We start from the raw sequence: 57,349 nt of genomic DNA, 5'->3' as shown, positions 1-57,349 counted from the left end.
AACATACTGCCGCCACGCATGATGATTTCATTGTGCTCTCCCAGCTTCACCTCCACCCCGGTCACCGCCACCCCAACCGTGCCAAGACGGATATCGTCCACTGGCTGTGCAGTCGCAACACCCGTGCTTTCGGTCTGGCCATAGACTTCCACCAGAGGAATGCCAATGGTCCGGAAGAACTGCAGGATACCCGTTGAAATCGGCGCTGCTCCGGTGAGTGCTATGGTGCATCGACGCAGGCCGATAAAGTTCTGCAAGGCCCGGAACACAAGCCAGTAATAGGCCCCATAGCGCAGTCGCTCAATGGCACTCCATTGTTCTTTAGATCTGGTTGCCATTGGCTGACAGACTTTCATGGCATGCCTGAACAGCCCCTTCCGGAACCGACCAGTCTCCTGAATCTTGATATAAATGGAGGAATGGAGCTTTTCCCAGATTCGCGGCACACCCAGGAAAAAGGTCGGTGCTATCTCCCTCAGGTCTTCCTGAACAGTGCGCAGGCTTTCCCCGAAACTGACCGCACTTCCCGCATAGACCGGTGCGATATTGGTCAGGGCCTGCTCCGCCACATGACAAAGCGGAAGATAAGAAAGGCTTGAGCTGTTTTCGTCCACAGACAACATATCAAGCAGCCCGGGCGCAGCGGCGTGCAGGTTGCCCCAGGTGATCATGGCACCCTTCGGGCGACCGGTGGAGCCAGAGGTATAGATCATCAGAGCCGTGTCTGCCATCTGCTGGCTATCCAGCAGCTGATCAACGAGCCCGGGATGATTCTTCTCGAATTCCCGGCCCAGGGCCTCGATGTTCTCAAACGATGACGGCGGTGCGGGATAATACCGCAGCCCTTTCATATCAATAACGATATTGTGTTTGAGTTGCGGCAGCTGGGGCCAGGCTTCCAGTACCTTGTCGGTCTGCTCCTGATCCTCACACACCACCATCTCGACGTCGCTGTGCTCAAGCACATAGGCCACTTCATTCCAGGGGCTGGTGGGATATACCCCGACACAGATGCCATTCACCAGACCTGTACCCATCTGGGCAATAACCCACTCCACCCGGTTCTCCGAGATGATGGCCACATGCCCGCCTTCAGACAGTCCAAGCGCGCGGAGCCCCATCCCGAAATGCCGGGCCCGCTCGTAATAGTCCTGCCAGGAATAAGCCTGCCAGATGCCAAAGTCCTTCTGGCGAAGGGCGAGCGACTCCGGACGTTCATTTGCATGAGCCCGAAGCATCTGGGCAAGGGTCAGATCACGAATCTCAGGGGTTGTCATGACAGCCACCGTTTACGGCGTTTGTAGTGCTTGATGTCGCGGTAACTGCGGGCCTCACCTTCCTTGCCGCCGACCCCCAGATAAAATTCCTGCACATCCTCGTTCGCAGCGAGTTTCTCTGCCGGCCCGTCGATCACGATCTTTCCGTTTTCCATGATGTAGCCATAGGAGGCGATCGCCAGGGATACCGCCGCGTTCTGTTCTACCAACAGGATGGCCGTGCCCTGCTCCCGGTTGATACGGGAGACGATCGTGAAGATTTCCTCCACCAGCAGGGGCGCCAACCCAAGGGAGGGCTCATCCAGCATGATCAGTTCAGGCTGGGCAATCAGCGCACGACCAAGCGCGAGCATCTGCTGCTCCCCACCGGACAGATAGCCCGCCAGTTGCTTGCGCCGCTCCTTGAGACGCGGGAAATAGTTGTACACCAATTCGTAGGAGTCGCTGAGCGACTGTTTTCGTCCACTCAGGGCATACGTCGCTGCAATCAGGTTTTCCTCAACGGTCAGGTCCTCAAACACACGGCGCCCTTCCATGACATGGAACAGACCATTACGAACCAGCTTTTCCGGTGCCATTTCCTTCACATTGGCACCGTTAAACCGGACTTCGCCTGCGGTCACTTCGCCGTCTTCCAGGCTTAAAAGACCGGACACACTCTTTAGTGTTGTGGACTTACCGGCGCCGTTGGACCCCAGTAGCGCCACGATGGCGCCACGGGGTACCCGCAGTGACAGGCCCCGGAGGACCTGCACCGCCTTGTTGTAAACCACCTCGATGTTATCGATTTCCAGCAAGGCTTCCATACAGCAGCCTCAGTCGAGTTGAATCCAGTCCGATACCGGCTCGTAACGGCCTTCCTTGGCATTGACTCTCCAGATACGACCGACCGGGAAAGACATGTTCTTGACTGTCACGGGAACGCCGATGATACCGCCAGTGTCCCAGTCCTTGATGGAAGCGAGCGATGCCGCCATGTTCTCCGCATTCAACTCCTTGCCGGCATCCAGGGTGCGTTTGACCACTTCGGTCCAGACCATGGCATTGAACCAGCCCTGCATGTAACCGGTCGGACGATAGCCAGCTTCCGGATCGCTCTTCTCAGCCTGAGCCCGCAACGCATCCAACATAGGCCCGCTTTCTTCACTGTCGTAGTAGTTGTAGGGCATAACACCCATATAGCCGTCGGCATCCTCGCCCATCTTGTCGATGATCAGCTTGTCAGAGGACCAGAAGGTGCCCATGAACTTGGTACCCAGCCCCATCTGGCGCATCTGCACCATGAACTCGTTGATGGGTGACAGCACATATCCATGGAACACAACGTAATCCGGACGCACGCGACGCAACTTCAGCACCTCCGCGGATACATCCACACTGCCCGGCTTGGTGACAATGTCCTCTACCACATCGATACCCAATTCCGCCGCTTTGGCCTTGCCATTTTCAATGGGGTCCTTACCAAACTCGGTATCACTGTAGACGAACGCGACGGTCGGCTTGTCCCCACCCTCACCCTGGGAGGCAATGTACTCGAGGATAATGCCGAACATCTGGCTGTAGTTTGGTCCGGGAATGAACTGGTACGGGTACTTTTCGTTATCCGTCAGCGCGGTGGCAAACGAAGCACCACTCATCAGGGTATTACCCTGGCTGTTCAGTTCTGAGGCAATGGTTTTCATGAACGCGGTGCTGTCACCGTAGTAAACCGCCGGCGAATCACTGCCGGATATTTTCTTGAAGGCGGCCACGGAACGGTCCACTTCATAACCGGTGTCTTCCATCACATACTTCACCGGATGACCGTTGATCCCACCCTCACTGTTGATCCAGCTGGTGTAGTCCGTGAGCCCGGCATGCAGATGGACACCGGCAAAGGCGAAAACGCCAGACAACGGGATCGACCCGCCAAATACGATGGGTTCCTTATCCTGCGCCATGGCAGGCGCCGTCACCGTCAATGCAGCGACAAGACTACCCAGACCTGCGAGCCGGCGGCCCTTTTCGAAGATATTGCTAAACATGTTTCTTCTCCTTGCTGTTTCTTGTTGTTGCTGTTGCGTAGGTTCCGTTTGAAACACGAAAAAAACTCGGTTAGTTTCTGAAGGGCCACAAACTGAAAAAGCGTCGAATTCGATGCCAGATCTCCGCCAGCCCATGCGGTTCAAAAATCAGGAAGCCGACAATCAGTGCGCCGAAGATGATCTCCAGCATTGGCGACATAAATACCGGGGCGTTGGGGTAGAAAGGCGTCAGGGCAGCCGTTAGCAATTTCAGAATCTCCGGAATCAGCGTCATAAAGGCGGCGCCGAGAATCCCGCCCAGCAGATTACCCATACCCCCTACGATCACCGCCGCGAGATAGAAAATGGACATGGACAGAGGGAAACTCTCCGGCGTTACGACCCGGTAGAAATAGGCAAAAAGGCCGCCTGCCACACCCGCATAAAACGAGCTGAGCGCGAACGACATGAGCTTGTAGCGCAACAGGTCGATCCCCAGGATCTCGGCCGAAATATCCCGATCCCGAATCGCGATAAATGCCCGCCCGATACGGGTCCGGAACACATTTCGCGCGGCGAACACCATCAGTACCGCCAGCGGCACGATGATGAAATACATCCCGAAATCACTCTGGAAGCTGAACCCGAACAAATGCGCAGGCTCCAGGCTCAGGCCACCCATGCCTCCGGTAACGGACTCCCATTCGGCAAAGATAAAGTGCAGGAATACACTCGCCGCCAACGTGGCAATGGCCAGATACAGCCCTTTCACCCGCAATGACGGTAAACCCACCAGAATGCCCACGGCGGCAGCCAGCAGCCCTGCCAGTAAAAGCGTTACCGGGAAGGGCAAGCCGGTATTCAGCGAAAACCAGGCAACGGTGTAACCACCCACACCCATAAATCCGGCCTGCCCCAGGGAGATAAGGCCGGTAAAACCGGTCAGAATGTTAAGGCCCGTTGTGCTGATTACGGCGATGCCAACCAGGCAGCCCAGGTACAACAGGTAGGCATTCGCCATGAACGGAAAAACCAGAAGCGAAAGCAGCAACAGAGCGAACCAGAACTTCTGGGTCGGGCTGGTCCAGATGGCCTCATCAGCCTCATAGGTTTGTTTGGCGTCACCAATGCGCATCTTACACTCGCTCTATTTCGTGGGTGCCGAAAAGGCCATAGGGGCGAATCACCAGAATCACCGCCAGCACGGCAAAGGTGGCCGGCATCCGATATTCGCCGCCGAGGTAGGCGCCGGCAACGGTTTCCAGCCAGCCAATAAACACCCCGGCAATCAATGCTCCCAGAATGCTGTCGAGGCCGCCGACGATAACAACGACCAGCACACTGAGACCGATGGCCCCGAACTGCGGGCTGAGTCCGCCGGTCGCAGCCACCAGAACGCCGGCCAGAGAGGCGGCGAGTGAGCCGAAAACCCAGGCCAGGTTAAACACCCGGCGCACATTGATACCCATGGAGTATGCGGCTGCCTGGTCTGAGGCAGTCGCACGCAAGGCAACGCCACCCCTGGAGAAACGGAAATACAGCAGGTAGAGGATCAGCAGAGCGGCACCAATGAGGAAGCCATAAGCAATTTTTGGCGCCAGATACATCTCCCCGATAAACACCGGTTCACGCGGCAAAAAGCTGGGAAGCAGCTGTGGGTCCGCGCCCCAGATCAGCTCCACCAACCCCACCAGAATACTGGCAATACCAATGGTGACCATGACCACCGATATTGGCGACTCCCCGAGCATGGGCCGGATCATCACCTTCTCGATCACGCCACCGAGGATACTGCCACCCAACACTGCCAGCGGAAGCGCAACCCAGGGTGACATTTCCAGAGCACCGGCAAAGGCCAGGAACAGGTAGGCCGCGAACATCATGATCTCGCCGATCGCAAAGTTGATGACACGGGTTGCCTTGTAGATGATCACAAAGCCCAGGGCGATCAAGGCATAGAGGCCGCCCATAGCCAGGCCGGCGAGACTGATTTCGCCAAAAAACAACCAGTCCACTAGGCCACCTCCCGCTCGGGATTCAGCTTCTTGCGCAGGCTGTCCATATCGCTGTTGCCGAGGTATGCCTTGATGACCTCAGGGTTCTTCTGGACGTCAGCCGGCAGACCCTCGGTAATAACCTGACCGAAATTGAGCACGGCAATGTGGTCGGAGATGTCCATCACCATACCCATATCGTGCTCCACCATCAGCACCGTCACGTCCCACTCTTCCCGAATATCGAGAATAAAGCGGGCCATGTCTTCCTTTTCCTCCCGGTTCATCCCGGCTACCGGCTCATCCAGCATCAGCACTTTCGGGCGCATGGCGAGGGCGCGCGCCAGCTCTACCCGTTTCTGCAGGCCATAGGAAAGACTTGCCACCGGCTGACGGCGGATATGATCAATCTCCAGGAAATCAATGATGTGACGTTCTACCTCACGGCGCACGGCCATTTCCTCACGGCGGGCCGCCCCGAAATACGCGAGCGAACTCAGCAAGCCACTCTTCATATGAACGTGGGCACCGAGTTTGATGTTATCGAGTACTGTCATACCCCGGAACAGGGCTATGTTCTGGAAAGTCCGCGCCAGCCCCATGGCTGCGCGGGCTGGAGGCTTTAAACCCGCCAACACCTCGCCCTGATAGCGAATGGTGCCCTGCTGGGGCTTGTAGAAGCCGGAAATGCAGTTGAAAAGGGAGGTTTTTCCGGCGCCATTCGGTCCGATGATGGTGGTTACCGTGTTTTCCGGCACCCGGAAGCTGACGTCCTGCAATGCCTGAACACCACCAAAAGACAGCGAAAGGTTACTGATTTCGAGGATACTCAATATTCCTCCGCGCACTCCTGGCGCGGGGAAACAGAGCCATGAACGCTCCGCTTGTTTTGCCTCGCACAAAGGAGATTGTGATTATTGTTGTTGTCGTAAACGTCAGGTCAATTTCCCGAGCCACGTTTAAAATAGTCCAACCCGGCCATAAAAAACAAGGCACTCTGTCCTATGCTTCATCAGATAAGCAAAGACGGGAGACAAACAACAATGACAAACCTACCTGTGACCCCTGGGTTCAATGAGCAAACCGGTGTGGCCACCCTGACCTTCAATCGCCCCGAGGTTCTTAACGCCATTGACGTGCCCATGGCTCAGGCCTTTCACCAGGCAGTCAACGACCTGGCCCGCAAACCCGGGCTTCGATGCGTGGTTCTGACCGGCGCAGGACGCGCATTCATGGCTGGGGGCGATGTCGCAAGTATGTCCGGCTCTACCGTTCAGGCCCGGGAGGCGGTGAACGGAATGCTGGATGCACTGATTCCCGCCATTCTCAAGCTACGAGCAATCGATGCCCCGGTGATCGCCGGGGTTAAGGGCGCTGCCGCCGGTGCTGGCCTTAGTCTTGCGCTGATGGCAGATCTGATAGTGGCCGAGGAAAACGCCCGGTTCCTGATTGCCTACAATGGCATAGGCACTGTGCCTGACTGCGGTGGTACCTGGTTTCTGCCCCACAAGATCGGATCGGCGCGCGCCACGGAAATGATGGTGCTTGGACGCACCCTGAGCGCAATCGAAGCGAAACAATTGGGTCTGGTGGCCGAGGTGTCACCGGAAGAAACGTTTGATGAGGTTCTGGCGGCCACCGTCAACCGGGTCGCCAATGGCCCGACTCGGGCTTTTGGTGCGTTTCGCCGGCTGGTGGATGATGCCCATGGCAGTCCCCTCGACGTCCACCTGGAAGCGGAGCGACAGGCGTTTCTGAAGGCCACCGAAACAGCCGACTTCGCAGAAGGTGTATCGGCGTTTCTCGCCAAGCGGCCAGCCGCCTTTTCCGGCAGGTAACTCACTGGCGCGCGTAACCGTGCCTTTATTCAGCGAGTCAGGAAATTGTTGCTGGTTTGGTCCTGCTCAATCACCACCTCTTCTGTCCGGTCTTTGAGGCCGACACCCGATAGCTTCAGGCGAGCGGCTTCGCGAATCAGGTAGAGAAGGCGTTGGCTGGCATCTTCAAAGTTGAGCCCGGCGGGCCGGACGTTGGAAATACAGTTCCGGCGGGCGTCAGACAGGCCGGATTCCGGCCCAAACGTGAGGTAGATCCCGAGGCTGTCCGGCGAGCTCAGCCCGGGCCGTTCGCCGATCAGCACCACCACCATTCGCGCTTTTAGCAGTGCACCAATCTCATCACCAATGGCAACTCTGCCCTGCTCTACGATCGTCAGCGGTGCCAGCTGCCAGTCCCGGCGCTCGCGCTCCAGGTCGCTGAGAAAGCTGTCCAGAAACGGGACCACGTTATTCTGTATCGCGGAAGAGGACAGCCCATCTACGATGACAATGGCAAGGTCAGGCGCCGGTGTTTCCAGCTGCTCAGCGGCCAACAGCCGTTCACGCCCCTGCTCGGACAGTCGTCGACCCAGATCGGGTCGCTGCAGATACGTGAAGCGATCTTCAGCCTGGCTGTGTAACAGCATCGGCGAAGCAAACGCAGTCAGCTTGTCCACGTTTTTCAGGGATTCGACGAGCCGGTTCACATCCAGAGGAAAATGCACCGCATCACGCGCCCGGGCGTGAGCCAGCTGGAACGTCAGCAATTCAGAGGTAGGCAGGCTGATGCCGGCCCGTCCCAGGCCAATCCGGGCATCGGTGTAACGACGCAGGGTCCGCCAGACATTCTCTGTGACCAGCTCCTTGTTACGTTCAGTCATGGGTTAAACCCCTGAGGCTGCTCTGGAACATGGTCGGCAGTGTGGCACTCGGCTCATGCCTTGCGGCGTCCTCGAAGATGTTCATCCGGTCGAGCCAGGCTTCAAACTCCGGCGCCGGCTTCAGGTCCAGTACCCGGCGCGCGTAGAGGGCGTCGTGAAAGGAAGTGGTCTGATAATTGAGCATGATGTCGTCGGAGCCGGGAATACCCATGATGAACGTGCAGCCGGCTACCCCGAGCAGGGTCAGCAGGTTGTCCATGTCATTCTGGTCCGCCTCCGCGTGGTTGGTGTAGCAGATGTCACATCCCATCGGGACACCCAGTAATTTCCCGCAGAAATGGTCTTCCAACCCTGCCCGGATAATCTCTTTGCCATCGAACAGGTATTCCGGCCCGATGAAACCAACCACCGTATTCACCAGTAACGGATTAAACCGTCGGGCAACGGCGTATGCACGAGCCTCACAGGTTTGCTGATCAAGCCCATGATGGGCGTCGGCCGAAAGGGAGCTGCCCTGGCCGGTTTCGAAATACATGACGTTCTGCCCAACCGTACCCCGCTTCAGGGAAAGTGCAGCATCCTGGGCTTCCCGGAGTGTGGACAGGTTGAATCCGAAACTGCTGTTGGTGGCCTCCGTGCCCCCGATCGACTGGAACACCAGATCCACCGGCGCCCCCTCTTCAATCGCCTCAATCGTATTGGTCACGTGGGTCAATACACAGGACTGGGTCGGTATGTCGTATTTGCGGATAACCTCATCCATCATCCGCATCAGTTTGGTGGCCTGAGCCACGTTATCGGTGGCCGGGTTGATGCCAATCACCGCATCACCACTGCCGTAAAGCAGTCCATCAAGAATGCTTGCGGCAATACCTGTCATATCGTCGGTGGGGTGATTGGGCTGCAGTCGGGTGGAGAGGTGCCCGGGCAACCCGATGGTGTTCCGGAAGGCCGTCTGAACCTGACACTTCCGGGCCACCAGGATCAGATCCTGATTGCGCATGATCTTGCTCACCGCCGCCACCATTTCCGGCGTCAGGCCTGGGCGCAGGTTCACAAGCGCCTCGGGCGTGGCATGGTCACTGAGCAACCAGTTCCTGAAATCGCCAACCGTCAGGTGAGCAACCGCCTGAAACGCGCTGGCATCATGGTCGTCCAGAATCAGACGCGTCACCTCATCCGCCTCGTAGGGAACCAGGGCTTCTGAAAGAAACGCTTTCAGTGGCAGTTCCGCCAGCCTCATCTGGGCGACAACGCGCTCTTCAGCTGACTCGGCGATCACGCCCGCAAGCCGGTCTCCGGAGCGGGCCGGTGTGGCCTTTGCCATCAGGTCCGCCAGACTCCCGAAGTGCCAGGTCCGCTCACCTAGCATGTATGAATACTTGTGCTGCATCCTGCTTCTCCGCCAACCACAGCGCCAGTTAATAAAGCGCTAGTTTTTCCAGCATAGCAAACAGTTATTCCAACCCTCCCTGTCTCCCGATATGATTTCGGGATGAAAAGCATAATAAAACATGATTCTTCCACCCCGCCCCGATTACGCACGCTGCGGCGCAATGGCCTGGCAAGACGGTATCTTTTCAGTGCTCTCCTGATTGCCCTTGTCCCGCTGGGATTGCTGGCGATTGTTTACGATACCCAGTACGTGCGGGCGTTGGACAAAGTGACCGAGAGTCGCACCAATGCCAGATTGTCAGGCGCCGAGAATCTTCTGCGTACGTTCCTTGAGGAACGTATCTACGAACTCGAAGGGCTTGCCGATATCCCCGAGGTCTTTGAGTGGCTCACCGCCGCGCAACCGGGCGATACGCCCAACCGCATGATGCTCTCCCAGCTAAGACAACAACTGGACAGCCCCCACATTTATGGTGTGGTGACCAAGCCAGCGCAGTTTGATCAGCCCGAGTGGTATGTAACCGAAACACTGATAAAGGACGTGTCCTGGCGCACGCTGCCCGTCACCCGCTTTGAGGGTGCGGAATTGCTCGGCCCGGCACTGCCAACCCCAGAGAGGCCGGGCTGGATCATTCTCCGGCTCAGCCCGACCGGATTTGATCCGGCTCCCGAGGCGTGGATTGGTCTGGTAATCCGGCTGGCGAGCCTCACAGAGCAGGTTCAGGATCTTACGCTACCGGGCTTGCAGACGCCCTTGCTGGTGCCACCGCAGAACGTGCTACTGACATCCGTGGGCAGCCTGAAACCACCCGGCCCACCTTCTCGAAAGGACATCAATTCCAGGGACTTTATTGAGGGATGGCATATTCGTTTGCAGTGGTTGGGTGATCCCCTGCTCGGGCCCCTGGAATCCGCCAGGTTCGGCCTGATTTTCCTGGCCATCGGAGCCGCGCTGGGCGTTATATTCCTGTCCCGCCATTTATCGAAACGGCTCGACAGGCAGGTAACCCCGCTCATTGAGGGTGCCGACAGAGTCGCCAGTGGTGACTTCGACACGCCCCTCGGCATAGAGGGTACCGCTGAAATAGGGTATCTCTCATTTGCACTTGAGCGCATGCGCCTCCGGCTCAAACGGCTGGTGAAGAGCATGGTGGACGTGGAGCGACGAGCGATTCTCGGACAGTTCTCAGCCGGCGTTGCCCATGAAATACGGAACCCACTCGCCACCATAAAAACCACGATCCAGGCATTATCCAGAAAGGAGTCCGATCCCAAGCGCCAGAAACTGATGGAATCCGTTGATCACGAAATTGATCGTGTAAACGATGTCGTGCAACTGTTGCTGGACTATGCCCGGCCCAGGGAGGCGAAGGCGCGGAAGGTTAACGTTCTGGACGTGGTGGAAACCGTCAAGATTCTCGCGGATGCTGTCGCCCATCGTCACGACGTCGAACTGATTCAGGTCGAGCATCCCCCGGTTTTCGCCTGGGCCGATCCGTCGCAGGTCCGTCAGATCGTCATGAATCTCGTGATGAATGCCATCCAGGCACTCGAAGGCATTGGTGGCAAAGTTGTCATCCGGATCAGACAACAAGGGCTTGCAGTCTATGTTTCAGTCAGCGATAACGGCCCGGGGGTCAGCGCTGACCACCTCAGCCACCTGACCGAACCGTTTTTTACAACCAAAACCAACGGCACAGGGCTGGGCCTCGCCATTTGCAAGCAACTGGCACAGGCAAATCAGGGGACATTAAGGTTTCAAAGCATCCCCGGCGAGGGACTGAAGGTAACCCTGCAACTGCCCCTGTATCTGAACAACTCGATTCTGGAATGACCTGATGCGTAAACCGAGCGTCCTGATTATCGACGATGAGAAAAACCTCGTCAGCAGCCTGATTTTTTCCCTGGAAGAGGAAGGCATGACCGTGACCGCGGCGTACACGGGCAAGGACGGCCTTGCGGCAATTGAAACCAAAACTCCCGATATCGTCCTCCTGGACCTTAAACTGCCGGACCAGTCGGGTTTCGACATACTGGATATCATCAAGACAATGCCGGCACCGCCAACCACCATCATGATCTCTGCCCATGGCGATACCCGTGCAGCGGTAGAAGCGGTAAAAAAGGGTGCTCAGGACTACATCACCAAACCTTTTGATCTGGACGAGCTGATTCTTCTGATCCTGCGCAATCACAAACACAGGCAACTCAGTGAGGAAGTGGCCTACCGAAGGGAAAGGGAAGCCGATACCCACGGCCTGATCGGAACCAGTGATGCAATGCGAACGCTGCTTCAGCAGGTAGAGCGTATTGGCAAAAGCTCGGCGCGCACCATCCTGCTTCAGGGCCCATCCGGGAGCGGCAAGACAATTATCGCCAAAGCGCTGCATTCGGTACGAGACAAGCGTGCGCCGTTTATCTCGGTCAACTGCGCCTCCCTGCCCGAAAACCTGCTGGAAGCCGAACTGTTCGGCGCCGAGAAAGGCGCTTATACCGGAGCGGATAAAAGACGTACGGGGCTGGTCGAGTTGGCCAATGGCGGAACCCTGTTCCTGGACGAGATCGGTGAGCTGCCACTGCCCCTCCAGGCCAAACTCCTGACATTCCTGGAAACCCATCGATTCCGGGCGGTGGGGGGGCATACTGAAATTGAGGCGGACATCCGGGTCATTGCGGCGAGCAACCGGGACCTGCAGGCGGAAGCCCAGTCCGGCTCGTTTCGGGAAGATCTTTTTTACCGGCTGAATGTCATGCCACTGAGTCTTCCTTCCCTGGCCGAACGCCGGGAAGACATCCCCCAGCTGGTGGCGGATTTCTCCGCAGACCTTGCCCTGCATGAAGGATGCAGCCCGATCACCATTCCGCCGGAAACCATGGCGCTTTTGTGCGAATACCAATGGCCCGGAAACATAAGGGAACTGCGAAATACCATTGAGCGACTGACGATCCTTCACGCGGGGGAGGTGATTGCACCGGCCCGGTTACCTCCCGAAGTTGCAGGCTCTGCGAAGACACAGGTGACCGAAGACTCCGGCACCGGGGCGGGCGATGCCGAAGGCGATAACGTGCTGGCAAGCGAAATGGCCAAGCGAGAGGCTGAATGCATTCGCCAGGCGCTTCTACAGTCACGGGGCCGAAAAGGCGAAGCTGCAAGCTCACTGGGCATTTCCCGGCATGCGCTGAAACGACGGATGCAGAAGCTGGGGCTTACAGGAGAGGACTTTTGAACCGGGTACGAATTAGATATCTTTATCCGAGCGTGCTATTTCTCAGCGCCGTTTACCTGCTGCTTTTATCGACACCACAGAGCGCCGCAGAGGCATTGGGCGCACCGGAAGAGCAAGCCGATATTACGGTCGGATGCCTCTACCCCATGTCCGGCCGGGCGGGCGTTCTGGGACGCGATTCGGTCTTCGGCATCCGCCTTGCTCTCAAGTACCTTGAGGACCATGCGTCGCCAGACAGCCCACGCCTTCGCATTCTGCTTGGCGATACCAAGTCCAAACGTTCAACGGCTGCGACCCTGGCGAGTCGATTTATCGAGGATGAAGGTGCCCGCTTTTTGTGTGGCGTCGTCAATTCCTCAGTCGCTATTGAGGTAACGTCGATCGCAAAATCGGCCGGCGCATTTTTTATCGGTACTGACCATGCATCGTCACGACTCACGGGCGAGTTCTTCCATGATCGCTATTTCAGGGTGACCAACGATACACGTCAATCAATGACAGCCGGAGCCCTGTTCATCAAGGACTATTTTGCAGATCACCTGGCGAAAAAGCCTTTACGAATCTCCTACCTGGGGCCCGACTATGAATATGGCTACCAGGTCTGGACCGATTTCAGAGAGGCTCTGGCCCGGTTCGGAGTGAACTATGAAATTGCCGGGGTCTTGTGGCCAAGGCTGAGCGAACCGGATTACAGCCACTACATCAATGAGCTGATCAGACAGAAACCCGACCTGGTGGTGAACAGCCTCTGGGGTGGTGATTTTGTCGCGTTCGTAACCCAGGCGACCGATACCCAGCTGTTCAGAACCTCTCGCTTTGCCAACTTTGAGAAGGGCGGGGATTATGAAATCTTCGCGCAACTCGGGGACAAAATGCCGCTGGGGCTGCTGCTGGCATCGCGTCATCACAATAACTGGCCTGACACAGAGTTCAATCGGTGGTTTGTCGACGAATTTCAGCGTAAGGCCGGATATTACCCTTCTTCCGGTGCTCAGGGTGCATTCACAGGCATTGTGGCCATTGCAGAAGCGGTGAAAAATGCCGGCGCCAACTACAAGGACCTGGCCGCCATTGAGCAGGCATTTGAGCAGCTCACACTAACCACGCCCGAAGACCCTGCCGGATTTCAGTCTTCAATGGACCCCGATTCGCATCAGATCCGGCAGGTCATGGCCATCGGCGAAACCGTTCCCGATGAACGTTACCCCCCGGCAAAAGTGATGCTGGGCAACTGGCATATCTATTACCCTTCCGAACTCGAATCCGGGCTGACAAAAACAGAATGAGCGGTTTTCGCTCAAATGCGCTCGCCGGAGACGAGCGAAAACCGCTCATTCTCGTTAGCCACGTTAAAAGTTAAATATTTACTTCTTTAAAATCAGAAAGATAAAAACACCTCCATTCTGGCACAGGTACTGCTTAGCCCACGTACCGACTTGATAGAACGTCGGGCAGGACACCAGAAAATAACAATACTGGTCGTCCGACCATACGACACAAGAACAACAGTCTGGAGAACCAAAAATGAAACACTCTCTGCTGACCGCAGCGACGGTCGCCTGTGCCATTACAACAGGTGGGCTGAGCCTCAGTGCGCACGCCGCCGAAGAATACAAACTGGGCCTCGTTACCTTTCTTTCCGGTGCTGCATCCGGCCCCTTCGGGATTCCCGCCAAGAACGCCGCTGACCTTGTCATCGAGGCCATCAACGACGGAACCCTGCCTGCCCCGATCGAAGGCAAAGGCATTGACGGTCGTATGATCACTCCGGTTTATGTGGATGAAGCCGGTGGCGCCACCAAGCAAACTTCTGAATTCCGTAACCTGGTCCAGCGCGATGGTGTCGATGCCGTCGTCGGCTATATTTCTTCAGGCGACTGCCTCGCCATTCCTGCGGTTGCTGAAGAGCTGAAAATGCTGACCGTACTGTTCGACTGCGGGACGCCCCGTGTGTTCGAGGAAGCCGATTACAAGTACGTCTTCCGTACCCACTCCACCGCCAGCATGGACAACATCGCTGCGGCCCGCTACATAAACGACAACGTGCCGGAACTGCAATCGGTTGCAGGTATCAACCAGAACTACTCCTGGGGCCACGACAGCTGGCGCGATTTCACTGAGACCCTGAAAGTTCTGCGTGACGGCGACATCGAGATCACCACCGAGCAGTTCCCGAAACTGTTTGCAGGTCAGTACGGTGCTGAAATTTCCGCCCTGCAGGTAAATTCTGCTGATGTCATTCACACCTCGTTCTGGGGCGGCGACACCGACGCCTTCGTGCTGCAGGCTGCAGCCCGGGGCCTGCTGGCAGACAACCAGTTGATTTTCACAGCCGGTGAGACCGCGCTGAACAGCCTGGGCGAGCACCTGCCTGACGGCGCCATCATCGGTGCCCGTGGCCCGTTCGGCCCGTTCGCACCTGAGAGTGAACTGAATACCTGGTTCCAGACCGAGTTCACCGAGCGCTTTGGTACACCTCCCACCTTCCCCGCTTACCACATGGCACATGCCCTTATCGGCCTCAAGCTTGCCCAGGACAAAGCCGGTGTTGGCGCTTCCACCGAAGACGTCATCTCCTCGTTTGAAGGCCTCGTGTTTGAAGGCCCGGGTGGCAAGGTTGAAATGAACCGTGGCAAGGGCCACCAGGCCGCTACCGAGATGGTTTATGGCCGCCTCAAGCGGGTTGACGGCGAAATCACTTTCACCGACATCACCCGTTACGCGGCTGACTGCGTAAATCCGCCGGAAGGTACTGAAACCGTCGAGTGGATTCAGGCCGGCATGCCAGGCGCTGAGTGCAACTGATCGCAATGACCTAGCACAAGACTCACCGGAGGCCCCGATCGGGGTTCTCCGGTGAGTTTACCCAATAATCTTTCACCCCTGCTCCGACCCTATTCAGTGCACGATTGGGCAACAAGGGCCGTGCAAAGAATCGGGAGTATTCAGATGAAACAACTTCTAGCAATCCTGGTGGATGGCTCGGTCTACGCGTCCTGGCTGTTTATCATTTCCGCCGGCCTCACGTTGATTTACGGGGTCATGCGTATCCTTAACATGTCCCACGGCAGTTTCTACGCCTTGGGCGCCTATTCCGGCGCGGCCATGGTGGGCTGGTATTTCTCCACCGGTTCCGTGCCCTGGTTCAGCTTCGTCGTATTGATTAGCTCAGCCCTGGTGGCCGGCGTCACCGTTGGCCTGCTGGTGGAACGCGGCTTATTGCGCTTCATGTACGGTCGAGACGAAGTGGTCATGATTCTTGTGACTTATGCCGTCCTGTTGATCATGGAAGACGCCATCAAACTGATTTGGGGTGTTGAACCCTATTTTGCCTACCAGCCCTACACCCTGCTGGGAAGAACGCAATTCATGGGGCTGTCGTTCGCCAACTACGACTTCATGCTGATTGGTGTGAGCATCCTTATCGGGCTTGCGCTCTGGTATGGACTCAACCGCACACAGAACGGAAAGCTGCTTCGAGTGGTCATCCATGATCGCGAAATTGCCGGGGCACTGGGGATCAATGTATCCAAAATTTTCACCATTACCTTCCTGATCGGTGCCGGCATTGGTGCACTGGCCGGTGCACTGACCGCTCCCGGACTGTCCGTGGTTCCGGGTATGGGGATCGAGGTGATTGTGCTTGCCTTCGCCGTGGTGGTTATCGGTGGCCTGGGCAGTATTTCCGGAGCCCTGGTTGGCGCCCTGATCGTGGGTATGGCCCGTGCCACCGCGGTACACCTTTACCCGCAAGTTGAACTGTTCGTTATCTACGCAGTTATGGGCCTGGTACTGGCATTTCGTCCGCAGGGCCTGTTTGCCGTTGCCAACGCGAGGAAAATCTAATGAGTAAAAGATCCCTAGCGCTGCTATGTATCCTCGGGCTTGCCACCCTCACGGGTGGTCTGCTGTTGCCAAACTGGATGTCCTACCTGTTCACCATTGCCATGGGCAAAGGCCTCGTGGTTCTCGGCCTGGTACTGCTGATGCGGGCAGGACTGGTGTCCTTTGGCCAGGGCCTTTACTACTGTGTGGGCGCCTACGTTACCGGCATGCTGACCCAGTTCGCCGAAGTTACCGATGTACTTCTGATACTGCTGGCTTCAGTCAGCGTCAGCGTTGCCATAGCCGCCACCATCGGGCTACTGCTGTGCCGGTACCGGGAAATCTTCTTTGCCATGTTTTCAATGGCCTTTTCCATGATTCTGTACGGACTGCTGGTGCGTAACCAGGTGCTGGGCTCAACCGATGGTTTCAACGTTGCCAATCCGAGTTTGCTGGGCTGGGCCCCGGGGCCGGAAGCTGCGTCGGATCTGGTGCTGGCCGTTGCCGTGTTCCTGGTCTTCAGCCTCGGCATTCTGGCCTGGCGTTACCTCAAGTCGCTTTCCGGTTACGCAGGTGAAGCGGTCCGGGAGAACGAGATCCGTCTGGAGTATCTCGGCGGTTCGGTGTTCAAGATCGTCTACGTCAAATACATCATCGCCGCAGGGTTGGCCGCCATCGGTGGTACCGTCACCGCGCTGGTCAGTGGCCATGTCGATCCGGAAATGGCGTACTGGACCACCTCCGGCGAGTTCGTCTTTATTGCCTTGATGGGCGGCACCGCACACGTCGCAGCGCCGATCATTGCCGCGGTGTTGTTCGAAGCCCTGCGCACCTACGCGTTCGCCGTTGCTCCTTACACCTGGCAAATGATTCTCGGTTTCGCACTGCTGGCGATCATCCTGTTCATGCCTTCCGGCCTCTGGTCACTGGTTGAACGATTCCAGAACAAGAAAGCGAGGAAAACCACATGAGCGCTTTACTGAAAACGGTCAACCTGGAAAGAACCTTCGGTGCTGTCACTGCTGCGACCGATATCAATGTCGAACTCAACAGTGGTGAAATCGTCGGGGTTATCGGCTCAAACGGTGCGGGCAAAACCACCTTTATCAACATGGTGACCGGATACATCCAACCCTCAGGCGGCGATATCCTCGTACGGGGCCAATCAATTATCGGAAAATCCCCCAGGGAGGTGTCGCTGGCCGGTGTCGGTCGCTCCTTCCAGGTCGCCCAGCTGTTCCAGGAACTGACCGTCCTGGATAACATGCTGATCGCTTTCGGCTTTTCCGTAGATCGCAAGCTCAGTTTCCTGAAACCCCTGCGATCCGCTGACAAGATTGAAAAAGCCCATGCGGTGCTGCGTGAATATGAGATCGACAACTACGCCGATGAAGTTGTATCAACGCTGCCACAGGGCGTCCGCAAGCTCCTTGATATCGCCATGGCCATGTTATCGGACCCCGGCCTGATGCTGCTGGACGAGCCCACATCCGGTGTCGCCGTTGAGGACAAATTCATCCTCATGGACACCGTCATGGCCGCGGTACGCAAGAGTGACGCCGCCACCCTGTTCGTGGAACATGATATGGAAGTGGTTCTGCGTTATGCCGACCGGGTGTTGGCGTTCTACGACGGCCGCGTTCTGGCCGATGGCCCCACCCACAAGGTCCTGTCAGATCCCAAGGTGCAGGAACTGGTTGTGGGCCACCACTTGGATCTGAGTGACGAAGAGTCCGCCAGCAAACAGGAGTCCGGCCATGCTTGAACTCAAGAACGTAACCACGGAAATAGCCGGCACCACCATTCTCCGTGATGTCAGCTTCTCGGTTAGCAAAGGCTCTATGGTCGGCCTGATTGGCCGCAACGGTGCCGGCAAGACCACCTCACTGCGCTCAATCATGGGTTTGCTCAAGCCAAAATCCGGGCAGGTCATCATTGATGGCACCGACATGACCAAAAAGGGCTCTTTCGAGCGCGCGGGCATGTCGATCGGCTACATGCCGGAAGATCGTCGCCTGGTGCCGGATCTTACGGTAGAAGAAAACATCATGGCACCGGCATGGGCCTGCAAGCTGAATAACGCCGAAGCCCGACTGGCCTGGATTTATGAAATGATGCCAGAAGTCGAAGCTTTTTCGGATCGCCGTGCGTTACAGTTATCCGGTGGCCAGCAAAAACTGGTGGCACTGGCCAGGGCCATGATGACGGGAACCCACCTGTTGCTACTGGACGAACCGTTTGAGGGCGTGGCTCCAGCTCTGTCGCGGCGACTTGTCAGTGTTTTAAGCACACTCAAAGATGAAGGGCTGACCGTGTTACTGTCAGAGTCGGACCAGTCACATTCTGCAGACCTGGTCGACAAAGCCTTTCAGATCGAACGGGGCAGCGTTGAGCCATTGGCGTCTCTGACCTAGGAGAGAATCATGACAGCATTTACCTTTAACACGACCAAGAGTGTCATTTGCGAACCGGGATCCATCAAACGTCTTGGTGCCATTGTAAGTGAGCAGATTGGCCACAGCGTTCTGTTGGTGACCGATCCGGGTCTGATCAAGGCAGGCTTATTGAGCGCCGCAACCGACTCTCTGGATCAGGCCGGTGTGCACTATCGCGTCTTCGATGGCGTTGTTGCCGACCCGCCCGTCGCCGTCGTGGAGGCCGCCCTTGCAGAAGCACGGGCAGCAAACATCGACGGTGTTATCGGATTCGGCGGGGGCTCCTCCATGGACGTCGCCAAGCTGATCGCGCTTTTGATCGGAGGGGGCGAAAACCTGGAGGATGTTTATGGCGTTGGACAGGCCAAGGGCCAGAGACTTCCGCTGATCCAGATTCCTACCACCGCGGGCACAGGCTCGGAAGTCACCCCGATTTCTATCATCACCGTCGGTGAAACCGAGAAGAAAGGTGTGGTGGCACCGCAATTACTGCCGGACATTGCCCTGCTGGATGCCGAGCTGACCCTTGGGCTGCCAGCTCCGGTAACTGCGGCAACAGGCATCGACGCCATGGTTCACGCCATTGAGAGCTATACCTCCGCATCGGCGAACAACAACCCGGTGTCGCGCGCGCTGGCCCGTGAAGCCCTTCGATTGCTCGGTGCCAACATTGAAGCCGCGGTCAAAGAAGGCGATAATGTTCAGGCGCGCTCCGACATGCTATTGGGCGCCATGCTGGCCGGACAAGCCTTTGCTAACTCGCCGGTAGCAGCCGTGCATGCACTGGCTTATCCGATCGGTGGTATTTTCCACGTGCCGCATGGCCTCTCCAATGCATTGGTACTACCCCATGTCATGCGTTTTAACGCCAGTGCCTGCGCCGATGCCTACGCTACCCTGGCACCAGATGCTTTCCCGGACCTGGCCTCTGTCCCGAAAGAACAACGGGTTGACCAGTTCATCAATCGTCTTGAAGCACTGAGTGCGGAGCTTGGACTTGAGCAAACTTTGCGCGAGGTTGGTATTGGCGAATCCGATCTCTCGGTCATGGCCGCGGATGCCATGAAACAGGCCCGATTACTGGTGAACAATCCGAGAGAGGTCTCGGAAGCTGACGCATTGGCCGTCTACCAAGCCGCATTCTGAAACAGCTGCCCGTCATTCGGGCGCCTAACGGTTCCCCTTCAGGCGCAGTCGCCCAGCTGCGGCAGCGCCTTTTTATTGAGGTTAGTTATGTCTCTTGAGCTTAAAAATCCGGATCTCCTGCGCGATCGTGCCTATATCAATGGTCAGTGGACAACAGCAGGTTCAGGCAAGACCTTTGAGATTACCAATCCGGCCAACGGTGAGCACCTGACCAATGTTCCGGACATGGACGATACCGACACCCGGATAGCCATTGAGGCCGCCGAGGCGGCGTGGCCAGCCTGGCGCTCCACACCAGCCAAGGAGCGGGCCAACATCCTCCGGAAATGGTTCAACCTCTTGATGGAGAACCAGGAAGACCTGGCCCGCCTGATGACCGCCGAACAGGGCAAACCCCTGGCGGAATCCCGCGGTGAAGTCGGCTATGGCGCCAGCTTTATCGAATGGTTCGCGGAAGAGGCCAAGCGTGCTTACGGAGACGTCATCCCCGGTCACGGCAAGGACAAGCGCATCGTCGTGATCAAGCAGCCAATTGGCGTGGTTGCCGCAATTACACCCTGGAACTTCCCGATAGCCATGATCACCCGAAAGGTCGCACCGGCACTCGCAGCAGGCTGCCCGGTTGTGATCAAGCCGGCAGAGGATACGCCACTGTCCGCGCTTGCCATCACGGCACTCGCGGAACAGGCAGGGATTCCGGCCGGGCTTATCAATGTTGTCACCTGTTCAAAACCCAACGCGGTGGCAGTCGGTGGTGAATTAACGGGCAACCCCATTGTCCGGAAAGTATCCTTCACCGGCTCCACACCCGTTGGAAAGCAGTTGATGCGCCAGGCCAGCGATACCGTCAAGAAAGTCAGCCTGGAACTGGGTGGCAACGCACCATTCATTGTCTTTGATGATGCCGACCTTGATGCCGCTGTTGCCGGCCTGATGGCCTCCAAATACCGCAATACGGGCCAGACCTGTGTGTGCGCAAACCGGGTGTATGTGCAATCCGGCGTTTACGATGCCTTCGTCGAGAAACTGAAGGTTGCCGTTGGCAAGATGGTAGTCGGTGCCGGTCTGGAGGGCGATACCCAGCAGGGACCGCTGATCAACGAAGCTGCGCTGGACAAAGTGAAGCGGCACATTGCCGACGCCACCTCCAAGGGCGCCAAAGTCGCCCTGGGTGGCCAGCCGCATGCTCTGGGCGGGACCTTCTTCGAGCCGACCATTCTGACCGGTGCCACTCAGGACATGCTGATCGCGAGCGAAGAAACCTTTGGCCCGGTCGCTCCCCTGTTCCGGTTTGAGACCGAAGAGGATGCCATTGCCATGGCCAATGATTCCGAATTTGGTCTTTCGGCCTACTTCTACAGCAACGACATTCACCGGGTCTGGCACGTTGCCGAAGCGCTCGAGTCCGGCATGATCGGTGTGAATGAAGGCATTATCTCCACCGAAGTTGCTCCCTTCGGCGGCGTCAAAGAGAGTGGCCTGGGCCGCGAGGGCTCTCATTACGGCCTGGATGAGTATATGGAACTGAAATACCTCTGCCTTGGCGGCATGCGTTAACTGGCCGGCGACACTCGAGGCTCCGCGGCACAGAATCGCCGCGGAGCCCCTTAACTCACCAGAGGAGAGCCTACGTGGAGCGAAGCGATTTTCAGGTTTTCTATGCCATCAGTACCCGGTGGATGGACAATGATGTGTATGGCCATGTAAACAATGTCACCTACTACTCCTACTTCGATTCTGCCATCAACCGCTACCTCATCGAGGAAGGCGGCCTAGACATCCATTCTGCGACCGTCGTGGGGTTTGTCGTCAGTTCAAACTGTCAGTTCCGCAAACCGGTCGCCTACCCTGATGCCATTGAAGCCGGTCTGCGAGTTGCCAAGACCGGAAACAGTTCCGTGACTTACGAACTCGGTATTTTTAAAGCAGGCGAAAACGAAGCGGCAGCCCTCGGGCAAGTGGTCCACGTTTTTGTTGATCAGGAGACAAACTCGCCAACCGCAATTCCTGATCAGATTCGGGCAGCGCTCATCCGAATAGAAGCGAAGTGAACTGAGCTGTACGCTGTCTGGAATTCACCGATTGCGAGGTATCATGAACCCGACCATCGAACTACTGAACTCCCACCGCTCCATCCGGAAGTTCACAGACCAGAAGATCCCCCGCGAGTTGTTCAGGGAACTCATCCGGGCCGGCCAGAGTGCGGCCACCTCCAACCACGTCCAGGCCTATTCCGTGATTCACGTGGTAAAGCCGGAAAACAGACAGAAAATTGCAGAGCTGGCCGGAGGGCAGACCTACGTTGCCGAATGCTCGGATTTCCTGGTGTTCTGTGCCGATATGAAACGGTCCACGGAAGCAGCAGAACGAGCTGGTGCAGAGGTAGTTCGAGGCATGACAGAGCAACTGGTCGTCGCCAGTGTCGATACGGCGCTGATGGCTCAGAATGTCGCCATTGCCGCTGAATCAGAAGGCCTGGGGTTATGCTACATCGGCGGCATCCGGAATGATCCGGGCGAAGTCAGCGAGATACTCCACCTGCCAGAGCACGTGTATCCGGTGTTTGGAATGTGCCTGGGTTACCCTGACCAGGACCCGGAGGTTAAACCCCGCCTCCCGGTAGAAACTATTCTCAAGGAAGACTATTACCAGGACGAACAGGATCAAGCCCAGGTAGCGGACTTCGACCAGACCATGAACAGTTACTACCTTGAGCGTACCGGCGGCAACAAGGACACAAACTGGTCAGAGCAACTCAAGCCCCTGTTCACCAGTAAACTGCGCCCGCACATGAAAGACTTCCTGCTGGACAAGGGTTTCAAGATGCGGTGAACGGCTCAGAGTAGCCGTTGAATTTCGCGCCATAACCGCCGGTAGGCATCTGCCGCCACCGAGGAAGGAGCGATCAGTTCTACCGGCGTGCCATCCTCACCCATCTTCTCAACCACACTGGCGTTGGGAATGATGGTTTTCAGCCCACCCGGTAAGTGTTCATCCTGGCCGTCAATAAGGGTCCGATGAAGGCTCTTGCGGCGATCAGCCATGGAATAGAAGGGATGCAGGCGTGAGGGTTTCAGTTTCTTCTCCCTGGCGAAAGCCTGCAATTGCTCCCAGCTATTGAGTGACAGCCAGGTAGGTATCACCGGCACAAACACGGCATCAGCCGCTTTCAGAACCTGCTCGGACAAACGGGACAAGGAGGGTGGGCAATCTAGTATGACAAGACTGGTTTCTTCGGAGAGCGGTGCCAGCCACTGTTTGATCAGGTTAGTGCTGTCATCCTGATCAAGCTTTACATCCAGATTGCGGAAGCTGGTATGAGAAGGAATAAAATCCAGATTGGGGTAACCGCTCTCATGGACAAATTCGGCAATCGGCGTTTTCCCTTTCAAGAGTGCAGACAGTTTCTGCCCCTTGATCCTGTCGGCCCCCGCCAGGTACCAGCTTGAGGCTCCTTGCGGATCCAGGTCCCACAGCAGTGTGGAATATCCGGCCTGGCTGGCCAGGTACGCAATATTGACTGCAGCCGCGGTTTTGCCCACGCCTCCCTTCATACTGTAAAACGCAATTGTCCTCACTTTTCCTCTCCTGTCGTGAAGGCATAAAAAAACCGGGGATGTCCCCGGTTAAAGCATTCACACGATGCACCAACACAATGCACGCCGTCCTGATGAGGGGTCATCCTAGACCGATACCAGTGACAGTTTAATGACAAGCGCCAGATTCGGCCATCAGACCTTCAGTTCAGGTACTGACCTTCTGCCACACGGTCAGTTCCGAAAAGCTGTGCTGGAACTTGTTTCGGGTCTCGCGAATCACGAACGGCAGACTGCGCGGCTCGCCCAGAATACGGAAATGTGGCCCGAGCATATCCCGCAGACCATCCAGCGTGGTGTAGTCTTCACCATCCTTCTTGAATCCGCCAAGCCATTCTTCTTTTGGCGTGTATTCCTCAAGCCAGGTGTAAGGCGACGCAATAACCAGCAAACCGCCATCATTGATACGCTCATGTATCGTTGTGAGGAACGTCGATGGTTTGTAAAGACGGTCAATCAGGTTGGCCGCGAGTACCAGATCATAACCGCTGAACTGAGATTTCAGGTCGCAGGCATCCCCCTGATGGAAAGCCACTTTTCCCACCGTGTCGCCAAGGTCGAGAGCCGCCAGCGTGCGCTCATGATAACTCACCAGCTCGCCTTCCTCGGGGCGCGCATAACGGACAAGTTTCTGCTCCGCCATTTCCACACATTTGTTTATAAAACTGGCAGAAAAGTCGACCCCATCCACATGGTCAAAAAACCTCGCCAGTTCGAACGAGGAGCGGCCACAGGCGCAGCCGATATCCAGCGCCCTCCCCATCGTTCGACCATTCATGGCATCAATACACGCCAGCGCCAGCTCCTTCGGAAAATTCGGCTCCCCATGCCACTGTTCTCCGAAATGGAACTCGCAATACTGGGCAAGGGTTGTATCGTTTTCGTAATAGCCACTCGGTTGCATCTACTCGGTCTCCAAAGGCGTGTGTCGTCACTTCATCATACAACGGAAACCCACCGCTGACTGACCAGGTGCCGTGCCATGAGGTCACCATCGAATTGGCCCCCAGATCAAGCATAAATTCCTGCCCCCTGCCGGCAAATGCTATCGTAGAATGACAGGGTTTGCTCGCCGGCATCATTATCCGTCAGCCTGGACACAGAACCATGAGAATTGTCTGCATCTCCGATACCCACAGCATGCACCGCCAGATCGAGGTGCCTGAGGGGGATCTGCTGATCCACGCCGGCGACTGCCTGGGCGTGGGCACACTGGATGAACTGGAAGACCTGGACGACTGGTTTTCGGAACAGCCACACCGACACAAAATCCTGATTGCCGGCAATCACGACTGGTGCTTCCAGGATGAGCCCGCCGAGGCCAGAGAACTGGTCCGGCACGCCCATTACCTTCAGGACAGCCCGCTGGAACTGGAAGGTCTGAAATTCTGGGGCAGCCCCTGGACACCGGTCTTCTTCAACTGGGCCTTCAACCGTGAGCGGGGACAGGCCATTGCAGAGCGCTGGGCCCGTATCCCCGACGACACCGATGTGCTGATTACCCATGGTCCAGCCGCGGGCATTCTGGACAAGATTATCTCACCCACCGGTATTGTTCGCCCCGGCTGCGAGGATCTGGCGCGAAAACTTGAAACCCTGTCCCTCAGGCTCCATGTTTTCGGTCACATACACGAAGACCATGGTCAGGAGCAGATCGGTGACTGCCTGCACGTTAATGCCAGCACCTGCACCGGCAGCTATAAACCGCTGAATCTGCCCATCATTGTCGATCTCTGATTCCAAACCCAACAAACCAGTCCCGGAGCCCCATGCCCACACGACCCGATTATTCCCTGCTTGAACTTGCCTCCGTACGTGAGGGGGACTCCGTTGGCACAACGTTGTCCAACAGTGCGGCTTATGCCCGACATGCGGAGGAACTGGGATTCAAACGCTTCTGGCTGGCCGAGCATCACAACATGGAGGGCATCAGCAGCTCTGCCACCTCTGTGCTGATAGGACACATCGCCGGGCAGACAGAGACCATTCGGGTCGGTTCCGGGGGCGTTATGCTTCCAAATCATCCCCCGTTGGTCATTGCCGAACAGTTCGGCACCCTGGAAAGCCTGTATCCCGGCCGAATTGACCTGGGCCTCGGCAGGGCGCCTGGAACCGACCCGGTAACCGCCAGGGCACTGCGGAGGGAGGGCCTTGGTGCTGAGCAGTTCCCGGAAGATGTAGCCAGACTGCAATCCCTGCTGGGCCCGCTGCAGCCCGGGCAGTCTGTGAAGGCCATCCCCGGCGCCGGCACCAACGTTCCAATCTGGTTACTGGGGTCCAGCCTTTACAGCGCCCAGCTGGCTGCCATGCGTGGTCTGCCCTATGCGTTCGCCGGCCACTTTGCCCCCAGGCTTTACCGGGAAGCACTTCGTGTCTACCGGGACAACTTCCAGCCCTCAGACCAGCTGGCAGCCCCGTACGCCATGCTTGCGGTACCAGCCGTTCCTGCCGATTCCATGGACGAGGCCAGGTTTCTGGCCACAACGAGCTACCAGCGCATTCTTGCGCTGTTCCGGGGCCAGCCCCTGTGGATGCGGCCGCCGGTCGAATCCATGAACGGGCTTTGGAATGCGGGCGAAAAGGCCAGCGTACAGGACTTCCTGGCACTTCAGTTACTGGGCGACGCTGATGCCCTGAACCGACAGCTGGACACATTGCTTGCCAGCGTGGAGGTGGACGAGCTGATGTTCACTGTCGACATCTATGACCCCGTAAAACGCCGACACGCACTGGATATTCTGGCAGCAACCCGCAGCGACTAAAGCACGGACTCAACGGCTCGGATCAGCTCAGGATCGCTTGGTTTCACCTGACTGGGAAATGCCTGCACCACCTGGCCGTTGCTATCCAGCACGTATTTGGAGAAATTCCATCGCGGTGACTGGCTCTGCTGACTGATGTGCTGAAAAACCGGGTTAGCCTGATCGCCCGTCACTGGTCCGGGCGCGATCATGGTAAAGGTGACCCCGAAATTCTTGTAGCAGACGGTGGCAGCTTCCTCTTCGGTCGCAGCCTCCTGCCGGAAATCGTCACTGGCAAAACCCACAACCACCAGGCCGCTGTCCCGGTATTTCTCATGCAGTGCCTGGAGGCCTTCAAACTGGCCTGTATAACCACAATGACTCGCAGTATTCACTACCAGCATGGGCTTGCCTGCGGAAACGTCACACAGGTTAACGCTCTGGCTGGAGTGCAGCTTTCGTAATTCATGATCCAGAAATGCAGGACAGGCCGTCCCGCCCGCATAGACTGGCCACACTGCCAGAGCAACCAGAGCCCCGAGAAGCGTTCTGAGCATGATCCATCTCCTGTCCCGTTTCATCCATTTACGCTCGGCTCCGGCTATCGGTTTAAATTCAGGACCGACGCAAGCTAGACAGAGCCACACCAGGGACACCATGATTCCGTAATAACAGACATCCGAAGCAGGGCTCCGATTATGACCACCCCCACCATTCACGTATTCCTCTCCCACGGGCTCGAAAGTGGCCCCGGAAGCACCAAAGTTCAGGCGATGAAGCAGGCCGCAGAGACCTTTCCCGGAGTCATCGCCACTGCCATTGATCACCGGAGCAGCAAAGAACCAGCCACTCGCCTTGAGCAGATGAAATCAGCAATGAAAGAATCGAACGCCGATCCGGCACGAACGATACTGGCCGGATCCAGCATGGGCGGCTGGGTGTGTGCCCAAACCAGTGCAACGCAACCGGTACTGGGGTGCTTTCTGTTGGCACCAGCCCTGGCTATGGCCAGATATCCCCATTCCAGCCCCTGCATTCAGGCACGGCACACCCAGATCATTCACGGTTGGGATGATGATGTTGTACCAGTCATGCCAGTGCTTGAACTGGCCAGGGAGCAAGACCTGCCCACCCTGGTGTTGCCCGACGGACATCGTCTGGAAAACAGCCTTGGCCGGGTTGTCGGCGAGTTCCACCTATTTCTGGAAATGTGCCTCTCGCACCTGAATGGACCATAATTTCAAAAACTTGCGGTACCAGCGGGACTCCGCCAGCTAAAACCCAGGAATTTACTCAATTTCTTGCGAAAACCACTTTGTTTTGCCAGTCTTAAGAAATGTAACAATTAATTTCAGTCAATACACGCACGGAGAAACCCGATGAGTAGCATGAGTAAATTCAAGAAATTGGCCGGAATTTCAGCGTTGGCATTTGCGGCCATGACAGCCGCAAACTCTGTGAATGCCGCCAACTGGCGCTATGCACACGAGGAGTATGAAGGCGACGTACAGGACGTATTCGCCTATAAGTTCAAGGAATACATCGAGGAAAACTCCGATCACACCCTGCAGATCTACCGCTTCGGCGAGCTGGGTGAGTCTGACGACATCATGGAGCAGACCCAGGCGGGCATCCTGAACTTTGTAAACCAGTCCCCCGGTTTCACAGGCGCCCTGATTCCAGAAGCACAGATCTTCTTCATTCCCTATCTGATGCCGACCGACATGGAAACGGTCATCAAGTTTTTCCGGGAAAGTGAAGCGATCAATAAAGACTTCCCCGAACTCTATGCCGAAAAAGGCCTGGAGCTTCTGCAGATGTACCCGGAAGGCGAAATGGTTGTGACGGTAGACGAGCCGGTCACCAAGCCTGAAGACTTCAACAACAAGAAAATCCGGGTTATGACCAACCCGCTTCTGTCAGAGACCTATTCTGCCTTTGGCGCGACTCCGACCCCGCTGCCATGGGGTGAAGTCTATGGCGCGCTGCAGACCAACATGATCCAGGGCCAGGAAAACCCGATCTTCTGGATCGAGTCTGGCGGTCTTTATGAAGTGTCCCCGAACCTGGTTTTCACCAGCCACGGCTGGTTCACCACTGCCATGATGGCCAACCAGGATTTCTACAGCGACCTGTCTGATGCAGACAAAAAGCTGGTTCAGGACGCATCGGATTTCGCCTTTGAAGAAATCATCGATCACATCGACGGCCTCGCCGACGAAGCTCTGGCCAAGATCCAGAAAGCCAGTGACGAAGTGACCGTTACCCGCTTGAACGATGAACAGATCGATGCCTTTAAGGCACGTGCGCCTCAGGTGGAAGAGAAGTTCATCGAAATGACTGGCGAGCGCGGCAAAGACCTGCTGAACCAGTTCAAGAAAGATCTGGAAGAAGTTCAGAGCAACTGAACCTGAAGGAACCATTCCCGCCGGCGGCATGCCGGCGGGAAGCTTTGCTAACCCCGCCCCGCCGGGGATTCCTACCGGCCGGGAGCGACATGCTCTGGAGCAGACCTCATGTCCGAGAATTCCCCGGATCTTGAAGACGATACCGGCACCTACGAGTCCGGCCTGCCCGGTTTTCTGGGGACCATTGATGAAATCATTGCCAAGACAGAGGCCGTCATGCTGGCGGTTGGCGTCATCCTCATGGCTGTCAATACATGCATCAACGTTATTGCGCGCTTTGTCTTCGGTGAAGGCCTGTTTTTCTCCGGTGAGATTAACCGGATTCTCATTATCCTGATTACCTTTGCAGGCATTGGCTACGCGGCCCGCCATGGTCGCCATATCCGTATGTCTGCAGTCTACGATGCGGTCCCACCGAAGGGGCGCAAAGTACTGATGGTTTTCATTGCCCTGTTTACATCAGTGGTGATGTTCTTCCTCTGTTACCACTCCTACGGGTACGTCGAAACCCTTTACAGCCGTGGACGAATTCTCCCTGCGCTGGGTTTTGAAATCTGGTGGATTTACGTCTGGGCCCCGGTGGGCTTTGCAATCACCGGTATTCAGTATTTCCTCACGGCCATCAAAAATCTCACCAGCAAGGATGTTTACCTCTCCACAGGTGTGATTGACGGCTACGCGGATAGTGAATCGGAAGTCTGAACCCTGCAGCTGCTTTAACAAAGGATAGAAAATCATGGCAACTATAATGATGGTGATCATGATCGGGCTGCTGCTGCTAGGCTTCCCGATGATGGTTCCGCTGATCACGGGTGCGGTGGTCGGTTTTGTAATGATGTTTGATGGCTTTGGCCAAATGGGTACTTTTATCCAGCAAATGATGGGAGGTATCCGCCCCGCTTCTCTCATTGCTGTGCCCATGTTTATTCTTGCCGCTGATATCATGACCCGTGGACAGTCCGCAGACCGCCTGATCAATATGGTTATGGCATTTATCGGGCATGTGAAGGGCGGCCTTGCCATCAGTACTGCGGCCTCCTGCACGCTGTTTGGTGCGGTTTCCGGTTCCACCCAGGCGACTGTCGTAGCGGTTGGCTCTCCCCTGCGGCCAAAGCTGCTGAAAGCAGGCTATTCCGACTCCTTTTCACTGGCTCTGATTATCAACTCCAGTGATATTGCGTTTCTGATCCCCCCCAGTATCGGCTTCATTATTTATGGGGTTATATCCGGGACATCCATTGCCGAACTATTCATTGCCGGCATAGGGCCGGGCATCATGATTCTGGCTATGTTTTCAATCTATTGCCTGATCTATGCTTACGTAAACAAGGTTCCTACCGAGGAAAGGGCCGGCTGGAGAGCACGGGGGGTCGCAGTCCGCGAAGCTCTATGGCCACTGTTCTTCCCGGTTATCATTGTGGGCGGTATCTATGGCGGTATTTTCAGTCCCACGGAGGCTGCGGCAGTCTGCGTGCTGTACGCGTTCACGCTCGAATTCGCGGTCTTCCGCTCACTGAAGTTGCCGGACATCTATCGGATTGCCAAGTCCACCGGCCTGATTACTGCAGTGGTTTTCATACTGGTAGCAGTCGGAAACGGCTTTTCGTGGATTATCTCCTTCGCCCAGATTCCGCAAGCCATACTGGAGTCTGTCGGTGTTAATGAAGCTGGCCCGGTCGGCGTGCTGGTGGCGATCTGTATCGCCTTCTTTGTCGCCTGTATGTTTGTTGATCCGATAGTGGTAATCCTTGTACTGACACCGATCTTTGCACCGGCGATTGAGGCTACCGGTCTGGACCCGGTACTTGTCGGGGTTCTGATTACACTGCAGGTTGCGATAGGCTCGGCTACGCCACCGTTTGGTTGCGACATATTCACCGCCATAGCCATATTCAAGCGGCCGTACTGGGAAGTTATCCGCGGTACGCCACCGTTTGTTTTTATGCTGGTTGCTGCCGCAGGCCTAATCATCGCCTTCCCGCAGATTGCACTGTTCCTGCGTGACGTGGCGTTCCGCTGAAGGCTGTAGAGACCAATTTCAGGGAGAAGAATATGTTCACAAAAATACTGGTGGCCGTTGACGGCTCCGAGTCTTCCTTCGAAGCCATGGACAAGGCCATTGGACTGCAAAAGCTCATGGACGCCGAGATCTATCTGCTCTGTGTTTACAAACATCACAGCCTGTTTGAGGCGTCCCTGTCGATCGGTCGCCCTGAAGGAATGGACATTCCGGACAAGGTGCTGTCGGAATATGCCAAGGACATCGTAGAGCATGCGAAAGCGCTGGCTGCAGAACGTGGGGGCAAAAACGTCCGGGGTTTCGTGAAAGCGGGCAAACCCTCAAAAGTCATCGTTGATTTTGCCGAGGACAAAGGCGTAGATCTGATTGTGATTGGCACGCAGGGCACGCACAGCGGCAAGGATGGTATGTTCCTGGGCAGTGTTTCACACCGGGTAGCGTCGAACGCAAAATGCCCGGTCCTCGTGGTTTGAGATCGCCGGGTTGGTGAAACCGAAAACCTGAAAAAAAAAAAGGGGGGGGCGATGCCCCCCTTTTTCATGCTGCCTGACTTCCGTATATTTCGACCCGGTTACGCCCTTCCTCCTTGGCCAGATAAAGAGCTTTATCTGCCAGACTCAGGAGCCCTTCAGGCCCGCTGCCACTGTCTGGCCAACACGCCACTCCAACAGACACCGTCAGCCGCCCCAGATCCTTACCATGGTAGATGACCGGCACATCACTGACAGCCTCACAGAGGTTCTGCGCGCGCTCCCTGGCATCCGACGTTATCGCGCCCGGCATAATGACCACGAACTCTTCTCCGCCATAACGGCAAACAACATCGCTGTCCCGGAACTGTCGTTGCAACACCATAGCCACAGATTGCAATGCTCTGTCTCCAGATTCATGGCCATGAGTGTCATTGAAGTTCTTGAAATGGTCGATATCGACCAACAACAGCGACAAAGGCAATTCTTTGCGATGCGCCACGGCACATTCATGCTCGAACAGCTGGTCGAAGTATCGACGGTTTTTGAGGCCGGTAAGGGCATCCTCGTAGGAAAACTTTTGCAGGTCCTCTCTCAGGGAAATGCTTGAAAGGGCAATGCCAATGCGCTGGACCGCCTGGTCCAACGCGGTAAATAGCCTGGCTGATCCGTATTCGGTCTCGGCCAGCGCAAATACACCATCGCCCTCAAGCAGAAGCACACCCTCGGTGACTCTCCCGTCGCTGGCAGACTCGAGATTGACCCAGAAACACATGAGGCCACCCAGTTCATCTCCTGCCTGTTGTTTTGGACATTCATGGGAGGGTGGGGGCAACACCGTTGGCTTTGGAAGGTTTTTCCCGCTTTCAAGCCTGAGCGGGAGCATGTCAGTTTCTCCCCGAAACCCCCACTCTCCAATGCGCTCGTATACGCCTTCCCGTGATCGACCGTAGAACACCCCGCGCAAAGGGCTGCAGAGATCCGGCATAGCCCTTGCCAACAGACTCAAAGCCTGGTCAAGCCCCACGCAATCCTGGAGCTCGGTGATCACATCGCTCAGAACCCTGTTTTTTTCATTTTCGAAAGTCAGCATGCGTACCCGAGCCTGTTCACGGCGGGCAAGAGACTCAGCGCTCGCCGTCCGCTCGGCTACCTGTTCCTCAAGAGATACATTGAGGTCCCTGAGAGCTTTCTGGGTTGCGACAAAATGCCGGAGGGAGATCATGACCACCGTCAGTGAAAAGACCAGCATGCCCCAGCTTACCGGCACCCTGACCCACGGCAAAACGCCGTGGGCTACTGCCATATCCGCAATTAGCAGTACGCAGAAAACACCATAGGCCACAAGGAGGGACTGCTGCTCCCGCGACATTTGGCGAAACCGCCGCACAAGCACTGCGCCTATCGTCACCAGCGAAATCAGAAAGAGGCCATCAAAGGGCGGGAAGGTAGATGAAAGATCCACCGCGCCCGTCAGGGCCAGGCCGATCGCGCCGATCAGGTACACCGCATGCAGCTTCCAGATCAGATTGATGATCCAGGGACGGTGACCCGCCAGCCATTGCCCCAGCAATAACGCCATCGCCACGGGCAACATATAGTAGGAACCGGCTGCCAGGTAATCCCACAGAAGCGGTTTGTAGGCAATCAAAAGACTTGCCTGACTCTCCGACACCAACATCACGGAAGAGGAAAAGGTAAACAGGGCAATACTGGCAAAAGTCCGCTTCTCTGTTTGCATCAAGGCGAATATCAGCGCGAGCATCGCTATCAGCGAAGAAAAGCCTGCAATAATCAGGGATTCCAGCGAGCTCCCGACAATGTACAGAACCAGATCAGGGTGATTCATGATGGAGACTTCGCCCCACAAACCTATGTCGGTGTAATCCGAAAACACGCGGAAATATACAGTCTTGTTTTCGTACTCTTCCGGCAGACTGATTTCATGCCATGGCCAGCCTTCGAACGCCCCCCGACCCTGCTTGTCGAAAGAGCCATACTGGTAGATTTTCTCGCCATCCAGGTACACCTGCACAATGATATCAACGCTGAAAATGTACAGGACAGGTTCCTGCCATTCCCCGGCTGGCAGCGTCACCCGATACCAGACATGTTCACGACCATCGCGATTTGGCGGATTGGAGGGAAAGCCAATGTCATGCCATTGCCCGGACTCATCCTTCCTCGTCCATTCCGGCACACCTTCTGCGTTAAATGGCGAATCCCCCCAGCGATACTCCCAGCCTTCGCTGACTGGCTGGGAAGCAGCATGCGCTAACTGAGCCATACTGATAGCCAGAAACAGGGAAATGATCAGGTACAGAGGGCGGGGCATATGCATCAGGAGAGCGGACCTGAAAGATAACAATCGAAACTAGTTATAGATCAATAGACCATAAACCAGTCGATTCGGTAACCCCCGAATACAAATTTTACGTTCCAGTTACATGTACACTATCGATCCGCTGACCGAGAACGCCCCATGGCCACGATCGCCAGTAAGGCAGAACCCACCATCAGCAAAAGTGCCACGGCATTAAGCACAGGCGTAGAGCCCTCGCGCAGGCGATTGAACAGAGCCACCGTAAGCGGGGTATCGCTACCCGTGAGCATCACCGTGGTATTGAAGTTCTCGAATGACATCAGAAACGCCATGGCAGCGGCTCCGAATATGGACGGCAGTAGCCACGGCAGGGTGACAGTGAACCAGGCCACAACCGGCGTCGCCCCCAGGTTCAACGCGGCCTCTTCCAGTTGCGGATCAAACTTGCGCAGCCTCGCCGCAATAACGAGGGTGCTCAGAGTGGTAATGAAGGTCACCTGGCCCATCACCACCAGGGTCATGCCGGGACGAAACACATCCAGCTCCAGCCCCCATGTGCGGGAGATATCGTTGGCCATGCCGCTGTAAAAAACCAGGATCGAAACACCCAGAATGACACCAGGAATCACCAGCGGTAATAGCATCAACAGGTACAGGAATTCCTTGCCACGAAAATGCACACGCTCAAACAGAACCGCATTCACACACCCCAGCGCCACGCTCACCACCGTCACCCAGAATGCGATCTGGGCACTGACCCACAGCGCAGACAGCAAGCCATCATCGTGAAACAGTCCCGTGCGACCCGCCGAGCCATCCGCCAGATACCAGTCCAGCGTGAAGCCCTTCCAGGGCAGTGACGGAAAGCTGGCATCGTTGAAGGCAAACACACCGGTGACCAGAAGAGGTAAGGCCAGATACACGAAAAAGCCCACCAGGTAGGCCAGATAAAGGCTATCAAACCAGCGGGAACGGGGCACCGAGCGAATCATTACGTTACCCCATCACCTTGCGCAGCGACTGGCCGGTGAGCTTCAGACCCAGCCAGACAATGACAGACGACAACACCAGCAGTAACACGCCAAGGGCGGCACCCTGCTCCCAGTTAAACCGGGTAATGAACTGGGTGAAAATCTGCTGGGTGAACCAGGCGCTGTCCTTGCCCCCCATAAGAACCGGTGTGAGGTAACTGCCCAGAGTCAGCATAAACACCACGATGCAGCCTGACACGATACCGGGCATGGCCCAGGGCACAACGACTTCCCTGAGCACCGTGGCGTGGTTGCCACCGAGGTCGTAACCGGCTTCAACGAGATTTTCATCCATGCCATCAAGGGTTGTCACCAGTGGCACCAGCATAAACAGCAACCCGTTGTAGACCAGGCCAATAATCACAGCCACATCGTTGTACAGCATTTCCACCGGCCCATCCGCCCAGCCCAGCAACTGGAGCCAGGAACTGAACAGCCCGCTCTCCCGTAGCAGAATCATCCAGCCGTAGGTGCGGACCAGTTCACTGGCCCAGAAAGGAATGAGGCAGGCCAGGAACAGAATGCCCTTTGAGCGTCCCCGGGCCAGCTTGGCGATGTACCACGCAATCGGGAAAGCGATAATCAACGTCAGGAAGGTGGTGAAAAGTGAAATCACCCCCGTTCGTACGAACGTCCGCCAGTAATAGGATTCGGTGAAGAAATTCTGGTATTGCTCCAGACCCCAGGCCAGTGTGTCCCAGCTCTCACGTACCTGAAATGACACCCGCAGCATCTGCAGGTGCGGCACCACAACGAGCAAGACAATCCAGAGCAGGAATGGCGCCAGAAAAAGCCAGAGAGAGAGTTTGCTGGCCGAAGATTTCATACCGCCTCCGCAGCAAAGACCCGGGCCAGCGAGGGATCCCACGCCAACAGAACCGTGGCATTCTCATTGAGCCTCGGTGCCGAACCATCCTGCGGTAATCGTGCGTACAGCGTCTGGCCGTTGCTCTCTACTTCGGCCCGGCTATTGGCGCCATCAAACAGCGTTGCCTTCACGCTCGCCTGCATGGCAGAGAAACGCCCACTGCTCAGTGCATCACCGCTCAGCAAGAGGGATTCAGGCCTGATAAACAGCTCAGCCCGTTGGCCCGGCTCGAGACCGGCGGAGGCCACGCGCCCCTGAACAAGAGAACCATCGTCAAGACGGATCTCGGCAAGATCCTCACGCACCGCAACCAATTCGCCACCAATGCGGTTGTTATCACCCACGAAGCCAGCAACAAACGGTGTTGCCGGTTCCCGGTAAAGCTTCTCGGGCGGAGCAACCTGGTCAAAGCGCCCGTCGCGCATGACCGCAACCTGGTCCGACATCACCATGGCCTCAGACTGGTCATGGGTGATGTATACGAACGTGGTGCCAAACGACTTCTGCAGGTGTTTCAACTCCACCTTCATCTGCTCACGCAGTTTCAGGTCAAGCGCCCCCAGTGGTTCGTCCAGCAACAACAGCGTCGGCTCCAGCACCAGGCAGCGGGCAAGCGCCACACGTTGACGCTGTCCGCCGGACAATTGTTGCGGATCCCGGTCCTCCAGCCCCGGCAGGCCCACCTGCTCCAGCACGCCCGCGATGCGCTTACGGCGCTCGGACGCCGGCACCTTCTGGCGTTTCAGCCCATAGCCGATGTTATCGCCCACCGACATGGTGGGAAACAACGCCAGATGCTGAAACACCATGTTCACCGGCCGGCGATTAGGCGGCACATCATTCATTCGCTGGCCACGGATGTGGATATCCCCTGCATCCGGCTTGTCGAAACCGGCCAGCAAACGAAGCAACGTGGTCTTGCCACAACCGGATGGCCCCAGAATGGAGAAAAACGTGCCCGCAGGCACGTCAAGGGAGATATGGTCCACCGCAGCATTATTACCAAAGCGGCGAACCAGATCGGAACAGAAAAGGTCTGAATCCATTCCCATGCGGATCAGTTCGCCGCCTGGACGCGATCCAGCACCTGCCCTTCCATGGTTTCCAGGCCCGGCGGCACCGGTGGGTACCACTTGATATTGTTTATTGCCGCGTCGTTGAAGCTGGCACGGTAGGCATCCCGCAAATCGTCCTTAACAAACGCGTCCGCGCCCCTGGAGGCGGTAAAATTACCGGACGCATTGGTGATCTTCGCGGCAATTTCCGGCTGCATCACGAAATTGATCCATTTATAGGCAGCCTCTTCATTTTCACTGCGGCGGGGAATGGCAAACGTGTCAATCCAGCCCAACGCACCGGAATCCGGGGCCACAAAACGGATCTCCGGATTCTCCGCGTTAAGCTTCCAGCCGCCGGCATCCCACGCCATCGCCGCTTTCACTTCTCCTGTGCGCAGCAGCGCCAGCAACTGGTCGCCACCGGTCCAGTAGGTCTTTACGATGCCCTTGCAGTCAATCAGCTTGTCTTCCACTTTCGTCATGATGGACTGGTACCCGTCACGATCGGCGTAAGCCGCAAACGGATCCATGCCCATGGCAAACGCGAAACCGATCAGAGTTGGGCGTTTCAGCCGGTAACTCACCTGTCCCTCGACTGACGGGTCACACAAGTCCGTGTAGTCCGTAACCGTATCCGCCACGGAGCTGTGAACAATCAGGCCACTGGTACCCCATACCGAAGGCACACCATAGAAATTGCCATCCAGTTCGGTAGAGTTCTGGGTCGCCTTGACCATGGAGGGCTGCAGGTTATCTGTATTGATGCGGGTGAAATCCACTGGCTTGTATATATTGAACTGGCGCTGGACTCCGACAATCCGGTCCTGGCTGGGCTGAGCCAGATCAAAACCGGCACCGCCGGTGGCGCGAAGCTTGGAAATCATATCCTCGTTGTTCGACAGAGTAACCTTCACATCTATGCCGGTTTCTTTCTCGAACTGCGCCACCACGTCATCTGGCGCATAGCCACCCCAGGTGATCAAACGTAACTCTTCCGCCATTGCCGAGCCTGAGAAGCTTCCGGCGGCCAGTGTGGCAGACAACAACAGTGCCTGCTTCCGTGTCGAACGATAAGACCTGGTCATAACGTTTCCTTGATAACGGTTGATTCGGGAGTTTGCTAACCAATTGTTATCACGAAGTTATAGACCATCTGTTGCAGTTTTGTGAAACCCCGGGGACAAAAAAACGGAGGCCTGGGCCTCCGTTTTGATAGGGATGGGAAACGTCTCTGCCTTACTGGTCAGCTACGCTGTCGAGGTAGGCCTTATCCGAAATATTGGTCCACTGGCGCACCTTATGCAGGTATTCGCGCTGGGAAGTAATGATCTTCTTCGCCAGCTCGTCCTTCTCGGCGGCTTCTTCCAAAAGCTTGTTGGTGGCACCGCGCAACGCCTCGATCACTTCCGGCGGGAAGGTCTTGTGAGTCACATCGGGGTAGTCTTCCTGCATGCGATCCCAGGCAACGCCACTCTCGTCATAGTTCTGGATGTACATGTCATAGGCAGCAGTGCGCATGGCGACTCGCAGAATCTCTTGCAGATCCTTGGGCAGGCTTTCCCAGGTCTTCTGGTTAACCAGGAATTGCACTTCTGCACCTGGCTCCTGCCAGCCGGAGTAGTAATACTTGGCAATCTGGTGGAACCCCATCCTGAAATCCAGGGCCGGACCAACCCATTCCAACGCATCAATAGTCCCGCGTTCGAGCGCGCTGTAAAGCTCGCCCGGTGGCAGGTTGGTCACGGCAACGCCAAGCTCGGACATCACTTCGCCAGCAAAGCCCGGAGTCCGCATCTTCAGGCCCTCCAGGTCTTCCACAGAATTGATCTCTTCACGAAACCAGCCACCCATCTGGTTGCCAGTATTGCCGCCCGGGAAGGAAAGCAGGCCATAGGGTTCATACACCTCCTGCATCAGCTCCATACCCCCACCATGGTAAAACCAGGCGTATTGCTCCGGGGCGATCATGCCGAACGGTACAGTGGTGAAATACATAGCGTTCGGGATAGTGCCCTTGTAGTAATAGGACGCTGTGTGCCCCATTTCATACTGGCCATTGCGAACCAGATCGAAGATACCGAAAGGCGCCTTGTGCTTGTTGGAACCATCAATCCGGATCTTGAGACGGCCGGCAGACATGGTTTCTGCCATATCGGCCATATGCTGGACAGCCTCACCCAGAATCGGAGTGTTTGGGCCCCAGGTCTGCGCAAGGCGCAGAGTAAAGTTTTCCTCAGCCATGCTGAGTGAACTAACAGAGAGCAACAGCGTCACCGCTGCCATTCTGAACAGACGAGTCATCATTGTTAGCACCATCAATTGAGTTATTATGTAATATAGATATTGCCAAAACGCACCCAATACTAGCCCGTGATGGCCCTCGAAGCCAAGAGCAGTCCGATAACCTGGGTCATTAGTATTGCTTGCTCTACGTTCAAGAACAGGGCGCACTACCGGTCTCTGTTTTCTGGATGAAAGCGGGAACGCCTCGGTGCCAATCCTGTTCCTGACGTCGGCAACTCATCCGGGTCACAACTGCGTTCTCAAGAGCCCGTCGTTCCCGGCGGCTTCGTCAACTGCTAAAACAACGCCGGGCCTACTGACTCACACCTTGAACTGGCCAATAAGCTCCCTCAGGCTCTCGCCCAGCCGGGCCAGCTCATGGCTCGCCTCGTTGGTTTGAGTGACACCGGTATCACTACGCTGCGCCGCATCCACAATGCGCACGACGTTCTGGTTGATCTCTTCAGCAACCTGGCTTTGCTGCTCTGCTGCAGTCGCAATCTGGGTAACCTGATCGTGGATCTGTCCCACTGATTTTTCGATGGTGCCCAGAGCGCTGGTTGCATGATCGATGCGCTCAACAGTCTCGGATGACCGATCCCGGGACTTATTCATGCGTTCAACCGCGGAGCGGGACTCGGTAACAAAACCGTCAATCATTTCACGAATCTGATCAGCAGACTCGGCACTGCGCTTCGCCAACTGACGAACCTCATCGGCAACTACAGAAAAACCGCGGCCATGCTCACCAGCACGGGCAGCCTCAATTGCCGCGTTCAGGGCCAGCAGGTTAGTCTGCTCGGTAACCGCGTGAATCACATCCAGGACCTGCTGAATGTCGTCCGATTTTTCAGCCAGCGCATCAATGTTTCGGGCGCTTTCCTGAATCTCTTCGGAAAGTTTATTTACCGATCCTTGCGCGCTGGCGATGGTTTCACCGCCCTCACGGGCCATGCGATCCGCGTCGGAAGCAGCCCCTTCAACCTCATTGGCGTTTCCGGAAATCTGCTGGATGGTTGCTGCCATTTCGTTGATGGCAGAGGCAATCTGATCGGTCTCGGAACCCTGTTCCTGAACCGAGGCGCGGGTTTCACTGGCTACACGGCTCAGCTCTTCTGCGGCCGACGCGACCTGATCTGTGGTGGCACCCACCTCACGAATCGTGGTCTGAATCTTGATGACAAAGGCGTTGAAACGACGGCCCAGCTCAGCAAGCTCATCGGTACCCTCTTCCGGCAGCCGTTGACGCAAATCGCCATCACCATTGGCGATTTCCTGCATCATATTGCTCACGGTGTTCAGGGGCCCGGTAACAGTACGGCCCACCAGCAGGCCTATCAGCAATGAAATCACCACAATGACCGACGTCACCAACAGGATAAATCCGAGGGCAGAGGCTATTTCATCTTCAATGTCGGCCCTGGCTTTAGCCACCTGCTTATCAATATTGGTAACGTAGACGCCGGTGCCGATCATCCAGTCCCAATCAGGAATGATGGTGGAATAGGAAACCTTTGGTTCTTCGTTACCAGATGCCGGATTTGCCCAGTTATAGGCGAAAAAGCCGTCTGATTCAGCGGCATCGTAAAGAGAAGCGATCAGCTTTCTCACGGTAGGATTATTTGTGGGGCCCTCCTTCGAGGGATCCGGGGCATAAGCGAGGTTATAGACGTCTCGGGTATAGGCGAACACGTAATTCGTTTCATCATAACGAATCGAACGCAATCGTGCCGCGGCTTCCTCCTTGGCCTCTTCCTCGGAAAGCGCGGGATCATTCTTGGCATGAAGCACAACGGCGCGGGCAGTATTAACCAGGTTCTTCAGCCCTGCTTTGCGGGCGTCCAGCAGGTTCGTTTCCATACGCTCAAGCTCTGCCTCGCCCTCGGCCTGAATCTGGCTAACGGTAATCCAGGCGATGGTCGCTGCCGTAATCAGTACCGGTATCAGTACGGCCAGCAGCAGCCGGGTGCGAATGCGCAGATGATTCAAAACGTTCATTACAACGGATCCTCGGAGAGATATTGAGCGACAGCTTATACACTTGCGCCAGAAGCACTGTTCCAATTTGTTAAAACAGATTTACCGACGTTCACACGGCGAGCCCCACCATCTGTCACTACACTGTGACTGTTCATGGGTTCTCACATGGTTGGCTTATCGACTGCACCCTAAGGACCTTGAGCATTTTCAGACGAAAGTCCAAAAAGTCCAAGTAGCAAGGCAGCAACATGAAACACCTCTTCCTGATCCGACATGCCAAATCCAGCTGGGCAGACGAGGACCTTGGTGACCGGGAGCGCCCACTCAATGCGAGGGGTGAAAAACAACTGGCACCGCTGGGCAAAGCTCTGACCCAAAACGGCGGCTTTGATGCCGTTCTGTATGCCAGCAATGCCGAACGCGCAAAGCAGACTCTTGCAGGGGTGCTGCCGGCGACCTTCCCTGCGGGACGCGCCCATGTAAGCCCTGAACTCTACACCTTTGACTATCAACAGCTCGTCCATTGGCTGCAAAAGCGTGAAAACGAGGAGCAGATTGCTCTAATCGGCCACAACCCGGCGCTCCTTGAGCTAGCCCAATGGCTGCTCAAACACCCGCCGGCCCACCTCCCCACAGCGAGCTTTATCCACATTCACATCCCGGTGGACCACTGGTGCGAGCTGAAAAAAGGCAAGGGCAGGCTGGATCGATTTCTTACCCCAAAGGACTTCAGCTACCCCGACTTTGCCCGCAAGCTGAAAAAACGAGCGGAAACCGACGGCAACAATCCGGCCAAGGATATTCCGGCAGCACTCAGGCACCAGCTCACCGTTATCAACCAGCTGGAACCCGGCGTCATTCTCGGGCTGGACAATGAATTCCTGCACCATTATCGCATTGCCATCCGCCGCAGCCGGGCCATTGCCGAATCCATACAGGAGGTGACCCGAGACAATCTCCTCTCCCGGGCAATAAAACAACTGAAACGGCATGCCAAAGCCACTGGGCGGCTCCGGGATCTGCACGTCTTGCTCGAGGACCTGGCACGGCTGTGCCAGGGCAACGAAGAGCTGCGAACCACCCTTCACACCTACTTTGAAAACGAGGCAGAGGAAGAACACGCCCGGCTGGTTAATAAACTGAATGGCAAGCACTATCACGACAGCATGAACGACTGGCACCACCTGATCGATTCCCGGAAATTCAACAAACTCGCAGGCAAACTTACCCCGAAAGACATCCGAAAAGTCGTTGAGCAACGTATTAGACAGTTCAACAGGCGTACCGCGGAGCTGATGGTCACATCCCCGGACGAGGACATACATCGGCTGCGAAAGCTGTTAAAACGCATTCGATATCTGATGGAGCTGGACAAGGCCGGATGGAAAGGCGGCCTTAAGACATTGAAAGGTCGGCAAAAACTTTACGGCGGCTTCCAGGATCTTCGCGTTCAGATTGAGCTGATGGAGCAGTTCCGCAACAACGCCCCGAAGGCTCTGCCAGCGGCGATCAGTGGCCTCGAAGACGTACTGAAACAGCAAAAGGCGGATGTCCGCAAACAGATACTTGCCCTTGGAGGACTTGATGGAGCCCAGCTATGACACTTTGTTCTATGACGGAAGCTGCCCCCTGTGTGCCCGCGAGATCCGTACCCTTCGCAAACTCCAGGATGGCAACCTGATCTTCGCGGACATTCACGAACAACATGCCGAAAACCAGGGCCTGCCAAGCCATGAATCACTGCTTCGCCGACTGCATCTGATGACCTCGACCGGCGAGTGGGTCACCGGCTTGCATGCCAACGTGCGTGCCTGGTCCCACACCCGTTTCGGCTTGCTCTTCAAACCGCTGCTCTGGCCTCTGGTATTCTCCGTCGCATCGCGCATATATGAGCGCTGGGCCGATCGCCGCTACGCGCGCAAATACGCCTGCGCCATTGGTGATAAAGGCCAGGCCAATCAGGCCTGAAAGCCAATCTGTTTCAGGTTCGGCGGGCGATAATCCGGATCACGCCGCCACCGTTCCGCCACAGAGGGGTGGATAACGGTTTCAATACCCTTCGGTTTCAGGGGCCGAACCAGCGGCGTGGAGAACCGGAAAATGTGCCGCCGGGAATTATGCAGCCCGGCCTTCGGGCTGGCCTCGATACTTGCGGGCAAATGCGGCTCAATCTCGAGGCCTGAGATACCTGCCTCTTTCACCATCCACTCCAAAGCGATGTCCGAGGCCAACAGACCGCCACCATCGGCCGGGTAACCGCCACCTATGTCACTGTGTGATCCGGAAAACCACACCTGCTGCAAATCCAGTCCCTGCCTCGGTAGCCACAAAGTCGGCTCGAAATCCTCTCGACGCTCGTCAATGGCCATGGCATGGCGAGCAATGCGTACATTACTGCCCAGCTTGGTGTCATAGAACTCGTCCTTTTGGTCGAACAGACCAAGAAGGGAGAACGGCACACCTAACGCGCCCACCGTATCCCAGGCACCCACAAACCGGATTTCTCGCGACTCGTAACTGTGCTTCGCACGGAATTTTAGAGACTCGGCCCCTGAGGGCGCGTAGTCCTTGCCTGTTTTCTTGTAGTGATCAAATGCTTTCTGGATCAGCCGTGCATCCGGACGCTTGAGAATGCCGCAATTATTGATCAGCCCGCACAGGGAGCGCACCGTATAGGCGCCACGACTGAAACCAAAGAAATAGAGTTCGGAACCTGGCTGGTAATTCTGAACGATGTAGCGGTAGGCATCCATGATGTTCTTGTGAATGCCCTGGCCCGTAACACCGCCAATAACCGAATTGTGGTAGGAGCCAATTCCCCAGTCATAAAATACATGCTGCGGCTGGCCACCTGCCGCCAGCGGCCGTATCGCCCGGGCTATGCGCAGGACATTGGTGGGTACGTCTTTCTGCAGGTCTTCTTCAGGACGGTTCCATGTGCCATCGGCACAAATAACGAGGCGCTTTGCCATGGCAGACTCCTTTGCCAAAAAGCTGATCAAATTACAGCCACATTATAGCTCAGGGCCGCTTATCCGGCGGTGCGCCTTCCTCACACTTTTTGCACTCCAGCTCAAAACCCAGCATGGATGCCCGACCTTCGGGAGTCACCACCCATGGCCGGTTCACCCAGGGCGGGTCGTGGCGCACATGCTGATTGTGGCCACACGCCAGCTGGGCAACCCAGTGATTTTCTTCGTCCTTGTGGTAACCCGTTATCGATTGTTTCATGGCTCAAGTTTACACGAGAGATCCACAAACGCCTGCGAGCTGCGGTGATCGAAACCGGAATTCATGAGCCATCGAGAACACACGCATGTTCGATTTCAGGGTCTGGACACCGAAAGTATCGTCGCCAACTGGCCTACCCCGCATGCTAAAATATAACCTTATTCCAATCTTTCGATTCAGGAGACAGCCATGAAGACTGCCCACGATCTGGTCGAAGAGGCCAAGAAAACTATCCAGGAAGTTTCACTGAACCAGGCGGACGAGGCGATCAAGCAGGCGGACGTGTTGCTGGATGTGCGGGATCCGGATGAATACCGCGCCAGTCACATACCGGGAGCCACAAACATTTCCCGCGGCATGCTTGAATTCAAGTTCACCAACGATCCCGCGCTGGAAAGCCGGGACATGAAGATTGTGGTTTACTGTAAGACCTCAGGCCGCGCAGCCCTGAGCGCCAGGGCATTGAAGGAGATGGGCTATCGGCATGTTCAGTCCATTGAGGGCGGTTTCGATGCCTGGGAAGAGGCAGGCAAAGATGTCGTCAAGCCAGACCTACCTTCATTCGATTAATCCGTCCGGCTTACAGACAACAGGCCTTGTATTTCTTCCCACTGCCGCATGGACAGGGTTCGTTGCGCCCGGGTTTTAGCTGGCCCTCGCTGGTATTACCGTTGACGTAATACCAGCGCTCGTCCTCTCTCAGGAAGTCCGATTTTTCTTCCAGGTAACCCCAACCGGTTCCAGCCTTGTAAATCGCCTGAAAATGGACGCTACCGGAATCACCGGTCTGGCTACTATCGAGAATACGTAATGATGCCCAATCCGGTGAATCCTCAAGGCTCAGCATGGCCGGGCAGGTTCGGGTGTGCCAGGTAGCAAGCACATAGTCGGTCAGCCTCAAGACAAAGGCACTGTACCGGGACCGCATCAAGGCTTCCGGCGTCGGGGCAGGTTGGCCCAGGTGATACGGCTCGCAGCAGTCAGCGTAGGGTTTTCGGCTACCGCAATGGCAGTGTTGAGTATCAGGCTGTTGTGTCATTGGACGTCGTTTTTTCAGTTATGATCGGGTGTTGGCAGTGTATCAGCATCGCTCAGTCCTTACTCTCAACCATGTGGTGATTCACTTTGACGGATGTTTCCCTGTTACAGATTCTTCTGGCCAATCTTGCGATGCTCGCAGGTGCCTGCCTTCAGGGCGTGGCTGGGTATGGTATCGGCACACTTTCCGCACCCTTGCTGTTTCTGATCAGCCCATTATTTGTTCCGGCACCTTTAATTCTGAATGCCCTGTTGCTGACAATGCTCATGCTGGCCCGGAACCATGGTGCCTTGCAGGTGCGGGAAGTTCGTTTCGCGATTGGTGGAGGAGTCCTGGGTACCATTCTGGCAGGACTAACCTTGCTGGTACTTTCCTCGAAGGGCTTTGAGCTGATTTTCGGAGTTCTGATTCTTGCCGGCGTTGCCCTGAGCATTGGCGGACTGAAGCCGAAACTGAACGCCCGAAATAGTATTATTGCAGGTGCAGCCTCAACTTACATGGGGACCATTACCGCGGTAGGCGGCCCACCCATTGCCATGATTTATCAAAATGAGAAAGGCCCGCTGGTACGGGCCAATATGTCCGCGTTCTTTCTGGTTGCCAGTTTTTTCAGTTTGGCGGCCCTGTTGGCGTCTGGCTATCTCGGCATGCGGGAACTAAGCCTGTTCGCATTAACTTTTCCGGGAGTACTGGCCGGTTTCTGGTTTTCAGGCCAGCTGGTCAACCGTATGCCTTTTGAAGGACTGCGGCCGGTTATACTTGGCATTGCCGCGATAGCCGGCATGGCCGCACTGATTCGAGGGCTCGCATCCCTCTAAAATCTGAGCACTATTTAACCAGATTTTGCAATTTATAACGTTTTCATCCGGCCACATAATGTGACAATCACTTGGTGTCTGTTTCAGGAATCACAGGATAGTGACTATGAGCAATGCTCATAAAGACCTTGTCGAAACACGGATCGATGTAGCGGAACTTGCCATTGGCATGCATGTCATTCGTCTGGATAAACCTTGGGAAGACAGCGACTTTCTACTTCAGGGATTTGTGATTCGCCATGAGTCCGAGATCCACGCGATCCAGTCCCAGTGCAATTTTGTAACCATTGAAGGGCAGGTTGATGCCCAGCCCCACCCCAGGTCCGGGCCCTCGTCCTCCCCTCGTGGCCGTGGCTTGCTTGGCTTATTCAAACGCAATAAAAAGCAGCCGCCGTCAGAACCCGGTTCTCCACAACATGTCCCTCGTAGACGCGTCACATATATCAATAAGGTGGACGCGGGCAGCGAGATGACAAACGCCGTTATGCAGTTTAAGGAGGCCCAGCAGACCGCTAAATCAATTATGTCCGGTCTTCGTGTCGGCCGTACGCTGGACCTGAATAATGCTCGTGCCGTGGTAAACAATTGCGTCGACAGTGTATTGTGTAATGAAAACGCGCTCCTGCTACTGACCAAAATCAAAAATCAGGACGAGTACACCGCTGAACACTGCATTAACGTTTCAATTCTCGCGGCAGCGTTTGGCAAGCACGAGGGGTTGCTTGAAGGAGAGATTCGCAACCTTGCACTCTGTGGACTGTTGCATGATGTGGGCAAGACGCAGATTCCGGACGAGGTTCTCAACAAACCCGGCGCCCTCACTCCGGACGAATTCGGCGTTATGCGCCAGCACACGACCCATGGCCGCACTATTCTGATGGGCACCAGCAGCTCCCTCAACACGGCAGTGGACGTTGCTTACAGCCATCATGAACGCATGGATGGCGCTGGCTATCCTCGCGGGCTTCAGGCCCACCAGATCCCCTATTTTGCCAAAATCATTGGGCTGGTAGACACCTACGACGCAATCACCAGCACACGGGTCTACGATACAGGCCGTGCCTCCATGCAGGCGCTGGAGGTCATCCACAAACACCGGGGCTCTCAGTTCGATGGCGAGCTGGCTGATGCGTTCATCCAGATGATCGGTATCTATCCACCCGGCTCCATTGTCGAGATGAAGAACGGTGAAGTGGCAATCGTTATGGAGAGCGACCCTTACCAAAAACTAAAACCGAAAGTACTGCTGGTCCGCGAAGCTGATAAGACGATCAAGGAGTCCTACCAGTCGCTGGACCTGAAAGCATCTCCGCTGGACGCAGCTGGCAATAGCTATCAGATTTCACGGGAAGTGCCGGACGGTATGTACGATATTACCCTGCAAGACTTCGTGAATGAGGGCCTGATCGGCACTACACCAACACCCCCGAAAAACGAAACATAGGCCAGGCAAGCCTGTTCCCGCATTTCTGAGGATTACTTCGGGAGCTTGGTGACGGCCATGGTCAGCCGGGAGATGCATGTAGTCTTGCCCTGCTCACTCTCCAACCGGATTTCCCAAACCTGGGTGGCACTGCCAATATGGATGGCTTTTGCAGTTCCGTAGACCCACCCCTTGCTGACGGGCCGAATGTGGTTTGCATTGATATCCAGCCCCACTGCCACTGTACTGGGATCTTTCAGGCAGCAGTTAGCGGCCATGCTCCCCAACGTCTCTGCCAATAACACTGAAGCGCCGCCGTGGAGTATGCCGAACGGCTGCACTGTGCGCTCATCCACCGGCATACGGCCTTTGACGTAATCATCACCAATTTCCAGATACTCAATGCCCATGTGCGTTACGGCCGTGTTCTTACTGGATTCAACCAAATGGTCCAGGTCGGGCTTGCGGGTCCAGATTGACATACTGAGTCCTCTGCTAACGGTTAGCTCATAAGTAAATACCGGAGTGTATACCGTTAGCTAGCAAACAACCATATCGTGCTTTCAAGGACTTAGCGACCGGCTAGCGATCGCAGGAGGGCGCCACAATCGCTTTTGCCAGGTCTCCCGACGCCATGGGGCGTCCAAAGCAATAACCCTGAAATCGCTGGCAGCCCAGTTCAACGAGATAATCAAAATGCTGGAGGGTTTCAACCCCTTCGGCAACAACAGAAAGATTCATGGCGTCCGCCAGCGCGATGATCATTCGGGCTATGGCAGCGTCATTCTGATCATCGAGAATGTCGCGTACAAAACCCTGGTCTATTTTCAGTTCATCCAGCGATAGCTGCTTGAGGTAGCCCAGCGAAGAGTAACCGGTGCCAAAGTCGTCCAGAGATACCCGCACACCCAGCCGCCTCAACGTACGGATAATCTGCTCAACCTTAACCAGATCATAGGCAAGCGCGCTTTCTGTGACTTCGATTTTCAGTTTTTCTGCCGGTGCGCCGGTGCGCCGCAGGATGTCCATGACAGAGATCAGGAAGCCAGCCTGGTGAAACTGACGGGCACTTACATTCACAGAAATGGTTAGTTCCGACAGGGGGACAGGCTCCAAACTCCAGGACGCCAACTGATTGCACGCGTCTTCCAAAACCCAGAGACCAATCGACTCAATCAGCCCCGTCTCCTCGGCCAAAGGGATAAAGCTGGCTGGCGCGACCATACCTCGCCTTGGGCAATCCCAGCGAATCAGTGCCTCCGCGCCAACGGGCGTGCCCGCCCCATCGACCTGAACCTGGTAGTGCAGCAGGAACTCATTGTCTCTGATGGCTTTCCTCAGGTCTGACTCAAGAGCCAGTCGCTCGGTAACCAGTTCCTGCATCTCGGAATCGAAGAAACGGATCCGGTTTTTCCCGTCCTCTTTGGCCCGGAACATTGCCATATCGGCCTGCCTCAGCAGCTCTTCCAGCGCCATGTCGTGATCAAAGAACAGGGTTACGCCAATACTGGGTGTCCCAACGTATTCTGTCTCTTCAAGTTGGTACGGCTGGTTGAGTTCATCCCGTATTTTTTCGCAGACTTTTTCCAGCTGGCTTGCCGCTTTTTTCGGATCAGAAGCAAATCCCCTGAGCACAAGAACAAATTCATCACCACCAATGCGGGCAACCGTGTCCCAATCCCTGACAATACCCTGAAGGCGCGCTCCAACCTGTTTGAGCAACTGGTCACCAACGACGTGTCCGGCAGAATCATTTATCGTCTTGAAATTATCCAGATCGATAAAAACAAGCCCGCCATGAGTCTTTTCCCGATGGCTCACGGCCAGCGCCTGAGCCAGGCGGTCTCTGAGTAGCCGCCTATTGGGAAGACCGGTCAGAGAATCGTAAAAGGCGAGCCGGGCTATCTCCTCTTCAGCGGATTTTCGTTCGGTGATATCGGTGACGACCCCAATAAATACCTCTCCCGTTTCATCGGCCACCCGGGAAATCCGTGCCTCCCCGGGGAAGCTCTGGCCATTCTTTCGCAAGCCTTCCATTTCCCTGGGCACTCTCAGTGGTTCCTGGCCCCGCAGGGACATCAGGATGCCAGACTGATGATCTCTTACTGGCTCAGGCATCAGCATCCCGATACATTCCCCAATGACCTCGGAGGCCCGGTATCCGAAAATGAACTCAGCAGATGAATTGAACGTCTGAATCAGGCCCTCTGAGTCCGTTGTTATTACACCGTCTGCAATATTATCCAGAATCGCCCGTGTTTGCCCGGCTTGTTCCTGAACCCTGCGGGCAATGCGTTTTTGTTCTGTAATATCGTAAAAATAGCCATGCCAGAGGGTACTGTCGTCCGCCAGCTTTTTCGGAACGGCCTTCACCTCGATCCAGATAACATCCGAGCGGTGGTTTACTGCCTGAAATCCCATATGGATGGGAGACAGCCCGCTCCGGGATTTTTCAATTTCACCATAAAAGCCGTCCTGGTCGTTTTCATGAATCCGGGCCAGAAGCGCGGCTCCATCGTCCGCCAGCAAAGAAGGATCCAGACCAAACATCTCCTCCACACCGACACTTATAAACGGAAAGGTTACGGACCCATCCGCAAACATACGGAACTGAAAGACGACACCCGGAAACTGATCGGCAAATGTAATCAGGCTCTGATAGAGCATGTCACTGGCCTCGGATGCGACCTTTCGATGCACCGCCGCAGACAATAAATCGCCGCATCGTTTAAACGCAGTCACGGCAGCTTCCGAGGCCTCAAACGACTCACTGAGTGAATCGACCCCGAAAAAGCCGATAACATCGCCATCCATTTTCAGCGCAACCAGAACCAGGGAACGGATATCCTGCCGCTCAAACTCTTGCTTCTCAGCGAACGCCTCCTCCCCCAGGTCACTGACATCAGGAATGACAACAACCTTATGGATGGGTAGTTGTTCTTTCAGCCACGGGAAAACAGACAGCGGGAGATCCTGAACAGCATCTCGTTGCGGGATAACACCGGGTGCGCACCACTCATGGGTGTTACTGAGTGTTCGGGTATTGCGATCGATAAGGAAAAGGTAGCTTCGGTGGCCACCAACCGCCAAGCCGACTTTACGAAGGAACCGGTCAATGGCCGGGTCGATCCCCGCGCTAGAAATCTCCGCAAAACTCAGCGCGAGGTTAATCAGCAAGTCATCATCCAGTTCCAGCATCTAACGCACTTCCATGGACGGATTTTATTTTCAAACTAACGGTATGGCCCAGAACTGCTATACGTGGCGATAGAACCAATGGTTCATTAATGGTCGGCAGCGTGAAGTTTCAGGGTTCCGCCTTGCTCCTTCGCTACAAAACCGGAACCAGCTCTCCTGATTGCCATCCTAACCGCCCGGTTCCCGTTATCTGCCTGCGCATGCCAGGTACCGGACGGATCATGAAAAGATCCCCATTGCGGCCGACCAGCGCTTTGGGCACACCCCACCGTTTGGCAATGTCAGCATGGGTTTCCATGTGCTCGGCCTCTCCATGCACGGGGATCGCAATTTTCGGCTGAACCCACTGGTACATGGCCTGGAGTTCATCCTGGGCGGGGTGGCCGGAAGCGTGAATGGGAACCGCAGCGTCCTCGGCGGTTATCACAGCCACACCCATTGTTCTGAGTTTGCTGATCAGCATCTCGATGGCCTCCTCGTTGCCGGGAATAGCCCGGGCGCTGAAGATGACCGTGTCACCCGCTTCCAGCTCAAAATCCGGATGACTACCGGCGGCTAACCGGCGCAGGGCGGTACGCGGTTCGCCCTGACTCCCCGTTGCCACCGCCAACACTTCTTCCCTTGGCAGGTACCCCAGATGGGAAGGGTTAATAAGTTCATCCGCAGCATCCCACAAACCGGCGGCCCGAGCAGCACCACTCATGTTAATCAGCGAGCGCCCCAGCAACCCCATGTAGCGGCCGGTTTCCCGGGCGATCCGGCCAAGGGTGTGCAGGCGGGCGATGTTGCTGCCAAAGCAGGTGACAACAACACGGCCTTCCGCTGCTTTGATCGCATTCATCAAACCGTCGTGCAGGGCGGCTTCAGAGATGGAATGTCCGGCCACCGTCGCATTGGTGGAATCACAGACCATGGCATCCACACCCTCTTCCGCCAGATCAGTAAATGTCTTGCGAGAGTAGCCGTGACCCACCAGCGGCTGGTCGTCCAGTTTCCAGTCACCACTGTGGAAAATATTGCCGATGTCCGTTCGAATCATCAGAGCGTTGGGGTCGGGAATGGAATGGGTCAGTGCCAGCCACTGAACACTGAAAGGGCCAATCTGCCTGCTGTCTCCGGTATCCACCACGATGATCGGCACCCGGTGCAGCAACCCAAATTCTGCCAGCTTCCGGCGCAGTATTTCAGCTGTAAAACGGCTGGTGTAAACCGGGCACTGCAACAGGGGCCAGAGGTAGGGCACGGCCCCGACATGGTCTTCATGGGCATGGGTAATTATCAGTCCAGCCAGCTGTTCACGCCGGTCGGCGATAAACGCCGGATCCGCCATCTGCACTGGCGGCTCACCACGATGATGCACGGAACCATCTGCCGCAAGGCGCCCGGGCTTTGGAAAGGTGACACCGCAATCCACCATCAACCACTGACCATCATGGCCGTAAAGATTGAGATTCATACCGATTTCACCGGTACCACCCAGGGGTAAAAACCAGAGGTCGTTATGGTCAGGGGTCATGGAGCAGGTCGTTCCATGTATTTCAGAACAAGGTCCTCATAAATGCCTTCCATTTCAATCAGTTTCAACGCAGCCCGGATGTCATCCGCGTAGGCCGCCACGGGAGAGGATTTGGCAACGGCAATATAGGAACGTTTACCCGGCACAAAGAAAGGAGAGACGGTTACGTCCATGTCCAGCGCATTAATTGTGTATTTGCCTACGAGCTCTGGCGCAATGACAAGGTCCACGCGACCTTTCTGCAACATGAGCATCAGGTTCTTATACCGCGGTGCGGACTCCTTTGTGAGTTGCTCGTCTCGATCAAACCGGGAAAAGTAGCTGGCGCCCTCCAATACTCCGATACGTTTTCCATAAAGGTCAGAGTAACGCTCAATACGATTAGCCTCGTCAGCATAGAAAAACAGCCGGCGCTCAGGCGGAAAAGCCGGCACTACAAATTCCATCATTTTTTTCCGCTCGTTGGTCTGAAGTGGGCCCAACATTACGTCGACTTCGCCAAGCCGCATCATGCGGAGAACACGCCGAAAGGGGGCTTCCCGATAATGCACCTTCCAGCCAAGCCGCGCTGAAATCTCCTCAAAAATGTCTACGTAAAGTCCCGTACGCTGACCATTCTCAAGAATCCGGTATGGCGGTGCATGGTTGGCGCCGACGGTAACCGTCAGCGGTTCAACGGTCTCCGTACCCTGCTGTGCGGTGGCGGGCAGCGCCACCAGCAGCATCAGGAGCATTCCCATTACTCTCATCCCTACTACCCTTCCCGTATCCCTGGATCCAAAATGCATCGTAGCCAACTGCAGCAAGTATAGCTGCTGTCAGATCTGTCGCGGTCCAATCTGCGTATGAACAAGGTTGAATTCATACGATCGCGGCACAAGCTTCTCTGACAGAGACAATTGAAACGTGCCATTCATTCGTCAATCAAAAAGGACAGACACCCTATGAAAATTCTCATGGTTCTGACTTCCCATGACCAGATGGGCGATACTGGTCACAAAACCGGCTTCTGGCTGGAAGAATTTACCGCGCCTTATTACGTATTCAAGGATGCGGGCGCAGACATAACTCTCGCTTCCCCAAAAGGCGGCCAGCCGCCCGTTGATCCGAACAGCGAGGCAGAAGGGGCGCTGACGGAAACGACTCATCGGTTCCAGAATGATGCTCATGGGAAAGAGGCGCTCGCCAGCACGAAAAAACTGAGCGACGTGGACATGAACGACTACGACGCCATCTTCTATCCCGGCGGCCATGGCCCGTTGTGGGACCTGGTCAACGACAAGAAATCCGCTGCCCTGATCAAGGCGGCCTACGAGCAGGACAAGGTCATCGGTGCCGTATGCCACGCGCCCGCAGTCTTCCGGGACGTGGAGGTGAAACCTGGCCAGAATCTGGTTGGCGGTCGCAACGTGACTGGCTTCAGCAACAGCGAAGAAGAGGTTGTGGGCCTGACCAATGTGGTGCCGTTCCTGCTTGAGGACATGCTCAAGGAGAAAACGGGTTCCTACTCCTGCGGTGACGACTTCACGCCGCACATTGTGGTCGATGGCAAACTGATCACCGGCCAGAACCCGCCCTCCTCGGAAGGCACTGCGAAGGCCGTTGTACAAGCCTTGCAAGAGGGCTGATCAGCCTTCCTGAACCTGCTCCCCGGCGTGACTGATGAGTACGCCGGGAGCACTTCTCTCAAGAAGCCCCCGAATTCGCTCTGGCACCGCTACCTTAACCATCTCCGAAGCCTGTATCATCACATAGGTGATGTCGGCATCCGCAATCAATGCTTCCTCACCGTACCGATAGAACTCGATATGTAACGTGAACGAGGTATTGCCTATCCGCCCTGGCCGGATGCGAGCTTCCAGCACATCATCAAACTTCGCCGGCGCTTTCCAGTTCACAGTCAGGCTGACAACCTGGATATCCAGGTCCTGGTCCAGCAAATGCTGGTAGTCGCCGAACAGGGTACGGATGTATTCGTTGACGGAGACATCCACAAAATCGGCATAGCGTGCATTGAACACCACGCTCTGGGCATCACATTCACCATAGCGAACGCGGAAACGAAAGCGGAATGGCAATGCGGTATCCATAAAACTCCTTAATTAATCTCCTGCTATGTGATCAACAGCATCTCACATTCTGTGCTAACGTTTTCAGGAATACTCCGAAAGGCTGACCATTTACATGAGCAATCCGAAGCACACACTTTTCTGGATGACAATTTTCCTGGCGGTCGTCGCTGTCGTAGGCGTGCTGATCCACAAGCCGCTGATGACTGCGTTCATGGCCAACTGGGTATTTAACCTGCTGATTGTCGGGGTCCTGATCGTCGGCATCGGGCTAACTTACCGTCAGGTTTTCGTGCTCTTCCCGGAGTTGCGCTGGATTGCCCAGTTCCGAACCGGGCACTCCGGACTCTCGGTTCTGCAGGAACCACGTCTGCTCAAGCCCCTTGCTCGTCAGCTCGGGGAAGAGTCCAAGCGCGACCGTTTCAAGCTTTCTACCCTCTCCTTGCGAACGGTTCTGGACGGCATTCACTCACGAATGGACGAACAGCGGGAAATTACCCGTTATTTCATTAGCCTGCTGGTGTTTCTCGGGTTGCTGGGCACCTTCTGGGGGCTATTGGGCACAATCAATGCCGTTGGCGAAGTCATTACCAATCTGGATATGGGCCAGGGCGACTTCGGCAAGGTGTTTGCCGATCTTCAGGCCGGGCTGTTATCACCGTTGCAGGGTATGGGCACGGCATTCAGCTCCTCCCTCCTGGGTCTCGGCGGTTCGCTTATTCTGGGCTTTCTCGATATCCAGGCGGGCCACGCCCAGAACCGCTTTTATGACGGCCTGGAAGAGTGGCTCACCGGTGTAACCAACCTCCTCGACACCGTCGACGAAGGCAGCAGCCAGTCAGTGGCCGTCCGCGAAGACATGACTGAGCTACTGGAAGAGAACGAACGGCTGAAGAATCAACTTGCGGGCAAGGAATAACCCCATGGGCAGAGCAATGGATAATCACCCATGATCGGATCCAAGCGCCGCAGTCGCAGCAGCACCAATGTCTGGCCGGGTTACGTGGATGCTTTATCGGCATTGCTGATGCTGGTGATCTTCATGCTTCTGGTGTACGTCGTCAGTCAGCTTTACCTGTCCCAGACACTGTCAGACCGAAACTCCGAACTGGCCCGCCTGAACCAGCGCCTGAATGAGATCTCGCAATTACTGGGACTGGAGCAAAGTAAATCCGAGGCACTGGAGCAACAGCTCAGCGCAGGTCAGAACCGCAATAATGAGTTGCAACAACGGCTGGAAGTCACCCGCAACCAGTTAATGCAGCAAACAGCCACAGCGGAGGCCCAGTCCGAGCGGCTGGCAAATTTGACCGAAGCGGCGTCGGAGAAGGACGAACTATCCGCCAGCCAGCAGTCCATGATCCTGCGGCTGTCCAACCAGATTGCCTCGCTCCAGGAGCAACTGAGGCAGATCACCAAGGCCCTGAAACTACAGGAACAGCTAACGGCGGAGAAAGAAGGTGAACTGGAGAATGTCAGCCGCCGCCTCAACACCCTGCTGGCCGAACGGGTCAATCAACTGGAACAATACCAGTCTGAATTCTTTTCCCGGCTACGGGATATTCTGGCTACCAATGAGAACATCCGTGTTGTTGGCGATCGTTTCCTGCTGCCCTCGGAATTGCTGTTTGCTTCCGGTTCGGCACAGCTCGGGGCTGACGGCAAAGGAGAACTCGACAAGCTGGCTCAAGTGCTGCTGGATGTAGTGGACTCCATTCCCGACGATCTTGACTGGATTCTGCGGATCGACGGTCACACCGACCTGATCCCGATTAACACACCACAATTCCCGTCCAACTGGGAGCTTTCAACAGCCCGGGCGGTGGCGGTGGTCCGCTACCTGGCGGAACAGGGTGTGCCCGAGCGGCGCATGGTTGCCGCCGGCTTTGGTGAATTCTTCCCGGTCGCCGATGGTACGTCGCCAGAAGCCCTTCAGAAAAACCGGAGAATCGAATTGAAGCTTACGGACCGATAGTGCCCAGAAAGGGATTGGCGCCCTTCGTTTAGGGCACTCCCGAATACCCACTGGGCGAGAACTCGAGAAGGCGGGAAGAGCAAGCCAGCAGGCGCTGACCTGCTCCGTCCGCACTCAGAAGTGGATAACCGTCCGAATGCTCTTACCCTCGTGCATCAGGTCAAACGCCTTGTTGATGTCTTCCAGCGGCATTTCGTGGGTAATGAACACATCCAGCGGAATCTCACCTTTCTCGGCTTTTTCCACGTAGCCCGGCAGTTCGGTACGGCCTTTCACACCACCGAAGGCTGAACCACGCCAGACCCGACCGGTGACCAGCTGGAACGGACGGGTGCTGATTTCCTCCCCGGCACCGGCAACACCGATGATGGTGGATTCGCCCCAGCCCTTGTGACATGCCTCAAGCGCCGCACGCATCAGTTTCACATTGCCCACGCACTCGAAGGTGTAGTCGGCACCGCCGTCGGTCATCTCGACAATCACTTCCTGAATCGGCTTGTCGTAGTCGTTGGGATTGACCACATCGGTGGCACCCAGCTGTTTGGCAATGTCGAATTTGCCCGGGTTGATGTCGACGCCGATGATCCGGCCGGCTTTGGCCATCTTGGCACCGATGATGGCGGCCAGGCCGATGCCACCCAGACCGAAGATAGCGACGGTTGCACCCTCTTCAACCTTTGCCGTATTCAGCACCGCGCCGATGCCGGTGGTAACACCGCAACCGAGCAGACAGACCTTGTCCAGGGGGGCTTCCTTGGGGATCTTGGCGAGAGATACTTCGGGCAGCACAGTGAATTCGGAAAAGGTAGAGCACCCCATGTAGTGATAGATGGGTTCACCCTTGTAGCTGAAGCGGCTGGTGCCGTCCGGCATCACGCCCTTGCCCTGGGTTTCCCGCACCGAGCTACACAGATTGGTTTTGCCAGACGTGCAGAATTTGCAGGTGCCACACTCTGCGGTATACAGCGGGATTACGTGGTCGCCGACTTCCAGCGACGTTACGCCTTCACCCACGGCCTCAACAACACCACCACCTTCGTGGCCCAGGATCGCCGGGAAGTTGCCTTCAGAGTCGGCTCCAGAAAGGGTATAGGCATCGGTATGGCAGACACCGGTCGCGACTATGCGCACCAGGACCTCACCTTTTTTCGGCGGGGCAACATCAACTTCGACAACTTCCAGCGGTTTGTTGGGGGCAAACGCCACCGCGGCACGGGATTTGATCACGGGAAACTCCTCTTGGAAGGGATTACGGTTTTTTCGAATGCTGCGAGTTTGACTCATTCTAGACGACCGGTCTAA

General features: G+C 56.0%; 55 protein-coding genes (1 of these 55 only partly in view). 28 read left to right on the top strand and 27 right to left on the bottom strand.

Features of this window, described 5'->3' with window-relative positions; all coding sequences use genetic code 11:
• The 6 genes from KFJ24_RS17115 to KFJ24_RS17090 all read right to left on the bottom strand — a co-directional run.
• On the bottom strand, nt 1–1,277 hold the 5' portion of the coding sequence (locus tag KFJ24_RS17115) for an AMP-dependent synthetase/ligase (RefSeq protein WP_250832344.1). The gene continues 526 nt to the left of window position 1, outside the view; 1,277 of the gene's 1,803 nt are visible here — the first part of the coding sequence; its start codon is at nt 1,275–1,277; the stop codon falls past the left edge of the window.
• Nucleotides 1,274–2,083, bottom strand: a complete 810-nt coding sequence (locus KFJ24_RS17110) for an ABC transporter ATP-binding protein (protein WP_250832343.1) — start codon at nt 2,081–2,083, stop codon at nt 1,274–1,276. Before KFJ24_RS17110 ends, KFJ24_RS17115 begins: the two co-directional genes overlap by 4 nt.
• 9 nt (nt 2,084–2,092) lie before the next feature.
• Entirely contained in the window at nt 2,093–3,301 is a 1,209-nt protein-coding gene (locus KFJ24_RS17105) for an ABC transporter substrate-binding protein (protein ID WP_250832342.1), read from the bottom strand.
• Between the two features lie 70 nt (nt 3,302–3,371).
• Nucleotides 3,372–4,415, bottom strand: coding sequence for a branched-chain amino acid ABC transporter permease (locus tag KFJ24_RS17100; RefSeq protein WP_250832341.1), 1,044 nt, complete (start codon nt 4,413–4,415; stop codon nt 3,372–3,374).
• Nucleotide 4,416: 1 nt separating this feature from the next.
• On the bottom strand, nt 4,417–5,295 hold the full coding sequence (locus tag KFJ24_RS17095; protein ID WP_250832340.1) for a branched-chain amino acid ABC transporter permease: 879 nt from the start codon (nt 5,293–5,295) through the stop codon (nt 4,417–4,419).
• Nucleotides 5,295–6,107 (bottom strand): ABC transporter ATP-binding protein, encoded by an 813-nt coding sequence (locus KFJ24_RS17090; RefSeq protein WP_250832339.1) that lies wholly within the window; start codon nt 6,105–6,107, stop codon nt 5,295–5,297. Before KFJ24_RS17090 ends, KFJ24_RS17095 begins: the two co-directional genes overlap by 1 nt.
• A 210-nt stretch (nt 6,108–6,317) precedes the next feature.
• Here KFJ24_RS17090 and KFJ24_RS17085 point away from each other — a divergent pair, with 210 nt between their 5' ends.
• Nucleotides 6,318–7,112: an enoyl-CoA hydratase/isomerase family protein gene (locus tag KFJ24_RS17085; protein WP_250832338.1), complete on the top strand. Its 795-nt coding sequence runs from the start codon at nt 6,318–6,320 to the stop codon at nt 7,110–7,112.
• Nucleotides 7,113–7,141: 29 nt separating this feature from the next.
• On the opposite strand, the gene eutC is transcribed toward KFJ24_RS17085, so the two are convergent.
• Both eutC and KFJ24_RS17075 read right to left on the bottom strand, forming a co-directional pair.
• The gene (gene eutC, locus KFJ24_RS17080) at nt 7,142–7,972 is read right to left on the bottom strand and encodes an ethanolamine ammonia-lyase subunit EutC (RefSeq protein WP_250832337.1); all 831 of its coding nucleotides are present in this window, start codon (nt 7,970–7,972) and stop codon (nt 7,142–7,144) included.
• Nucleotides 7,965–9,365: an ethanolamine ammonia-lyase subunit EutB gene (locus KFJ24_RS17075; RefSeq protein ID WP_250832336.1), complete on the bottom strand. Its 1,401-nt coding sequence runs from the start codon at nt 9,363–9,365 to the stop codon at nt 7,965–7,967. The genes eutC and KFJ24_RS17075 overlap by 8 nt, the downstream gene beginning before the upstream one ends.
• Nucleotides 9,366–9,467: 102 nt before the next feature.
• Here KFJ24_RS17075 and KFJ24_RS17070 point away from each other — a divergent pair, with 102 nt between their 5' ends.
• The 12 genes from KFJ24_RS17070 (at nt 9,468) to nfsA (ending at nt 22,832) form a co-directional block, all read left to right on the top strand.
• Nucleotides 9,468–11,201 carry a sensor histidine kinase gene (locus KFJ24_RS17070; protein ID WP_250832335.1) on the top strand — a complete coding sequence of 578 codons (1,734 nt, stop codon included), beginning with the start codon at nt 9,468–9,470 and terminating at the stop codon, nt 11,199–11,201.
• A gap of 4 nt (nt 11,202–11,205) precedes the next feature.
• On the top strand, nt 11,206–12,594 hold the full coding sequence (locus KFJ24_RS17065; RefSeq protein ID WP_250832334.1) for a sigma-54-dependent transcriptional regulator: 1,389 nt from the start codon (nt 11,206–11,208) through the stop codon (nt 12,592–12,594).
• Complete coding sequence (locus KFJ24_RS17060) at nt 12,591–13,880, top strand: ABC transporter substrate-binding protein (RefSeq protein WP_250832333.1); 1,290 nt, start codon at nt 12,591–12,593, stop codon at nt 13,878–13,880. The genes KFJ24_RS17065 and KFJ24_RS17060 overlap by 4 nt, the downstream gene beginning before the upstream one ends.
• 238 nt (nt 13,881–14,118) lie before the next feature.
• A complete protein-coding gene (locus tag KFJ24_RS17055; protein ID WP_250832332.1) occupies nt 14,119–15,399 on the top strand; it encodes an ABC transporter substrate-binding protein in 1,281 nt (426 codons plus the stop codon).
• A 144-nt stretch (nt 15,400–15,543) separates the two neighbouring features.
• Nucleotides 15,544–16,440: a branched-chain amino acid ABC transporter permease gene (locus KFJ24_RS17050; protein ID WP_250832331.1), complete on the top strand. Its 897-nt coding sequence runs from the start codon at nt 15,544–15,546 to the stop codon at nt 16,438–16,440.
• Nucleotides 16,440–17,390, top strand: coding sequence for a branched-chain amino acid ABC transporter permease (locus KFJ24_RS17045; RefSeq protein ID WP_250832330.1), 951 nt, complete (start codon nt 16,440–16,442; stop codon nt 17,388–17,390). Before KFJ24_RS17050 ends, KFJ24_RS17045 begins: the two co-directional genes overlap by 1 nt.
• Entirely contained in the window at nt 17,387–18,184 is a 798-nt protein-coding gene (locus KFJ24_RS17040; RefSeq protein WP_250832329.1) for an ABC transporter ATP-binding protein, read from the top strand. The genes KFJ24_RS17045 and KFJ24_RS17040 overlap by 4 nt, the downstream gene beginning before the upstream one ends.
• Nucleotides 18,177–18,833 carry an ATP-binding cassette domain-containing protein gene (locus tag KFJ24_RS17035; RefSeq protein WP_250832328.1) on the top strand — a complete coding sequence of 219 codons (657 nt, stop codon included), beginning with the start codon at nt 18,177–18,179 and terminating at the stop codon, nt 18,831–18,833. Before KFJ24_RS17040 ends, KFJ24_RS17035 begins: the two co-directional genes overlap by 8 nt.
• A gap of 9 nt (nt 18,834–18,842) precedes the next feature.
• A complete protein-coding gene (locus tag KFJ24_RS17030) occupies nt 18,843–20,000 on the top strand; it encodes an iron-containing alcohol dehydrogenase (RefSeq protein WP_250832327.1) in 1,158 nt (385 codons plus the stop codon).
• A gap of 87 nt (nt 20,001–20,087) precedes the next feature.
• Entirely contained in the window at nt 20,088–21,557 is a 1,470-nt protein-coding gene (locus tag KFJ24_RS17025) for an NAD-dependent succinate-semialdehyde dehydrogenase (RefSeq protein ID WP_250832326.1), read from the top strand.
• A 74-nt stretch (nt 21,558–21,631) separates the two neighbouring features.
• Complete coding sequence (locus tag KFJ24_RS17020) at nt 21,632–22,051, top strand: acyl-CoA thioesterase (protein ID WP_350455581.1); 420 nt, start codon at nt 21,632–21,634, stop codon at nt 22,049–22,051.
• Nucleotides 22,052–22,094: 43 nt separating this feature from the next.
• Nucleotides 22,095–22,832: an oxygen-insensitive NADPH nitroreductase gene (gene nfsA, locus KFJ24_RS17015; protein ID WP_250832325.1), complete on the top strand. Its 738-nt coding sequence runs from the start codon at nt 22,095–22,097 to the stop codon at nt 22,830–22,832.
• Between the two features lie 5 nt (nt 22,833–22,837).
• Here nfsA and KFJ24_RS17010 read toward each other — a convergent pair whose 3' ends face one another.
• Both KFJ24_RS17010 and KFJ24_RS17005 read right to left on the bottom strand, forming a co-directional pair.
• Entirely contained in the window at nt 22,838–23,578 is a 741-nt protein-coding gene (locus KFJ24_RS17010) for a ParA family protein (RefSeq protein ID WP_250832324.1), read from the bottom strand.
• A 166-nt stretch (nt 23,579–23,744) separates the two neighbouring features.
• Nucleotides 23,745–24,500 (bottom strand): putative 4-mercaptohistidine N1-methyltransferase, encoded by a 756-nt coding sequence (locus tag KFJ24_RS17005; RefSeq protein ID WP_250832323.1) that lies wholly within the window; start codon nt 24,498–24,500, stop codon nt 23,745–23,747.
• Between the two features lie 203 nt (nt 24,501–24,703).
• Here KFJ24_RS17005 and KFJ24_RS17000 point away from each other — a divergent pair, with 203 nt between their 5' ends.
• On the top strand, nt 24,704–25,333 hold the full coding sequence (locus tag KFJ24_RS17000) for a metallophosphatase domain-containing protein (RefSeq protein WP_250832322.1): 630 nt from the start codon (nt 24,704–24,706) through the stop codon (nt 25,331–25,333).
• A 32-nt stretch (nt 25,334–25,365) separates the two neighbouring features.
• The gene (locus KFJ24_RS16995; protein WP_250832321.1) at nt 25,366–26,358 is read left to right on the top strand and encodes an LLM class flavin-dependent oxidoreductase; all 993 of its coding nucleotides are present in this window, start codon (nt 25,366–25,368) and stop codon (nt 26,356–26,358) included.
• Here KFJ24_RS16995 and KFJ24_RS16990 read toward each other — a convergent pair.
• Complete coding sequence (locus tag KFJ24_RS16990) at nt 26,355–26,894, bottom strand: glutathione peroxidase (RefSeq protein ID WP_250832320.1); 540 nt, start codon at nt 26,892–26,894, stop codon at nt 26,355–26,357. The genes KFJ24_RS16995 and KFJ24_RS16990 overlap by 4 nt on opposite strands.
• Nucleotides 26,895–27,035: 141 nt before the next feature.
• On the opposite strand from KFJ24_RS16990, the gene KFJ24_RS16985 reads away from it, so the two are divergent.
• The 5 genes from KFJ24_RS16985 (at nt 27,036) to KFJ24_RS16965 (ending at nt 31,238) form a co-directional block, all read left to right on the top strand.
• A complete protein-coding gene (locus KFJ24_RS16985) occupies nt 27,036–27,575 on the top strand; it encodes a YqiA/YcfP family alpha/beta fold hydrolase (RefSeq protein WP_250832319.1) in 540 nt (179 codons plus the stop codon).
• Between the two features lie 141 nt (nt 27,576–27,716).
• Complete coding sequence (locus KFJ24_RS16980) at nt 27,717–28,745, top strand: TRAP transporter substrate-binding protein (protein ID WP_250832318.1); 1,029 nt, start codon at nt 27,717–27,719, stop codon at nt 28,743–28,745.
• Between the two features lie 108 nt (nt 28,746–28,853).
• Complete coding sequence (locus KFJ24_RS16975; RefSeq protein ID WP_250832317.1) at nt 28,854–29,447, top strand: TRAP transporter small permease; 594 nt, start codon at nt 28,854–28,856, stop codon at nt 29,445–29,447.
• Nucleotides 29,448–29,481: 34 nt separating this feature from the next.
• Nucleotides 29,482–30,765, top strand: a complete 1,284-nt coding sequence (locus KFJ24_RS16970; protein WP_250832316.1) for a TRAP transporter large permease — start codon at nt 29,482–29,484, stop codon at nt 30,763–30,765.
• Nucleotides 30,766–30,797: 32 nt separating this feature from the next.
• Nucleotides 30,798–31,238, top strand: coding sequence for a universal stress protein (locus KFJ24_RS16965; RefSeq protein ID WP_250832315.1), 441 nt, complete (start codon nt 30,798–30,800; stop codon nt 31,236–31,238).
• A 64-nt stretch (nt 31,239–31,302) separates the two neighbouring features.
• Here the strand turns inward: KFJ24_RS16965 and KFJ24_RS16960 are convergent, their stop codons facing one another.
• From KFJ24_RS16960 to KFJ24_RS16930, 7 genes are all read right to left on the bottom strand, one after another.
• Nucleotides 31,303–33,576, bottom strand: a complete 2,274-nt coding sequence (locus KFJ24_RS16960) for a sensor domain-containing diguanylate cyclase (RefSeq protein WP_250832314.1) — start codon at nt 33,574–33,576, stop codon at nt 31,303–31,305.
• Between the two features lie 113 nt (nt 33,577–33,689).
• Nucleotides 33,690–34,550: an ABC transporter permease gene (locus tag KFJ24_RS16955; RefSeq protein ID WP_250832313.1), complete on the bottom strand. Its 861-nt coding sequence runs from the start codon at nt 34,548–34,550 to the stop codon at nt 33,690–33,692.
• A 4-nt stretch (nt 34,551–34,554) separates the two neighbouring features.
• Complete coding sequence (locus tag KFJ24_RS16950; protein ID WP_250832312.1) at nt 34,555–35,415, bottom strand: ABC transporter permease; 861 nt, start codon at nt 35,413–35,415, stop codon at nt 34,555–34,557.
• Nucleotides 35,412–36,509, bottom strand: a complete 1,098-nt coding sequence (locus KFJ24_RS16945; protein WP_250832311.1) for an ABC transporter ATP-binding protein — start codon at nt 36,507–36,509, stop codon at nt 35,412–35,414. The genes KFJ24_RS16950 and KFJ24_RS16945 overlap by 4 nt, the downstream gene beginning before the upstream one ends.
• Before the next feature lie 5 nt (nt 36,510–36,514).
• Nucleotides 36,515–37,600 carry an extracellular solute-binding protein gene (locus KFJ24_RS16940; RefSeq protein WP_250832310.1) on the bottom strand — a complete coding sequence of 362 codons (1,086 nt, stop codon included), beginning with the start codon at nt 37,598–37,600 and terminating at the stop codon, nt 36,515–36,517.
• A gap of 151 nt (nt 37,601–37,751) precedes the next feature.
• Entirely contained in the window at nt 37,752–38,819 is a 1,068-nt protein-coding gene (locus KFJ24_RS16935) for a TRAP transporter substrate-binding protein (protein WP_434968026.1), read from the bottom strand.
• A gap of 300 nt (nt 38,820–39,119) precedes the next feature.
• Complete coding sequence (locus KFJ24_RS16930; RefSeq protein ID WP_250832309.1) at nt 39,120–40,796, bottom strand: methyl-accepting chemotaxis protein; 1,677 nt, start codon at nt 40,794–40,796, stop codon at nt 39,120–39,122.
• A 230-nt stretch (nt 40,797–41,026) separates the two neighbouring features.
• Between KFJ24_RS16930 and KFJ24_RS16925 the strand changes: the two genes are divergently transcribed.
• Entirely contained in the window at nt 41,027–42,379 is a 1,353-nt protein-coding gene (locus tag KFJ24_RS16925; protein WP_250832308.1) for a CHAD domain-containing protein, read from the top strand.
• A complete protein-coding gene (locus KFJ24_RS16920; protein ID WP_250832306.1) occupies nt 42,363–42,746 on the top strand; it encodes a thiol-disulfide oxidoreductase DCC family protein in 384 nt (127 codons plus the stop codon). Before KFJ24_RS16925 ends, KFJ24_RS16920 begins: the two co-directional genes overlap by 17 nt.
• On the opposite strand, the gene KFJ24_RS16915 is transcribed toward KFJ24_RS16920, so the two are convergent.
• Both KFJ24_RS16915 and KFJ24_RS16910 read right to left on the bottom strand, forming a co-directional pair.
• Nucleotides 42,737–43,750: a DUF2235 domain-containing protein gene (locus KFJ24_RS16915; RefSeq protein WP_250832304.1), complete on the bottom strand. Its 1,014-nt coding sequence runs from the start codon at nt 43,748–43,750 to the stop codon at nt 42,737–42,739. The genes KFJ24_RS16920 and KFJ24_RS16915 overlap by 10 nt on opposite strands.
• Before the next feature lie 49 nt (nt 43,751–43,799).
• Nucleotides 43,800–44,009 (bottom strand): DUF3565 domain-containing protein, encoded by a 210-nt coding sequence (locus tag KFJ24_RS16910; RefSeq protein WP_250832303.1) that lies wholly within the window; start codon nt 44,007–44,009, stop codon nt 43,800–43,802.
• A 189-nt stretch (nt 44,010–44,198) separates the two neighbouring features.
• Between KFJ24_RS16910 and KFJ24_RS16905 the strand changes: the two genes are divergently transcribed.
• A complete protein-coding gene (locus KFJ24_RS16905; protein ID WP_250832301.1) occupies nt 44,199–44,579 on the top strand; it encodes a rhodanese-like domain-containing protein in 381 nt (126 codons plus the stop codon).
• 10 nt (nt 44,580–44,589) lie between these two features.
• Here KFJ24_RS16905 and KFJ24_RS16900 read toward each other — a convergent pair whose 3' ends face one another.
• Nucleotides 44,590–44,937: a YchJ family metal-binding protein gene (locus tag KFJ24_RS16900; protein WP_250832300.1), complete on the bottom strand. Its 348-nt coding sequence runs from the start codon at nt 44,935–44,937 to the stop codon at nt 44,590–44,592.
• A gap of 197 nt (nt 44,938–45,134) precedes the next feature.
• Here KFJ24_RS16900 and KFJ24_RS16895 point away from each other — a divergent pair, with 197 nt between their 5' ends.
• Together KFJ24_RS16895 and KFJ24_RS16890 are read left to right on the top strand one after the other, a co-directional pair.
• The gene (locus KFJ24_RS16895) at nt 45,135–45,866 is read left to right on the top strand and encodes a sulfite exporter TauE/SafE family protein (RefSeq protein WP_250832299.1); all 732 of its coding nucleotides are present in this window, start codon (nt 45,135–45,137) and stop codon (nt 45,864–45,866) included.
• A 106-nt stretch (nt 45,867–45,972) separates the two neighbouring features.
• Complete coding sequence (locus tag KFJ24_RS16890) at nt 45,973–47,310, top strand: HD-GYP domain-containing protein (RefSeq protein WP_250832297.1); 1,338 nt, start codon at nt 45,973–45,975, stop codon at nt 47,308–47,310.
• A gap of 32 nt (nt 47,311–47,342) precedes the next feature.
• Here KFJ24_RS16890 and KFJ24_RS16885 read toward each other — a convergent pair whose 3' ends face one another.
• From KFJ24_RS16885 to KFJ24_RS16870, 4 genes are all read right to left on the bottom strand, one after another.
• Nucleotides 47,343–47,771: a hotdog fold thioesterase gene (locus KFJ24_RS16885; RefSeq protein ID WP_250832295.1), complete on the bottom strand. Its 429-nt coding sequence runs from the start codon at nt 47,769–47,771 to the stop codon at nt 47,343–47,345.
• A 100-nt stretch (nt 47,772–47,871) separates the two neighbouring features.
• Nucleotides 47,872–50,487, bottom strand: a complete 2,616-nt coding sequence (locus KFJ24_RS16880) for a sensor domain-containing phosphodiesterase (RefSeq protein WP_250832294.1) — start codon at nt 50,485–50,487, stop codon at nt 47,872–47,874.
• 133 nt (nt 50,488–50,620) lie between these two features.
• Nucleotides 50,621–52,003, bottom strand: a complete 1,383-nt coding sequence (locus KFJ24_RS16875; protein WP_250832293.1) for a ribonuclease J — start codon at nt 52,001–52,003, stop codon at nt 50,621–50,623.
• On the bottom strand, nt 52,000–52,743 hold the full coding sequence (locus tag KFJ24_RS16870) for a substrate-binding periplasmic protein (RefSeq protein ID WP_250832292.1): 744 nt from the start codon (nt 52,741–52,743) through the stop codon (nt 52,000–52,002). Before KFJ24_RS16870 ends, KFJ24_RS16875 begins: the two co-directional genes overlap by 4 nt.
• Before the next feature lie 204 nt (nt 52,744–52,947).
• Between KFJ24_RS16870 and KFJ24_RS16865 the strand changes: the two genes are divergently transcribed.
• The gene (locus tag KFJ24_RS16865) at nt 52,948–53,631 is read left to right on the top strand and encodes a type 1 glutamine amidotransferase domain-containing protein (RefSeq protein ID WP_250832291.1); all 684 of its coding nucleotides are present in this window, start codon (nt 52,948–52,950) and stop codon (nt 53,629–53,631) included.
• Here the strand turns inward: KFJ24_RS16865 and KFJ24_RS16860 are convergent, their stop codons facing one another.
• Complete coding sequence (locus KFJ24_RS16860) at nt 53,632–54,093, bottom strand: acyl-CoA thioesterase (protein ID WP_250832290.1); 462 nt, start codon at nt 54,091–54,093, stop codon at nt 53,632–53,634.
• Nucleotides 54,094–54,187: 94 nt separating this feature from the next.
• On the opposite strand from KFJ24_RS16860, the gene KFJ24_RS16855 reads away from it, so the two are divergent.
• Nucleotides 54,188–54,991 (top strand): flagellar motor protein MotA, encoded by an 804-nt coding sequence (locus tag KFJ24_RS16855; RefSeq protein ID WP_250832289.1) that lies wholly within the window; start codon nt 54,188–54,190, stop codon nt 54,989–54,991.
• 30 nt (nt 54,992–55,021) lie between these two features.
• Nucleotides 55,022–56,047 carry a peptidoglycan -binding protein gene (locus tag KFJ24_RS16850; RefSeq protein ID WP_250832288.1) on the top strand — a complete coding sequence of 342 codons (1,026 nt, stop codon included), beginning with the start codon at nt 55,022–55,024 and terminating at the stop codon, nt 56,045–56,047.
• Between the two features lie 114 nt (nt 56,048–56,161).
• Here the strand turns inward: KFJ24_RS16850 and KFJ24_RS16845 are convergent, their stop codons facing one another.
• Complete coding sequence (locus KFJ24_RS16845) at nt 56,162–57,274, bottom strand: S-(hydroxymethyl)glutathione dehydrogenase/class III alcohol dehydrogenase (RefSeq protein ID WP_250832287.1); 1,113 nt, start codon at nt 57,272–57,274, stop codon at nt 56,162–56,164.
• Nucleotides 57,275–57,349: the final 75 nt, after the last annotated feature.

The organism is Marinobacter sediminum, assembly GCF_023657445.1.
Classification (GTDB): domain Bacteria; phylum Pseudomonadota; class Gammaproteobacteria; order Pseudomonadales; family Oleiphilaceae; genus Marinobacter; species Marinobacter sediminum_A.
This window is presented reverse-complemented; position numbering and strand designations above follow the sequence as displayed.

Excerpts from the sequence above, each read along its gene's own strand:
- KFJ24_RS17110 (WP_250832343.1), bottom strand. The coding sequence starts at position 2,083 with ATGGAAGCCTTGCTGGAAATCGATAACATCGAGGTGGTTTACAACAAG.
- KFJ24_RS17105 (WP_250832342.1), bottom strand. The coding sequence starts at position 3,301 with ATGTTTAGCAATATCTTCGAAAAGGGCCGCCGGCTCGCAGGTCTGGGT.
- KFJ24_RS17100 (WP_250832341.1), bottom strand. The coding sequence starts at position 4,415 with ATGCGCATTGGTGACGCCAAACAAACCTATGAGGCTGATGAGGCCATC.
- KFJ24_RS17085 (WP_250832338.1), top strand. The coding sequence starts at position 6,318 with ATGACAAACCTACCTGTGACCCCTGGGTTCAATGAGCAAACCGGTGTG.
- eutC (WP_250832337.1), bottom strand. The coding sequence starts at position 7,972 with ATGACTGAACGTAACAAGGAGCTGGTCACAGAGAATGTCTGGCGGACC.
- KFJ24_RS17075 (WP_250832336.1), bottom strand. The coding sequence starts at position 9,365 with ATGCAGCACAAGTATTCATACATGCTAGGTGAGCGGACCTGGCACTTC.
- KFJ24_RS17070 (WP_250832335.1), top strand. The coding sequence starts at position 9,468 with ATGAAAAGCATAATAAAACATGATTCTTCCACCCCGCCCCGATTACGC.
- KFJ24_RS17065 (WP_250832334.1), top strand. The coding sequence starts at position 11,206 with ATGCGTAAACCGAGCGTCCTGATTATCGACGATGAGAAAAACCTCGTC.
- KFJ24_RS17055 (WP_250832332.1), top strand. The coding sequence starts at position 14,119 with ATGAAACACTCTCTGCTGACCGCAGCGACGGTCGCCTGTGCCATTACA.
- KFJ24_RS17050 (WP_250832331.1), top strand. The coding sequence starts at position 15,544 with ATGAAACAACTTCTAGCAATCCTGGTGGATGGCTCGGTCTACGCGTCC.
- KFJ24_RS17045 (WP_250832330.1), top strand. The coding sequence starts at position 16,440 with ATGAGTAAAAGATCCCTAGCGCTGCTATGTATCCTCGGGCTTGCCACC.
- KFJ24_RS17040 (WP_250832329.1), top strand. The coding sequence starts at position 17,387 with ATGAGCGCTTTACTGAAAACGGTCAACCTGGAAAGAACCTTCGGTGCT.
- KFJ24_RS17035 (WP_250832328.1), top strand. The coding sequence starts at position 18,177 with ATGCTTGAACTCAAGAACGTAACCACGGAAATAGCCGGCACCACCATT.
- KFJ24_RS17030 (WP_250832327.1), top strand. The coding sequence starts at position 18,843 with ATGACAGCATTTACCTTTAACACGACCAAGAGTGTCATTTGCGAACCG.
- KFJ24_RS17025 (WP_250832326.1), top strand. The coding sequence starts at position 20,088 with ATGTCTCTTGAGCTTAAAAATCCGGATCTCCTGCGCGATCGTGCCTAT.
- nfsA (WP_250832325.1), top strand. The coding sequence starts at position 22,095 with ATGAACCCGACCATCGAACTACTGAACTCCCACCGCTCCATCCGGAAG.
- KFJ24_RS17005 (WP_250832323.1), bottom strand. The coding sequence starts at position 24,500 with ATGCAACCGAGTGGCTATTACGAAAACGATACAACCCTTGCCCAGTAT.
- KFJ24_RS17000 (WP_250832322.1), top strand. The coding sequence starts at position 24,704 with ATGAGAATTGTCTGCATCTCCGATACCCACAGCATGCACCGCCAGATC.
- KFJ24_RS16995 (WP_250832321.1), top strand. The coding sequence starts at position 25,366 with ATGCCCACACGACCCGATTATTCCCTGCTTGAACTTGCCTCCGTACGT.
- KFJ24_RS16990 (WP_250832320.1), bottom strand. The coding sequence starts at position 26,894 with ATGCTCAGAACGCTTCTCGGGGCTCTGGTTGCTCTGGCAGTGTGGCCA.
- KFJ24_RS16985 (WP_250832319.1), top strand. The coding sequence starts at position 27,036 with ATGACCACCCCCACCATTCACGTATTCCTCTCCCACGGGCTCGAAAGT.
- KFJ24_RS16980 (WP_250832318.1), top strand. The coding sequence starts at position 27,717 with ATGAGTAGCATGAGTAAATTCAAGAAATTGGCCGGAATTTCAGCGTTG.
- KFJ24_RS16975 (WP_250832317.1), top strand. The coding sequence starts at position 28,854 with ATGTCCGAGAATTCCCCGGATCTTGAAGACGATACCGGCACCTACGAG.
- KFJ24_RS16970 (WP_250832316.1), top strand. The coding sequence starts at position 29,482 with ATGGCAACTATAATGATGGTGATCATGATCGGGCTGCTGCTGCTAGGC.
- KFJ24_RS16965 (WP_250832315.1), top strand. The coding sequence starts at position 30,798 with ATGTTCACAAAAATACTGGTGGCCGTTGACGGCTCCGAGTCTTCCTTC.
- KFJ24_RS16960 (WP_250832314.1), bottom strand. The coding sequence starts at position 33,576 with ATGCATATGCCCCGCCCTCTGTACCTGATCATTTCCCTGTTTCTGGCT.
- KFJ24_RS16955 (WP_250832313.1), bottom strand. The coding sequence starts at position 34,550 with ATGATTCGCTCGGTGCCCCGTTCCCGCTGGTTTGATAGCCTTTATCTG.
- KFJ24_RS16950 (WP_250832312.1), bottom strand. The coding sequence starts at position 35,415 with ATGAAATCTTCGGCCAGCAAACTCTCTCTCTGGCTTTTTCTGGCGCCA.
- KFJ24_RS16945 (WP_250832311.1), bottom strand. The coding sequence starts at position 36,509 with ATGGGAATGGATTCAGACCTTTTCTGTTCCGATCTGGTTCGCCGCTTT.
- KFJ24_RS16940 (WP_250832310.1), bottom strand. The coding sequence starts at position 37,600 with ATGACCAGGTCTTATCGTTCGACACGGAAGCAGGCACTGTTGTTGTCT.
- KFJ24_RS16935 (WP_434968026.1), bottom strand. The coding sequence starts at position 38,819 with ATGATGACTCGTCTGTTCAGAATGGCAGCGGTGACGCTGTTGCTCTCT.
- KFJ24_RS16930 (WP_250832309.1), bottom strand. The coding sequence starts at position 40,796 with ATGAACGTTTTGAATCATCTGCGCATTCGCACCCGGCTGCTGCTGGCC.
- KFJ24_RS16925 (WP_250832308.1), top strand. The coding sequence starts at position 41,027 with ATGAAACACCTCTTCCTGATCCGACATGCCAAATCCAGCTGGGCAGAC.
- KFJ24_RS16920 (WP_250832306.1), top strand. The coding sequence starts at position 42,363 with ATGGAGCCCAGCTATGACACTTTGTTCTATGACGGAAGCTGCCCCCTG.
- KFJ24_RS16915 (WP_250832304.1), bottom strand. The coding sequence starts at position 43,750 with ATGGCAAAGCGCCTCGTTATTTGTGCCGATGGCACATGGAACCGTCCT.
- KFJ24_RS16910 (WP_250832303.1), bottom strand. The coding sequence starts at position 44,009 with ATGAAACAATCGATAACGGGTTACCACAAGGACGAAGAAAATCACTGG.
- KFJ24_RS16905 (WP_250832301.1), top strand. The coding sequence starts at position 44,199 with ATGAAGACTGCCCACGATCTGGTCGAAGAGGCCAAGAAAACTATCCAG.
- KFJ24_RS16900 (WP_250832300.1), bottom strand. The coding sequence starts at position 44,937 with ATGCGGTCCCGGTACAGTGCCTTTGTCTTGAGGCTGACCGACTATGTG.
- KFJ24_RS16890 (WP_250832297.1), top strand. The coding sequence starts at position 45,973 with ATGAGCAATGCTCATAAAGACCTTGTCGAAACACGGATCGATGTAGCG.
- KFJ24_RS16885 (WP_250832295.1), bottom strand. The coding sequence starts at position 47,771 with ATGTCAATCTGGACCCGCAAGCCCGACCTGGACCATTTGGTTGAATCC.
- KFJ24_RS16880 (WP_250832294.1), bottom strand. The coding sequence starts at position 50,487 with ATGCTGGAACTGGATGATGACTTGCTGATTAACCTCGCGCTGAGTTTT.
- KFJ24_RS16875 (WP_250832293.1), bottom strand. The coding sequence starts at position 52,003 with ATGACCCCTGACCATAACGACCTCTGGTTTTTACCCCTGGGTGGTACC.
- KFJ24_RS16870 (WP_250832292.1), bottom strand. The coding sequence starts at position 52,743 with ATGGGAATGCTCCTGATGCTGCTGGTGGCGCTGCCCGCCACCGCACAG.
- KFJ24_RS16865 (WP_250832291.1), top strand. The coding sequence starts at position 52,948 with ATGAAAATTCTCATGGTTCTGACTTCCCATGACCAGATGGGCGATACT.
- KFJ24_RS16860 (WP_250832290.1), bottom strand. The coding sequence starts at position 54,093 with ATGGATACCGCATTGCCATTCCGCTTTCGTTTCCGCGTTCGCTATGGT.
- KFJ24_RS16855 (WP_250832289.1), top strand. The coding sequence starts at position 54,188 with ATGAGCAATCCGAAGCACACACTTTTCTGGATGACAATTTTCCTGGCG.
- KFJ24_RS16850 (WP_250832288.1), top strand. The coding sequence starts at position 55,022 with ATGATCGGATCCAAGCGCCGCAGTCGCAGCAGCACCAATGTCTGGCCG.